The sequence below is a fragment of the Neobacillus sedimentimangrovi genome, assembly GCF_010614825.1.
GTDB classification, from domain to species: Bacteria; Bacillota; Bacilli; order Bacillales; family Cytobacillaceae; genus Neobacillus; species Neobacillus thermocopriae.
The window spans coordinates 1-57671 of sequence record NZ_JAAFZF010000001.1; the positions used below are offsets into that span (position 1 = coordinate 1).

Annotated in this window: 49 protein-coding genes, 12 tRNA genes, 2 rRNA genes, 1 pseudogene and 2 riboswitches; of the genes and pseudogenes, 52 read left to right on the forward strand and 12 right to left on the reverse strand. The window is 38.0% G+C overall.

The genetic code is table 11. From position 1 onward, the window contains the following. From GZA11_RS00005 to GZA11_RS00090, 18 genes are all read left to right on the forward strand, one after another. A 23S ribosomal RNA gene (locus tag GZA11_RS00005) occupies nucleotides 1–119 on the forward strand; the annotation flags it as partial. A gap of 95 nt (nucleotides 120–214) precedes the next feature. After that, nucleotides 215–331, forward strand: a 5S ribosomal RNA gene (gene rrf / locus GZA11_RS00010). 186 nt (nucleotides 332–517) lie between these two features. Next, a tRNA-Thr gene (locus GZA11_RS00015) sits at nucleotides 518–590 on the forward strand. 10 nt (nucleotides 591–600) lie between these two features. Continuing rightward, a tRNA-Leu gene (locus GZA11_RS00020) sits at nucleotides 601–685 on the forward strand. 8 nt (nucleotides 686–693) lie between these two features. Beyond that, nucleotides 694–768, forward strand: a tRNA-Gly gene (locus tag GZA11_RS00025). Between the two features lie 5 nt (nucleotides 769–773). Continuing rightward, nucleotides 774–862, forward strand: a tRNA-Leu gene (locus GZA11_RS00030). A gap of 9 nt (nucleotides 863–871) precedes the next feature. Beyond that, nucleotides 872–948, forward strand: a tRNA-Pro gene (locus GZA11_RS00035). Between the two features lie 9 nt (nucleotides 949–957). Further along, nucleotides 958–1033: transfer RNA gene (locus GZA11_RS00040), tRNA-Ala, on the forward strand. 19 nt (nucleotides 1034–1052) lie between these two features. Further along, a tRNA-Met gene (locus tag GZA11_RS00045) sits at nucleotides 1053–1129 on the forward strand. Nucleotides 1130–1144: 15 nt separating this feature from the next. Beyond that, a tRNA-Ser gene (locus tag GZA11_RS00050) sits at nucleotides 1145–1237 on the forward strand. 24 nt (nucleotides 1238–1261) lie between these two features. After that, nucleotides 1262–1346, forward strand: a tRNA-Tyr gene (locus GZA11_RS00055). Nucleotides 1347–1353: 7 nt separating this feature from the next. Continuing rightward, a tRNA-Trp gene (locus tag GZA11_RS00060) sits at nucleotides 1354–1424 on the forward strand. A gap of 9 nt (nucleotides 1425–1433) precedes the next feature. Continuing rightward, nucleotides 1434–1507 (forward strand) — tRNA-Gly (locus tag GZA11_RS00065). Between the two features lie 4 nt (nucleotides 1508–1511). After that, nucleotides 1512–1585, forward strand: a tRNA-Ile gene (locus tag GZA11_RS00070). A 409-nt stretch (nucleotides 1586–1994) separates the two neighbouring features. Then, nucleotides 1995–2810, forward strand: coding sequence for a pyruvate, water dikinase regulatory protein (locus GZA11_RS00075; RefSeq protein ID WP_038535468.1), 816 nt, complete (start codon nucleotides 1995–1997; stop codon nucleotides 2808–2810). 1 nt (nucleotide 2811) lies between these two features. Beyond that, on the forward strand, nucleotides 2812–5481 hold the full coding sequence (ppdK, locus tag GZA11_RS00080) for a pyruvate, phosphate dikinase (protein WP_163182456.1): 2670 nt from the start codon (nucleotides 2812–2814) through the stop codon (nucleotides 5479–5481). Between the two features lie 101 nt (nucleotides 5482–5582). Next, a complete protein-coding gene (locus GZA11_RS00085; RefSeq protein WP_038535466.1) occupies nucleotides 5583–5774 on the forward strand; it encodes a YbxH family protein in 192 nt (63 codons plus the stop codon). 317 nt (nucleotides 5775–6091) lie between these two features. Next, on the forward strand, nucleotides 6092–8677 hold the full coding sequence (locus GZA11_RS00090) for a DEAD/DEAH box helicase (RefSeq protein WP_163182457.1): 2586 nt from the start codon (nucleotides 6092–6094) through the stop codon (nucleotides 8675–8677). Between the two features lie 34 nt (nucleotides 8678–8711). Here the strand turns inward: GZA11_RS00090 and GZA11_RS00095 are convergent, their stop codons facing one another. Together GZA11_RS00095 and GZA11_RS00100 are read right to left on the reverse strand one after the other, a co-directional pair. Continuing rightward, nucleotides 8712–9236 (reverse strand): hypothetical protein, encoded by a 525-nt coding sequence (locus GZA11_RS00095; RefSeq protein WP_163182458.1) that lies wholly within the window; start codon nucleotides 9234–9236, stop codon nucleotides 8712–8714. 1 nt (nucleotide 9237) lies between these two features. Then, the gene (locus GZA11_RS00100; protein WP_163182459.1) at nucleotides 9238–9702 is read right to left on the reverse strand and encodes a CBO0543 family protein; all 465 of its coding nucleotides are present in this window, start codon (nucleotides 9700–9702) and stop codon (nucleotides 9238–9240) included. Between the two features lie 256 nt (nucleotides 9703–9958). On the opposite strand from GZA11_RS00100, the gene GZA11_RS00105 reads away from it, so the two are divergent. Beyond that, nucleotides 9959–11221 (forward strand): LysM peptidoglycan-binding domain-containing protein, encoded by a 1263-nt coding sequence (locus GZA11_RS00105; protein WP_163182460.1) that lies wholly within the window; start codon nucleotides 9959–9961, stop codon nucleotides 11219–11221. 87 nt (nucleotides 11222–11308) lie between these two features. Beyond that, entirely contained in the window at nucleotides 11309–12760 is a 1452-nt protein-coding gene (gene dacB, locus GZA11_RS00110) for a D-alanyl-D-alanine carboxypeptidase/D-alanyl-D-alanine endopeptidase (RefSeq protein WP_163182461.1), read from the forward strand. Nucleotides 12761–12845: 85 nt separating this feature from the next. On the opposite strand, the gene GZA11_RS00115 is transcribed toward dacB, so the two are convergent. Continuing rightward, the gene (locus GZA11_RS00115; protein WP_163182462.1) at nucleotides 12846–13139 is read right to left on the reverse strand and encodes a hypothetical protein; all 294 of its coding nucleotides are present in this window, start codon (nucleotides 13137–13139) and stop codon (nucleotides 12846–12848) included. Nucleotides 13140–13725: 586 nt separating this feature from the next. Here GZA11_RS00115 and qoxA point away from each other — a divergent pair. From qoxA to qoxD, 4 genes are read left to right on the forward strand one after another with little or no spacing between them, the layout of a single operon-like run. Then, complete coding sequence (gene qoxA / locus GZA11_RS00120) at nucleotides 13726–14649, forward strand: cytochrome aa3 quinol oxidase subunit II (RefSeq protein WP_038535454.1); 924 nt, start codon at nucleotides 13726–13728, stop codon at nucleotides 14647–14649. Between the two features lie 54 nt (nucleotides 14650–14703). Next, nucleotides 14704–16650: a cytochrome aa3 quinol oxidase subunit I gene (qoxB, locus tag GZA11_RS00125; RefSeq protein ID WP_163182463.1), complete on the forward strand. Its 1947-nt coding sequence runs from the start codon at nucleotides 14704–14706 to the stop codon at nucleotides 16648–16650. Further along, a complete protein-coding gene (qoxC, locus tag GZA11_RS00130) occupies nucleotides 16650–17246 on the forward strand; it encodes a cytochrome aa3 quinol oxidase subunit III (protein WP_038535450.1) in 597 nt (198 codons plus the stop codon). Before qoxB ends, qoxC begins: the two co-directional genes overlap by 1 nt. A gap of 2 nt (nucleotides 17247–17248) precedes the next feature. Then, nucleotides 17249–17533, forward strand: coding sequence for a cytochrome aa3 quinol oxidase subunit IV (qoxD, locus tag GZA11_RS00135; RefSeq protein WP_038535448.1), 285 nt, complete (start codon nucleotides 17249–17251; stop codon nucleotides 17531–17533). Between the two features lie 6 nt (nucleotides 17534–17539). Here qoxD and GZA11_RS00140 read toward each other — a convergent pair whose 3' ends face one another. Continuing rightward, nucleotides 17540–17806 (reverse strand): hypothetical protein, encoded by a 267-nt coding sequence (locus GZA11_RS00140; protein WP_038535447.1) that lies wholly within the window; start codon nucleotides 17804–17806, stop codon nucleotides 17540–17542. A 413-nt stretch (nucleotides 17807–18219) separates the two neighbouring features. On the opposite strand from GZA11_RS00140, the gene brnQ reads away from it, so the two are divergent. Then, nucleotides 18220–19575 (forward strand): branched-chain amino acid transport system II carrier protein, encoded by a 1356-nt coding sequence (gene brnQ, locus GZA11_RS00145; RefSeq protein WP_163182464.1) that lies wholly within the window; start codon nucleotides 18220–18222, stop codon nucleotides 19573–19575. Between the two features lie 69 nt (nucleotides 19576–19644). Here brnQ and GZA11_RS16990 read toward each other — a convergent pair whose 3' ends face one another. The 3 genes and pseudogenes from GZA11_RS16990 to GZA11_RS00160 all read right to left on the reverse strand — a co-directional run bounded on the left by GZA11_RS16990 (nucleotide 19645) and on the right by GZA11_RS00160 (nucleotide 20831). Beyond that, nucleotides 19645–19737, reverse strand: coding sequence for an IS3 family transposase (locus GZA11_RS16990; protein ID WP_407938518.1), 93 nt, complete (start codon nucleotides 19735–19737; stop codon nucleotides 19645–19647). After that, nucleotides 19712–20527, reverse strand: a complete 816-nt coding sequence (locus GZA11_RS00155; RefSeq protein WP_163182466.1) for an IS3 family transposase — start codon at nucleotides 20525–20527, stop codon at nucleotides 19712–19714. Before GZA11_RS00155 ends, GZA11_RS16990 begins: the two co-directional genes overlap by 26 nt. Before the next feature lie 8 nt (nucleotides 20528–20535). After that, a pseudogene (locus GZA11_RS00160) lies at nucleotides 20536–20831 on the reverse strand (transposase). Nucleotides 20832–21565: 734 nt separating this feature from the next. On the opposite strand from GZA11_RS00160, the gene GZA11_RS00165 reads away from it, so the two are divergent. The 3 genes from GZA11_RS00165 to map all read left to right on the forward strand — a co-directional run bounded on the left by GZA11_RS00165 (nucleotide 21566) and on the right by map (nucleotide 23933). Further along, a complete protein-coding gene (locus tag GZA11_RS00165) occupies nucleotides 21566–22348 on the forward strand; it encodes an HAD family hydrolase (protein WP_163182467.1) in 783 nt (260 codons plus the stop codon). Between the two features lie 140 nt (nucleotides 22349–22488). Next, complete coding sequence (locus GZA11_RS00170) at nucleotides 22489–22971, forward strand: BsuPI-related putative proteinase inhibitor (protein ID WP_038535444.1); 483 nt, start codon at nucleotides 22489–22491, stop codon at nucleotides 22969–22971. 221 nt (nucleotides 22972–23192) lie between these two features. Then, nucleotides 23193–23933, forward strand: a complete 741-nt coding sequence (gene map / locus GZA11_RS00175) for a type I methionyl aminopeptidase (protein ID WP_038535442.1) — start codon at nucleotides 23193–23195, stop codon at nucleotides 23931–23933. Nucleotides 23934–24040: 107 nt separating this feature from the next. Here map and dapA read toward each other — a convergent pair whose 3' ends face one another. Continuing rightward, a complete protein-coding gene (dapA, locus tag GZA11_RS00180) occupies nucleotides 24041–24922 on the reverse strand; it encodes a 4-hydroxy-tetrahydrodipicolinate synthase (protein WP_163182468.1) in 882 nt (293 codons plus the stop codon). Nucleotides 24923–25033: 111 nt separating this feature from the next. Further along, a riboswitch (Lysine riboswitch) is annotated at nucleotides 25034–25215 on the reverse strand. Between the two features lie 166 nt (nucleotides 25216–25381). Between dapA and GZA11_RS00185 the strand changes: the two genes are divergently transcribed. The 11 genes from GZA11_RS00185 (at nucleotide 25382) to GZA11_RS00235 (ending at nucleotide 40242) form a co-directional block, all read left to right on the forward strand. Beyond that, nucleotides 25382–26314: a D-2-hydroxyacid dehydrogenase gene (locus GZA11_RS00185; protein ID WP_163182469.1), complete on the forward strand. Its 933-nt coding sequence runs from the start codon at nucleotides 25382–25384 to the stop codon at nucleotides 26312–26314. A 189-nt stretch (nucleotides 26315–26503) separates the two neighbouring features. Then, nucleotides 26504–27157, forward strand: a complete 654-nt coding sequence (locus tag GZA11_RS00190; RefSeq protein WP_163182470.1) for a phosphatase PAP2 family protein — start codon at nucleotides 26504–26506, stop codon at nucleotides 27155–27157. 152 nt (nucleotides 27158–27309) lie between these two features. Beyond that, nucleotides 27310–27505, forward strand: a riboswitch (cobalamin riboswitch). A 553-nt stretch (nucleotides 27506–28058) separates the two neighbouring features. Then, nucleotides 28059–30302 (forward strand): ribonucleoside-diphosphate reductase subunit alpha, encoded by a 2244-nt coding sequence (locus GZA11_RS00195; protein ID WP_374718056.1) that lies wholly within the window; start codon nucleotides 28059–28061, stop codon nucleotides 30300–30302. Between the two features lie 15 nt (nucleotides 30303–30317). Further along, nucleotides 30318–31364 (forward strand): ribonucleotide-diphosphate reductase subunit beta, encoded by a 1047-nt coding sequence (locus tag GZA11_RS00200; RefSeq protein WP_163182472.1) that lies wholly within the window; start codon nucleotides 30318–30320, stop codon nucleotides 31362–31364. After that, the gene (locus GZA11_RS00205; RefSeq protein ID WP_038535431.1) at nucleotides 31361–31825 is read left to right on the forward strand and encodes a flavodoxin domain-containing protein; all 465 of its coding nucleotides are present in this window, start codon (nucleotides 31361–31363) and stop codon (nucleotides 31823–31825) included. Before GZA11_RS00200 ends, GZA11_RS00205 begins: the two co-directional genes overlap by 4 nt. 190 nt (nucleotides 31826–32015) lie before the next feature. After that, entirely contained in the window at nucleotides 32016–33362 is a 1347-nt protein-coding gene (locus tag GZA11_RS00210; protein WP_163182606.1) for an FAD-binding oxidoreductase, read from the forward strand. Nucleotides 33363–33365: 3 nt separating this feature from the next. Next, a complete protein-coding gene (locus GZA11_RS00215) occupies nucleotides 33366–34727 on the forward strand; it encodes a (Fe-S)-binding protein (protein ID WP_163182473.1) in 1362 nt (453 codons plus the stop codon). 1 nt (nucleotide 34728) lies between these two features. After that, complete coding sequence (locus tag GZA11_RS00220; RefSeq protein WP_163182474.1) at nucleotides 34729–36204, forward strand: FAD-binding oxidoreductase; 1476 nt, start codon at nucleotides 34729–34731, stop codon at nucleotides 36202–36204. 138 nt (nucleotides 36205–36342) lie between these two features. Continuing rightward, a complete protein-coding gene (locus GZA11_RS00225) occupies nucleotides 36343–38523 on the forward strand; it encodes a malate synthase G (protein ID WP_163182475.1) in 2181 nt (726 codons plus the stop codon). 69 nt (nucleotides 38524–38592) lie between these two features. Beyond that, the gene (locus GZA11_RS00230; RefSeq protein ID WP_163182476.1) at nucleotides 38593–39369 is read left to right on the forward strand and encodes a fumarylacetoacetate hydrolase family protein; all 777 of its coding nucleotides are present in this window, start codon (nucleotides 38593–38595) and stop codon (nucleotides 39367–39369) included. A gap of 90 nt (nucleotides 39370–39459) precedes the next feature. After that, nucleotides 39460–40242 (forward strand): IclR family transcriptional regulator, encoded by a 783-nt coding sequence (locus GZA11_RS00235; RefSeq protein WP_163182477.1) that lies wholly within the window; start codon nucleotides 39460–39462, stop codon nucleotides 40240–40242. Between the two features lie 39 nt (nucleotides 40243–40281). On the opposite strand, the gene GZA11_RS16405 is transcribed toward GZA11_RS00235, so the two are convergent. From GZA11_RS16405 to GZA11_RS00245, 3 genes are all read right to left on the reverse strand, one after another. Next, entirely contained in the window at nucleotides 40282–40428 is a 147-nt protein-coding gene (locus tag GZA11_RS16405) for a hypothetical protein (protein ID WP_204317726.1), read from the reverse strand. 143 nt (nucleotides 40429–40571) lie between these two features. Continuing rightward, nucleotides 40572–41243: a Dph6-related ATP pyrophosphatase gene (locus GZA11_RS00240; protein WP_163182478.1), complete on the reverse strand. Its 672-nt coding sequence runs from the start codon at nucleotides 41241–41243 to the stop codon at nucleotides 40572–40574. 817 nt (nucleotides 41244–42060) lie between these two features. Beyond that, nucleotides 42061–42987 (reverse strand): DMT family transporter, encoded by a 927-nt coding sequence (locus GZA11_RS00245; protein WP_163182479.1) that lies wholly within the window; start codon nucleotides 42985–42987, stop codon nucleotides 42061–42063. 524 nt (nucleotides 42988–43511) lie between these two features. Here GZA11_RS00245 and GZA11_RS00250 point away from each other — a divergent pair. The 12 genes from GZA11_RS00250 to GZA11_RS00305 all read left to right on the forward strand — a co-directional run bounded on the left by GZA11_RS00250 (nucleotide 43512) and on the right by GZA11_RS00305 (nucleotide 53559). Continuing rightward, complete coding sequence (locus GZA11_RS00250; protein ID WP_163182480.1) at nucleotides 43512–44114, forward strand: hypothetical protein; 603 nt, start codon at nucleotides 43512–43514, stop codon at nucleotides 44112–44114. A 245-nt stretch (nucleotides 44115–44359) separates the two neighbouring features. Next, nucleotides 44360–45385 carry a LacI family DNA-binding transcriptional regulator gene (locus tag GZA11_RS00255; protein WP_163182481.1) on the forward strand — a complete coding sequence of 342 codons (1026 nt, stop codon included), beginning with the start codon at nucleotides 44360–44362 and terminating at the stop codon, nucleotides 45383–45385. Continuing rightward, nucleotides 45382–46263, forward strand: coding sequence for an energy-coupling factor transporter transmembrane component T family protein (locus tag GZA11_RS00260; RefSeq protein WP_163182482.1), 882 nt, complete (start codon nucleotides 45382–45384; stop codon nucleotides 46261–46263). The genes GZA11_RS00255 and GZA11_RS00260 overlap by 4 nt, the downstream gene beginning before the upstream one ends. Nucleotides 46264–46267: 4 nt before the next feature. Then, nucleotides 46268–47122 carry an energy-coupling factor ABC transporter ATP-binding protein gene (locus GZA11_RS00265; RefSeq protein ID WP_163182483.1) on the forward strand — a complete coding sequence of 285 codons (855 nt, stop codon included), beginning with the start codon at nucleotides 46268–46270 and terminating at the stop codon, nucleotides 47120–47122. A 10-nt stretch (nucleotides 47123–47132) separates the two neighbouring features. Next, nucleotides 47133–47990, forward strand: a complete 858-nt coding sequence (locus GZA11_RS00270; protein ID WP_163182484.1) for an energy-coupling factor ABC transporter ATP-binding protein — start codon at nucleotides 47133–47135, stop codon at nucleotides 47988–47990. After that, complete coding sequence (locus tag GZA11_RS00275) at nucleotides 47974–48828, forward strand: nucleoside phosphorylase (RefSeq protein WP_163182485.1); 855 nt, start codon at nucleotides 47974–47976, stop codon at nucleotides 48826–48828. Before GZA11_RS00270 ends, GZA11_RS00275 begins: the two co-directional genes overlap by 17 nt. A 34-nt stretch (nucleotides 48829–48862) precedes the next feature. Beyond that, nucleotides 48863–49654: an MTAP family purine nucleoside phosphorylase gene (locus GZA11_RS00280; RefSeq protein WP_163182486.1), complete on the forward strand. Its 792-nt coding sequence runs from the start codon at nucleotides 48863–48865 to the stop codon at nucleotides 49652–49654. Further along, nucleotides 49654–51117 carry an amidohydrolase family protein gene (locus GZA11_RS00285; protein WP_163182487.1) on the forward strand — a complete coding sequence of 488 codons (1464 nt, stop codon included), beginning with the start codon at nucleotides 49654–49656 and terminating at the stop codon, nucleotides 51115–51117. Before GZA11_RS00280 ends, GZA11_RS00285 begins: the two co-directional genes overlap by 1 nt. Continuing rightward, nucleotides 51114–51722 (forward strand): class II aldolase/adducin family protein, encoded by a 609-nt coding sequence (locus tag GZA11_RS00290; RefSeq protein ID WP_163182488.1) that lies wholly within the window; start codon nucleotides 51114–51116, stop codon nucleotides 51720–51722. Before GZA11_RS00285 ends, GZA11_RS00290 begins: the two co-directional genes overlap by 4 nt. A 12-nt stretch (nucleotides 51723–51734) precedes the next feature. Then, the gene (gene mtnA / locus GZA11_RS00295) at nucleotides 51735–52814 is read left to right on the forward strand and encodes an S-methyl-5-thioribose-1-phosphate isomerase (protein WP_204317727.1); all 1080 of its coding nucleotides are present in this window, start codon (nucleotides 51735–51737) and stop codon (nucleotides 52812–52814) included. 324 nt (nucleotides 52815–53138) lie between these two features. Next, a complete protein-coding gene (locus GZA11_RS00300) occupies nucleotides 53139–53315 on the forward strand; it encodes a hypothetical protein (RefSeq protein ID WP_158332793.1) in 177 nt (58 codons plus the stop codon). A 19-nt stretch (nucleotides 53316–53334) separates the two neighbouring features. Next, on the forward strand, nucleotides 53335–53559 hold the full coding sequence (locus GZA11_RS00305; RefSeq protein WP_038535401.1) for a hypothetical protein: 225 nt from the start codon (nucleotides 53335–53337) through the stop codon (nucleotides 53557–53559). Nucleotides 53560–53603: 44 nt separating this feature from the next. Here GZA11_RS00305 and GZA11_RS00310 read toward each other — a convergent pair whose 3' ends face one another. Continuing rightward, a complete protein-coding gene (locus GZA11_RS00310; RefSeq protein ID WP_038535399.1) occupies nucleotides 53604–54437 on the reverse strand; it encodes a TetR/AcrR family transcriptional regulator in 834 nt (277 codons plus the stop codon). 100 nt (nucleotides 54438–54537) lie between these two features. On the opposite strand from GZA11_RS00310, the gene GZA11_RS00315 reads away from it, so the two are divergent. After that, the gene (locus GZA11_RS00315) at nucleotides 54538–57627 is read left to right on the forward strand and encodes an efflux RND transporter permease subunit (protein ID WP_163182489.1); all 3090 of its coding nucleotides are present in this window, start codon (nucleotides 54538–54540) and stop codon (nucleotides 57625–57627) included. The last annotated feature ends 44 nt before the right edge of the window (nucleotides 57628–57671 follow it).

Here is a 57671-nt window from a genome sequence, read left to right on the forward strand (position 1 = left end):
GATTTCCCATAGCGTTAAGCTAGTAAGATCCCTGAAAGATGATCAGGTTGATAGGTCAGAGGTGGAAGCACGGTGACGTGTGGAGCTGACTGATACTAATCGATCGAGGACTTAACCAATTGAAAAAGTGATGGCATTCGCTTTTGGCGAACTCGTTCTTCCCTACTTCTTCTGCATTATCTAGTTTTGAGGGAATGAACCTTAATTGAATAGGTCCGGTGGCAATGGCGAGAAGGTCACACCCGTTCCCATACCGAACACGGAAGTTAAGCTTCTCAGCGCCGATGGTAGTTGGGGCGAAAGCCCTTGTGAGAGTAGGACGCTGCCGGGCCTTCTTAATAAGATTTATAAACCTTTTAATCCTGCCGGCTTAGCTCAATTGGTAGAGCACGCCCGAAAAAACATCTTGAATAGACTACAGCATACCGACCGAGCTGCTACTTGTAATAACTTACTGAGGTCGGGATGACGGAAACAAAGTGCGAATAGTAAACAAATTTTTTAAACCTATATTCATGCCGGCTTAGCTCAATTGGTAGAGCAACTGACTTGTAATCAGTAGGTTGGGGGTTCAAGTCCTCTAGCCGGCACTGTTTTAACGCGGGTGTGGCGGAATTGGCAGACGCACCAGACTTAGGATCTGGCGCCGCAAGGCGTGGGGGTTCGACTCCCTTCACCCGCACCATTTATATTGCGGAAGTAGTTCAGGGGTAGAACACCACCTTGCCAAGGTGGGGGTCGCGGGTTCGAATCCCGTCTTCCGCTCCAATCTTGCCGGGGTGGCGGAACTGGCAGACGCACAGGACTTAAAATCCTGCGGTAGGTGACTACCGTACCGGTTCGATTCCGGTCCTCGGCACCATATTTTGAACGGGAAGTAGCTCAGCTTGGTAGAGCACTTGGTTTGGGACCAAGGGGTCGCAGGTTCGAATCCTGTCTTCCCGACCATGAAATAATGGGGCCTTAGCTCAGCTGGGAGAGCGCCTGCTTTGCACGCAGGAGGTCAGCGGTTCGATCCCGCTAGGCTCCACCAATTTAACACGATTAATTTTGGCGGTGTAGCTCAGCTGGCTAGAGCGTACGGTTCATACCCGTAAGGTCGGGGGTTCGATTCCCTCCGCCGCTACCAAGTTACTTTTTTTATGGAGGAATACCCAAGTATGGCTGAAGGGGTCGGTCTTGAAAACCGAGAGGCGGTGAAAGCCGCGCGGGGGTTCGAATCCCTCTTCCTCCGCCATATATTTATTTTTCATACATATCAGGAGGGGTAGCGAAGTGGCTAAACGCGGCGGACTGTAAATCCGCTCCCTCAGGGTTCGGCGGTTCGAATCCGTCCCCCTCCACCATGAATAAAGGGGTATAGTTTAATGGTAAAACGGAGGTCTCCAAAACCTTTGATGTGGGTTCGATTCCTACTACCCCTGTAATATAATGCGGGTGTAGTTTAGTGGTAAAACCACAGCCTTCCAAGCTGTTGTTGTGGGTTCGATTCCCATCACCCGCTCCATAATGGGCCTATAGCTCAGCTGGTTAGAGCGCACGCCTGATAAGCGTGAGGTCGATGGTTCAAGTCCATTTAGGCCCACTATAGATGATTACCGAGCTTATTGTAAGCTCGGTTTTTTTTGTATTTAAATGCGTTCTAGCAATTTAATAATATGAAAGAGAGGAATGAAGTTCATCACGAACACCTTTCTAGTCCAAATTAAAATATAAAAAATCTCGTTAAAACAAACGAGATTTTTTTTGGCTAAATAGATTGTAAAAAATAGCCAATTCTTAAAAATGTATAAATGACTATTTCACATTTCGTTTAAATGTTATATACTATATATAAATAGTATAACACATTTAATGATATGTAACATAATTATTTGGGGTGGTTGTTCTTCAAACCTAATGGTAATGTTACTTCAATTAGTAAAATAGAATGGATTATTTAGAGGAACAGAAATTTAAGGAAGACCAATGAACGAAGGGGAGTTGCTTTCATTTTGGTACATAAGCAAGTTGTTTATGTTGTTTCAGATTCAGTTGGAGAGACCGCAGAACTGGTTGTGAAAGCTGTTGCAACACAGTTTAACGGCGGACAGACAGAAATTCGAAGAAATTCATATGTTGAAAATATCGAGGATATAGAAGAAATCATATCTTTAGCTAAAAAATATGAATCTATTATTGCTTACACCATAGTTATATCCTCTTTAAAAGAGTACTTGGATAATAGGGCAAAAGAAGAGGGAATTGTTGCGGTCGATTTACTCAATCCGCTTATGACTGCATTTAAAACGGCATTTAATAAGGAACCACATCATCGTCCAGGGTTAATGAGAAAATTAGATGAAGAATATTTTCGTAAAATTGAAGCCATCGAATTTGCAGTAAAATACGATGATGGTCGAGATCCGCGAGGAATAACAAAAGCTGACATTGTTTTAATAGGTGTTTCCCGCACCTCAAAAACGCCGTTGTCGATGTATTTAGCTCATAAAAGGTTTAAAGTAGCCAATGTTCCCCTCGTTCCGGAAGTGCCGCCACCAGATGAATTATTTCATATCCCAAGAAAAAATTGTATTGGGCTAATTATATCACCAGACAAGTTAAATGAAATTCGAAAAGAGCGGCTAAAGGCGTTAGGACTGGTGTCACAATCAAATTATGCTAGTTTTCAAAGAATATTAGATGAACTAGATTACGCAGAAAAAATAATGAAGCGTGTTGGATGTCCTGTCATTGATGTTTCTAATAAAGCAGTGGAGGAAACAGCTGGAATCATTTTGGATATGTTGAAAAAGGAGAGGAATATATAAAATGGAAAAGTTTGTTTATTTGTTTCATGAAGGAAATGGAAACATGAAAGAGACTCTTGGAGGAAAAGGAGCAAACCTGGCAGAGATGACTAGAATTGGCCTGCCAGTGCCTTATGGTTTTACCATTACTACACAAGCTTGCAATGCTTTCTATAAATCTGGCAAAATCATTCCAACAGAAGTAGAAAAGCAGATTCTTGAAGCACTCAGCCTTTTAGAAGAAAAAATGGGTAAAAAACTTGGTGATCCCAATAATCCGCTACTTGTCTCAGTTCGTTCTGGTTCTGTATACTCCATGCCAGGAATGATGGACACGATCTTGAATTTAGGTATGAATGATGAGACGGTTATTGGTTTGGCGAAATTAACAAATAATCCTCGTTTTGCCTATGATTCCTATCGCCGTTTCATTCAAATGTTTAGTAATGTTGTTCTAGAAATTGATTCTTATTTCTTTGAACAATTTTTAGAAGAAAAGCGTGAACAAAAAGGATATACCTCAGACCCAGAAATGACAGCTGAAGATTGGCAGGAGGTTATTAAAGGATATAAGGAAATTGTGAAACAACAAAAGAAAATGGAATTTCCACAGGATCCAAAAGAGCAGCTATTCTTGGCCATTCATGCTGTGTTTAAATCATGGAATAACCAACGCGCGATTGTTTACCGCCGTTTGAATAAGATTCCTGATCACTTGGGAACAGCGGTTAATGTGCAAAGTATGGTATTTGGCAATATGGGCGATGATTCTGGTACTGGTGTAGCCTTTACTAGGAATCCTTCGACGGGTGAATGTGTATTATACGGTGAATACTTGATGAATGCACAAGGGGAAGATGTGGTGGCAGGGATCCGTACTCCTCAGCCAATTGCAACATTAAAGGAAGAAATGCCTAGTGTTTATCAACAATTTGAAGAGACATGCCAACTTCTTGAGCAACATTATAAAGATATGCAGGATATTGAGTTTACCGTTGAGCGTGGCAAGCTTTTCATCCTGCAAACACGTAATGGTAAGCGTACCGCCCAGGCAGCCATTCGTATTGCGGTTGAAATGGTAAAGGAAGGTATTATCGACAAAAAAACTGCACTCATGCGTGTGGATTCTGATCAATTAAATCAGCTTCTTCATCGCCGAATTGATGATACCGTTGATAGAAAAGTACTTGCAAAAGGTTTGCCGGCATCACCTGGAGCAGCCACAGGTATGGTTGTATTTAATGCCGATGAGGCTGAACAACTTGGCAATGAAGGTAAAAAAGTAATCCTTGTTAGCCCAGAGACCACTCCGGATGATATTCATGGGATGGTAGCTGCACAAGCGATATTAACCAGCCGCGGGGGAATGACAAGCCATGCTGCTGTAGTTGCTCGCGGAATGGGGAAAGCTTGTATATGTGGTTGTGAAGCGATCAAGATTGACATGAAAAAGAAACAATTTACCGTTGGTGATACAATTGTAAAATATGGAGATGTGATTACGGTAGATGGGTCAACCGGTGAAATTATGCTTGGTGAAATTCCGATGATTGACCCAGAGTTATCAGAGGAATTCCAGCTTCTGCTTTCATGGGCAGATGAGGTAAGAAAAATAGGAGTCCGTGCCAATGCTGACACTCCAGAAGATGCAAAAAAAGCATTTGAATTTGGGGCAAGTGGAATTGGCTTATGTCGAACTGAACATATGTTTATGGATTTGAAACGGATTCCAATCGTTCAAAAAATGATTTTAGCTGAATCCTATAGTGAGAGAATGGAAGCCTTAGAACAGCTATTGCCGATGCAGCAGGGTGATTTTGAAGGGATTTTTGAAGCGATGCAAGGTCATCCGGTTACTATTCGACTGCTTGATCCTCCACTTCATGAGTTCTTGCCAAACAAGGAGGAGTTATTAGTTGAAGTAACAAAGTTACAAATGACAGATCCTCAATCAGATGAATTAAAAATGAAAGAGCAATTGTTGAAAAAAGTTCGTCAACTGGACGAATTTAATCCAATGCTTGGCCATCGTGGCTGCCGTCTTGGTATGATTTATCCAGAAATTTATGAAATGCAAGTGAAAGCTATTTTCTATGCCGCTGCAAAATTAGCTGAAAAAGGTATGAAAGTAAAGCCTGAAATCATGATTCCACTAGTCGGACATGTAAATGAATTAAAGCAAATGAGACAGTTAGTCGTGGATACGGCCATCCGTATTCAAGAAGAAACAGGTAAGGTAATTGAATATACGATTGGGACAATGATTGAAGTTCCACGCGCTGCATTGACGGCTGATCAAATTGCGGAGGAAGCAGATTTCTTCTCCTTTGGTACGAATGACTTAACACAAACCACTTTTGGCTACAGCCGTGATGATGCAGAAGGAAAATTCTTGCAAGCCTATATCGATAACAAAGTTCTACCAGAAAATCCATTCGCTGTATTGGATCAAGATGGTGTAGGAAAACTTGTAGAAACAGGTGTGAAACTTGGCCGCACAACAAAGGCTTCGTTAAAGACTGGCATTTGCGGTGAACACGGTGGTGAAAAGAATTCAATTGATTTCTTCTACCGCATTGGTTTGGATTATGTTAGCTGTTCACCATACCGGGTACCACTTGCTAGATTGGCTGCTGCACAAGCAACCATTCGTCATGAGGTAAATAATAAAGAAGTGATTACCACAGCATAAATTTAGAGGGACAGGGCCTTTTCGGACCTGTCCCTTCAATAGCATAGCCACCTATTTTTTGCTCATACTATGAAAAAATAATGGTAAGAAGGGGAATAAAAATGGGGGCTATTCAATACAACGGGTACCGATTTGTACCTGAGTATAGTGGTATTCAGAAAAAGGGAGCCATACATGTCTATAATGGAGATCAATTTATTGAAGATATACACTTTGATTTCTCAGGTAATTTTCCGGACCACGATCAAATAGAAGAACTTGTGAATCATTATTGCAAGCAAAATGAGATATAAGGAACAGTCGTTTGGTATTCGTATGAATGGTATAATAATGCAATAGTAAAGAAATTCCCAAGGGTGAGTTTTAAATGAAGTGATGATTATTTGACTTTTTTCATCTTTTCAACAAAAAATACTCCACCTTTGATCCTGCAAGCATTAGGGGCGATTTTTACCCATTTTGGCGATCCAATTATGAGAATTAGCTATTGCATGACCGAGCTGCTTTTAAGTCATGCTCGGTTTTTTTTACTTTATTTAATTCTTAATGGAACCATATACATAACAAAAAATTATTTTTATAAAAAAATATCATACTATGAGGCGATCTTATGAGCAAACTGACTGCGATTTATCCTCAAGCAGTAGAACATACAAAAATGAAAGTATATCAGGATATTGACCGTTATTTGGAAACGAAAGAAACACTGCCGTCATTTGAACAATATCTCGAAGATCGTAAGCAGTACCTTGAGCAAATTTGGATAAACGTTTGGTTAAATAAATCGACCAATGATGTGTCTAAAAAGGAAAAAAAGCAATTTTTAATCGAGAGAGATTATGACGTAGACGGAGTTGACCGAAAGCTGATTAATAAGCTGTTTCGGGATGAAATGAGAACCTATCAGCCCTTTGATGTGTTAGAGTGGGTAAACCAAGCCTTTGGAAGTCAAAAAGGACAATGGGAATCCCGATATCTGCAAGCGAAAGAACAGTTTATCAAACGTGAAGAGCAAAAACGTTTAGAAAGTGAATTGGCAGATTTTCGTAAAGAAATGGAAGAAATAGCTGCCAAGATCTTAGAAATGCGGTACAGGAATTTTTATTTATATGTCCGCCAATTTGTCGCAAAACAATTAGCTGCGGACTTTAAGAAAAATACAAAATATCAAACCTTAGATCCTGCGGCTCTAGAAGAAAAGCTAGTTTCTCAGGGTGTTTTTCAACCATCTGAATACAAGACAATGGCGGATTTTTTTGAAGAGTTGACCGGTGATATACATAAACCACCTCATGAGTGGGGTCGTACCTATTTTGAATATGAAACGTATTATTATGTGTATGAAGGATTAATCTATGATTATCTTTCAGAGCTAATTCCTCAAAAAATACTGGAACTTTTGCCTATAGAGTTAAAAGGGGAATATTTTAAAAAATTTCATAAGGAATTAACTGTTCCTTTTGTAAAGGATAGCCTAAAAACTCTTATTTATGATGTGGTTGGTTTTATATTTGAGGATATCCAGGAGGAATACGTTTCCGATCTATTAAAACTTTCGGAGATTCCATTTCATTTGTCTGTACATGATGAGATTTTCGACCGTGACATAAAAGATCGGGAAAGAAAACAGGCTGAAGAATTGGCAGAATTAGAAAGGCAAAAGGCAGAAGAGGAACGGATCATGAAAGATATTTTCGGAATGGAATATGATCCATCCCTAAAGCGGCAGGTTCGTTATGTCCTTCATATCGGGGAAACGAATACGGGCAAGACCTTTCATGCATTGGAAAAAATGAAGAAAGCTTCCAGTGGATTGTATTTGGCACCACTTAGACTACTTGCCCTTGAGGTATATGATAAATTGAATGCAGAGGGGACACCTTGTTCCTTGAAAACAGGGGAAGAAGAAAAAATCATTCCAGGGGCTAACCATATTTCTTGTACAGTTGAGATGTTTCATGAAAAGGAATTTTATGAGGTAGTGGTCATTGATGAAGCTCAGATGATTACAGATAAAGATAGAGGGTTTTCTTGGTATAAGGCTATTACCAAAGCCAATGCAAATGAAGTCCATATCATTGGGAGCCGTAATTCAAAAGAAATGATGATAGAACTGCTTGGTAATTCGATCATTGAAATAAAGGAATATACTCGGGATACACCATTAAAGGTCGAGAAAAAAGAATTTCATATAAAAAATGTGAAAAGAGGCGATGCCCTTATTTGTTTTTCAAGAAGGAGAGTTCTTGAGCTGGCATCAAGGTTACAAAATGATGGCCATACTGTCAGTATGATTTATGGGAGTATGCCTCCTGAAACAAGGAAAAAGCAAATTCAGCAATTTTACGAAGCAAAAACGAAAGTGATCGTCGCAACTGATGCAATTGGAATGGGATTAAATCTACCTATCCGTCGGATTGTGTTTTTAGAAAATGAGAAGTTTGATGGTACGAGAAGGCGGCTTCTTACTTCTCAAGAAGTGAAGCAAATTGCAGGACGGGCCGGGCGCAAAGGAATATACAATGTTGGAAAGGTCGCTTTTACAAGCAACATAAAGAAAATGAAAAATTTATTGTTCCAAGAGGATCAGCCTATCCAAACATTTGCCATTGCACCAACAAACTCTGTATTAGAAAGATTTCAACGTTACTACCACGACTTAGGGACTTTTTTTGAACTATGGGAAAAATTTAAAAGTCCAAAGGGAACAAAAAAAGCCTCCCTAACAGAAGAACGTTCACTTTATGAAAAAATAGCTGGTACTGAAATCGAAGCACGTCTTTCGCTGACAGACTTATATGGCTTTCTACACCTACCCTTCTCCAAAAATGAACCAGCATTAACAAGGCAATGGGAGGAGACGATGTATGCGATTATCCATGGAAGGGATCTCCCTGAGCCACCGATAAAGGAGAGGACCTTAGAGGAGCTGGAGTTAAGTTACAAAGCGATTGGGCTTCACTTGTTATTTTTATATAGATTGGGTCATCGAACAGAAGCATTGTACTGGGAACGATTGCGAGAGGAAATTAGTGACAAAGTACAAGAACGGTTAAAATCGGATATAAAGAAATTCATGAAAAAATGTAAAAACTGTAGCAAAAAACTCCCATGGAATTACTCATTTCCAACCTGTGACACCTGTTATAAACATAGAAATAAAAGATATTGGGATGAGGATCGTTATGAATATTAAAAGATAAACCTTGGTCATGTTCATGAACCAAGGTTTATTCGTTCATGGGTTTCGTTTCTTTAAAATGCTTATAAGCCAGTTTGCCGATTTTTAAATAAATAATATAGATAATAAAAATAAAGAAATACGCTACGGCAGAGTAGCCTAGATGCCAGTTATGATAATGATAAACATGGAGTTGATGGGAAATCCATTCTAGGAGCAGAGATAATCCAATCCAAGCAAAAAAATGCAAAACCCATAAAAACCCGCGGAGTTTCCATTTATCATAACAGTACATAAAAAAGTAGCCTATTAGAGTATAATTGAACATATCCATAATAATATCGAAAAATTCGTATTTTTCATTATCCAGTGCATCATAGAAGTTAAATGGGAAATTAGATGCTAGAATAAAATCAATCATAATGGCTAAATGTGCATTAAAGAGCAACAGTAAAAAAGTTAAAACTGGCGGGAAATGTCTCGGCACAATAAGGAATAACGATAATAAAAGACAAAAACCCGCAATTACCCACCATTCATTCTCGTCGAAATTCACTAAGGTGAAATAGGGCATTTTATCTACTTCCCTTCGTATGTAAGTAATTTAGAAAACGATGGCATAAGAGGGAAGCAATGATGACAAACGACCATTCCATTAAGGAATACCATATATGCCAGCGAATGAAATAGATCATCCTAAAATGTTCCACAACATATTCCAAACCTGTTATTAATAGAATCCAAAAGACAATGACAAAAAATTTACCCATCATCGTTTTAGAATGAATGTATAAATCTATAAATAACACTACCAATAATGGTATGAAAAAAGCTCGGTATACAAACGCTTCAAAGAATTCATTAACTTCCTTGGGAATTCGAATCAACTTCATATTTACTGTAACAATATTCAAAATGTTTTGATTAATCGTTGAGGAAAGTAAAAAAATAGCCAGCCCTTCAAAAAATGTGAGGTTTTTTCTCTTCCTAATGAATACGGTAAGAAATGTAATGATAAAAATACACACGATCCAAAACATATTGGTTCCTCCAAAAGGGTTGAAAAAGGGCAAAACATTTGTTTTTTTGTAAAAGCATATTTGTATTATTAGGATATTTGGTCCATTTATTCCAGAATTTTTATCGTGAAAATAGGTTTTATTTTTAAAAACTTTTATTTGAATTTTTTCATAAAACTTGATTAATTCTAACTGCGAGATAAAAAAGAAAATGTATCGAATCTAAGTATAAATCGAACGGTGCCCCATATGATGTATAAAAGGGGGTGATTTTTGTATGGCTATTCATGTGGTGCAATCTGGCGAAAGTTTATGGCAGATATCTAAACACTACGGCATCCCCATCCATACCATCATTCAATTAAATGGTCTGCCGTCTTCTCCTCTTGTTCCGGGTCTTGCGATTTATCTTCCTGACTCTACACAGCAGATACGAACATATCGAATAAAAGCCGGCGACCAAATTTGGAAATTAGCACAGCAGTTTCGCACTTCACCAACAGCTATCATAACAGCGAACCCCGGAATCAACCCGAACCGCCTCACCATCGGACAAATCATCCAAATTCCATCGCCACTCAAATTGCAAATCAATACTCTTGGTTTTATCGTACCTTCTCCTGGCACTGTTCCTGAGATATTAGCCACAATAGCCGAACAGCTGACATATTTGGCCGTGGTAGCCTATTCTTTTACTATGGAAGGCTATGCCTATAACGAAATAGACGACACTAACCTTGTTGCTCAATGTAAGCAATTAAACATTACTCCATTATTAATGATTCGTAATTTTTTAAGAGGAAACTTTAGTGCGGAACTTGCAGGAACGGTCCTCGGAAATCCAACCTATCGAAGAAATTTAATAGTAAGTATCGTAAACTTAACAAAGCAGAGAGGCTTTGGTGGAGTCAGTATTGACTTTGAATTTATCCCTCCGCCAAGACGGAATGATTTTAATCAATTTTTACTAGAATTAAAAAGGGAATTAGGAAACCTTATTTTACAGGTAAATGTTCACGCAAAAACAGAAGACCTTCCAACGAATCGTATCGTTGGCGCATATGATTATGCTGGAATAGGGAGAGCTGCCGATTTAGTGGCAGTAATGACCATTGATTATGGTTACCCGGGTGGACCACCGGACCCCATTGCACCGATTACTTGGATGGAAGAGGTCATTCAATATTCGATCACTCAAATTCCGACTCACAAAATACAGATAGCGATGGCACTGTATGGGTATGATAAAGTTGTAGGGACTAATAGGACGCAAGCATTATCCGTTCTTGCGGCTCAAAATCATGCAATATCTACCGGTGCTCCCATTCAATTCGACTTATCTGCTCAAGCTCCCTGGTACCAGTATTGGCGTGGTACAGAACAGCATATTGTCTGGTTTGAGGATATTCGGAGTTATATGGAGAAATATCGATTAATAGATATATACCAATTGTCAGGTACGACTTTTTGGCAAATCACTTTACCTGCACCGCAAAATTGGGCTTATTTGAAAGATCATATTTTTGTTTTGAAAAAATAAAAAAGATTGTCCAATTTTCATTGGCCAATTTTTAATGGAATTTTGGACAAACTCTCAGAAAAGGAAAGGTTGGATTTCGGATTGTTCATGAGAGTTTTAATTTTTGTCATTACTTTATATTTTGTCTCTTTCAATCCAAGCAATGTCTTAGCAGTTAATTCATCTGTTTTGGAGGAACGAATCAATGATTTATTAAATAATTCCCCTGATTTACAAGGGGGAGTTAGTGGAATTAGCATTCGTTCAGCGGCTGATGGTCGAATCCTCTATCAGCATCAAGGGGATGTTCGCCTTCGTCCGGCCTCTAACATGAAACTTTTAACAGCTGCCGCAGCCCTTAATGTTCTAGGAGAAAATTATTCTTTTACCACGGAAGTACATACAGACGATCTAGTGAAAAAGAAAACACTACTAGGCAATCTTTATTTGAAAGGAAAAGGAGATCCGACTCTGTTAAAATCGGATTTTGATCAATTAGCTAAGGACTTATTAAAACAGGGAATACAAAAAATTAAGGGACAATTGGTCGGAGATGATACTTGGTATGATAATAGCCGATATTCGATTGACCTCCCATGGAGTGATGAAACAACTTATTATGGTGCACAAATTTCAGCATTAACTGCAGCACCCACTCCGGAGTATGATACAGGTTCGATAGAAATCAAGGTTACGCCTGGAGAAAAAGAGGGGGAAAAAGTAGGAGTAGTCGTCAATCCGAAAACCAACTACGTGAAAATCATTAACAAGGCTGTTACAACAGGTACAAATGGGAAAAAGGATATCACTATTGAGCGGGAACATGCAAAAAACTCCATTATTATTGAAGGAACTCTTCCAGTCGGATCAAAAACCATTAAGGAAAAAGTAGGAATCTGGAACCCCACGAGATATGCGCTGACCCTTTTTAAACAATCATTAGAAGAACAAGGAATTAAACTCACAGGGAAGATCAAAATAGGGAAGGTGCCTGAAACCACAAACAAATTAGCTATCCACCACTCTATGCCATTATCTCAGTTGATGGTTCCATATATGAAATTAAGTAATAATGTTCATGCGGAAGTATTGGTGAAAGAAATGGGGAAGGTCATTCATGGGGATGGTAGTTGGGAAAAGGGATTGGAAGTGTTAAATGCTGAATTAAAAAAATTTGGTCTGCAGCCAAACAATATGGTGATACGAGATGGATCTGGAGTTTCACACGTGACTTTGATATCTGCTAACCAAATTTCACAACTACTGTTTGCGGTGCAGAAGGAAAAATGGTTTCATTCTTTTCTTCATTCCCTTCCAGTCAGTGGTGAGCCAGAGAAAATGGTAGGCGGTTCACTTCGTAATCGAATGAAAACGGCTGATGTAAAGGGAAGGGTGAAAGCTAAGACCGGTACACTCACCACTGTCAGCTCTTTATCTGGTTATGTAACAACGAAAAGTGGAGAGACATTAATTTTCTCCATCCTTTTAAACAACTTGCTTGATGAGTCAAATGGGAAAAAAATTGAAGACCGATTGATTTCGATTATGGTTAATCAATGAAAAGGATTATGTTGTGAGACAAGAAATAAAGGATGGAGAAAGTATAGGGAAAGGTCGTGTTCCTTTCCCAATATAATCTCCATTACTATTTGTTTCGGATCCTTAATACCCACATATTCCCGTCTTTCCAGCAGCTTTGTATGAGCTTATGATCTTTGCATTGCCACTCCGTACAATAAAAATCTTCCTTTTGCGGTTTTTCATACGATATTTCCTCGTGTGAGGAGGATTCAGTTTCCATAGAGGAAGATTCAGTATGATTTTTTTCATCGTGGCGATTACGTTTCAAAAACATAAATTCCCCAAAATCAAAATCTTCTCGTTTTTTTATATGAAAAGGACTTTGAAACTCATTTTGAGAGGATTCCATTTCAGACATGTTTTTCACCTCCTTATCAAGAAAGGAATGGAATACACCGGTATAGTTAAATCCCCTTCCTTTCTTAACAATTTACGTATGGAACCAGATTTTTGTATCAGATAATAGCCTAAGTAGACTGAAGTATTTGGGCTATAAATGAGATGGTTAAATATAGAAGAGATATGAAATGGGAATCTCCATTGAAATATTTTATAGTTGTCAAACCCAAAATAGTAAAATTCCATTTGAAAATTGATTACGCTCTTGTTAAAAATTATGTCAAAAAAATAAAATAAACAAAAAAGGAAAGAGTTGTCTTTATTAGACAACTCTTTCCTTTTTGTGCAATTTATACCATTTGAAAGGTGTGCTTAAAAAAATAGAATTTATTATAATAATATAATCCATTCACAAAAGCCAATAAAAAAAGGTGAGATTTTTATTTATTGCTTATTGTTTTTGAACATTTTGTGACACATTTCACATTTAAATGTACATTCGAAAAAAATATTATATGATAGTAATGCTAGCGTGTGATTTATATCACTTGCAAAAAATTGTGTATATGTTTTTACCTTCTAAAAACCTAGAAAGGGGTATTGACTTGAAACGGTTTGGTGCTTTATTGACTTTAGTTTTCACTATTATCACAGTGCTTACAGGATGTGAATCATTACTCGTTTTAGATCCTAAAGGCCCACAGGCAGAAGTACAAGCCAATGACATCAAAATGTCGATTTACATCATGTCATTTATTGTCTTGGTCGTGTTTGGGCTTTTAGCATACATGCTTATAAAATATCGCGCATCAAAACAAGGAAAGGATTATGAACCACCTCACATTGAAGGCAACATCGTTGTTGAAGCCATTTGTGTGGGTATCCCCATTTTAATCGTAGCATTCCTTTCTTTTATGTCAGTTAAATCAAATTATGCGGTGGAATCTACACCGAAAGGATACGAAAACAAGAAACCTTTAGTCGTTTATGCGACATCTTCGAATTGGAAATGGCATTTTAGTTATCCGGAAGAAAACATTGAAACAGTGAATTATTTATACATTCCTACCGATCGCCCGATTGAGTTTAAGCTTTATTCTCACGGACCAATAACAAGCTTCTGGATTCCGCAGCTTGGCGGCCAAAAATATGCGATGGCAGACATGGTTACTACATTGCATTTAGCAGCTGATGTACCAGGGGAATATATGGGCCGTAATGCTAACTTCAGTGGAAAAGGATTTGCGGAAAATACATTTAATGTAAAGGCTATGCCACAAGATGAATTTGACGATTGGGTGAAAGAAGTTAAAGGAACGGCAAAACCTTTAACAGAACAAAAATTTAATGAATTATTGGAACCAGGTCATCTTGGACAATTAACTTTTACAGGAACCCATTTAGGATTTTTACCGCCTCCTGAAGGAGAAAATGGAGGTCATAACCATGGTTCCCACAGTGCAAAAATGGGTAACGAAGAAAATGAAGCTAGCGAATCAACTTTAAAATCAGAACACAATCATCATTAATTTGTAAGAGTTTGATATTTTCCTATTTAATAATCCGAAAGGAGTCAATAAACAATGGATTTCTTTGATCGTTTTGCCATTCCCCATCCAAGTCTAGCGATCTATGCATCGATGGTGGCTATCGTACTGACTATCATTGCCATCGTCGTTGGACTAACGTACTTTAAAAAATGGGGATATTTATGGCGTGAATGGTTAACTACAGTAGATCATAAACGAATCGGGATTATGTATTTAATTTCCGCTTTACTCATGCTATTCCGGGGCGGTGTTGATGCATTAATGATGCGTGCCCAGCTGGCTGTACCGGAAAATACACTACTAGATGCACAGCACTATAATGAAGTTTTCACCACACATGGAGTGGTTATGATCCTATTTATGGCGATGCCATTTATCATGGCGCTTATGAACTTTGTGGTTCCTTTACAAATTGGGGCTCGTGATGTGGCATTCCCAAGATTAAATGCACTAAGCTTTTGGTTATTCTTCTTTGGAGCCATGTTATTTAATATTTCGTTCGTTGTCGGTGGTTCTCCTGATGCCGGATGGACATCTTACTTCCCGCTTGCTGGCAATGAGTTTAGTACTTCCGTAGGGACGAACTATTATATGATTGCCATCCAAATTGCAGGTCTCGGAACGTTAATGACGGGAATTAACTTTATTACGACGATATTAAAAATGAGAGCGCCTGGCATGACATTAATGAAAATGCCTATGTTCACATGGTCATCCTTAATTGCCAATGTGATTATCGTTTTTGCTTTTCCAGTATTAACTGTCGCATTGGCGATGGGGACTTTAGACCGTCTGTTCGGAACACATTTCTTTACCACTAATAATGGTGGTATGGATATGCTTTGGGCTAACCTATTTTGGGTTTGGGGTCACCCTGAAGTGTACATTTTGATTTTACCAGCATTCGGAATTTACAGTGAGGTAATCTCTACTTTTGCACGCCGTAATCTATATGGCTACAAATCGATGGTTGCCTCCATGGTTATCATTTCGCTCTTATCTTTCTTAGTTTGGGTTCACCATTTCTTTACAATGGGTCAAGGAGCGTTAACAAATAGTATCTTCTCCATCACAACGATGGCCATTGCAGTTCCTACAGGGGTTAAGATTTTTAACTGGCTGTTTACTCTCTATAAAGGAAAAATTGAAATAACAACTCCAATGCTTTATGCATTGTTGTTTATTCCGTTGTTTACAATCGGAGGAGTTACCGGGGTTATGCTTGGTATGTCAGCGGCTGATTATCAGTACCATAACACCATGTTCCTAGTAGCTCATTTCCATATGGTCATTATTCCTGGTGTTGTATTTGCTATGTTGGCTGGCTTAACGTATTACTGGCCAAAAATGTTTGGTTTCATGTTAAATGAACGTATTGGTAAGATTACGGCTTGGACGATTGGTATCAGTACGCTGGTTGCATTTATGCCAATGTTCTTCACCGGCTTGGACGGTCAAGCTCGCCGTATGTACACATATTCAGAGTCTACTGGTTTTGGACCATTAAACATGGTTTCCTTTGTCGGGGCAATCGGTCTCGCCATCGGTTTTATCCTAATTGTTTATAACGTTTACTACAGCATCCGTTATGCATCAAGAGACATCAGTGCAGATCCATGGGATGCAAGAACATTGGAGTGGGCGACACACAGTCCAGTTCCTGAATATAACTTTGCCATCGTGCCTCATGTAAAATCAGAAGAAGCACTTTGGGATGCGAAGAAAAAGCGTCATATTTTATTCCAAGGTAATTATGAAAAAATTCATATGCCGAATAATAGCGGTGTACCATTTATTATGGGTTCTATCTTCTTTATCTGGGGATTTGCGTTAGTATTTAGTTTATGGCCATTAGCTATTATTGCCACTATTGGAATTTTGGCCTGCATGGCACACCGTTCGATGGAAATCGATCACGGACGATATATTTCAGTCAAGGAAATTGAGGAAACAGAAACAAAATTGCGAGGTGCAAAATAATGAAAATCGATCACTCGCTACCATTAGAATATAGTACCGAAGAAAACAGATTGAAAATTTTAGGCTTCTGGATTTTTCTTGGTGCAGAAATTATGTTATTTGGAACACTGTTCGCTTCCTATTTCACTTTAGTTGACCGGATTGGAAGCGGACCATCTGGTGCAGAGATTTTTGAAATTACACCTGTATTAATTGAAACGATTGTTTTGTTAACAAGTAGTTTTACCATTGGACTAGGGGTTCATGCGATGAGGATTGGACGGAAAAAAGCAATGATGTCCTTTTTCGCGATTACACTCCTATTAGGTCTTGTTTTCTTAGGTGTGGAAATTTTTGAATTTATCCATTATGTTCATGTAGGGGCAGGGCTGCAAACGAGTGCGTTTACAGCCATCCTCCTATCCACATTGGGAACGCATGGACTGCACGTAACCTTTGGATTATTCTGGGGTTTATTTATCCTTCTTCAAGTGAAAAAACGAGGGCTGACACCAGAAACAGCTAATAAATCATTTATTTTCTCTCTTTACTGGCATTTCTTAGACGTTGTTTGGATCTTTATTTTCAGCTTCGTCTACCTGAAAGGAATGATGTAATAATGAAAGAATTATTTCCAATGAAGCAAATATTTGGTTTTGTCTTCTCGCTGCTTCTAACTGTCATTGCCCTTGCTGTATACTTTTTAGATATGTCTTTTTCTACAGGAATGACAATCTTGCTTGCAACAGCATTTATTCAGGCAGCAGTTCAATTGGTCGTATTTATGCATGCTGGTGAAACAAAGGATAAAGGTGTAATCTACACGAACGTCTATTATGGAGTATTTATTGCTTTAGCAACTGTCTTTGGTACATTATTAACCATGATATGGGGTTATAACTGATTAACCTTAGCGGAAGGAGCGTCGATATAGACGTTCCTTTTTTACTATAACGGCAACACCTTTAAATGATTTCTCAAGCATTTCTTCGGTTGCCACAAAGAAGATGCCCATAAGAAAAATAAAAACGGCTCCAACAATGGTTCCGACTCCAACTCCGGCCAAGATGTTGGAATCGCTTACATAGATGCTGTATGAAAGAATGATTAGTCCAATGAGTAGCAAAGAACCTCCAACAAACTTTGCTGCATGTAGAACTTTTGTGTTTGAATTCATATTTACCATTCCCCCTTTTTTTCTATTTTAATTTTGTTCACAAAATTGTCAAATTTTTTGATTCTCTTAGAGATGTATATTTATTAATTAGAATGAGATTAAATAAGATGATAGATGAAAAAAGTGATAGTTCATTTTATTGAATTAATCATGAAATAGACTGGGGAAAACGGTATTTTCATGGCTGTCTTATTATTTCAATTCATTAACAAAATGAAAACAAGCGAGATTAAAGAATGAATAAATATAAATATTTTTAAGGTATATTCACAATCTTTTTAGTAATTTAGAAATTGTCAAAATAATCACTGAAATGTATTGCGTTTTAAAAGTAAGCATAGTAAAATTGGTAACTGTGATTAGGGTGACTAGACAAAATTCGACAAATATTAAAAAAACAAGGGGTTTAATAAATGGATAATAAATTATCATTTTCCAAATATTTTGTGGTTGGTGTCATGTTATTTGCATTGTTTTTTGGAGCTGGAAACTTGATTTTTCCTGCTACACTTGGCCAACAATCTGGAACAAAAGTATGGGAAGCAGTAACGGGATTTTTGACAACTGGAATTGGATTGCCATTACTGGGGATCTTAGCAATGGGGATATCAGGAAGTAAAAATTTACAAGAACTTGCTGGTAGAGTTCATCCGATTTATGGGTTGACTTTTACTTCGCTTCTTTACTTAACGATTGGACCGTTTTTTGCTGCACCTAGAACAGGCGCCGTCTCTTATGATATCGGGATTGCACCGTTTTTAGGGGAAGGAGCAGGGCAAACAGGATTACTGATTTTCTCGTTGGTATTTTTCTTAGTTACCATTTGGTTCTCCTTAAACCCGGCAAAAATTGTGGACAATGTTGGAAAAATCTTGTCACCTCTCATTATTATCCTTATATTTGTATTATTATTGATGGTTTTAATAAATCCAATGGGTTCTATTGAAGCTCCACAAGAAGCATATGCGGATGGGGCCTTTATTAAAGGGTTTATGGAAGGTTATAATACGATGGACGCGCTAGCTTCCCTTGTATTTGGTATCATTGTCATTAATGCGATTCGTTCGATGGGAGTTTCGTCCACTCGCGGTATTCTTACTGCCTCAGCTAAATCTGGAATTGTTGCTGTTCTCTTTTTAGGGATTATTTATTTAGGTGTTGCTTATTTAGGAGCAACCAGTACCGAAAAGTTTGGGATTCTGGAAACAGGTGGACTTGTTTTGGGGAAAACTGCTTCACATTATTTTGGTTCGGCAGGCAGTGTAATGTTGTCAATCATTATTTTTTTAGCGTGTCTAACAACCAGTATTGGGTTAATTACAGCTTGTGCTGAATATTTTCATGCATTAGTTCCAAAAGTAAGCTATAAAATATGGGTACTTATTTTTTCTTTTGTTTCTTTCATCATTGCGAACTTTGGACTTTCTAACATTATTAACTTTTCTATACCGGTATTAATGTTCCTATACCCGTTGGCAATTGTCTTGATCATGCTAACCTTTTTATCGAAATTTTATAACCATTCACCAATCGTTTATGTGACTGCAACAGTAGTAACATTTATGATCAGTATTATTGATGGCTTTAAAACTTTATGCCAGTTGCTGGAAATCGAACCGTTTGGGTGGCTTGCTTCGATCATATCTATTTATGAACGTACATTACCACTATATAATGAAGGCCTTGGTTGGTTACTTCCGGCAATCATTGCGATTTTGATCAGCGGAATGATTGTTCGTGTCCAGAAACCTTCTAGTGTCTTAAAGTAGAAACATTGAAAAAAACATCCCCAACGGTGAAGTGACCCCTGTCAAGTAGACAGGAATAAAAAAGCACACTTAAGCAGCCTGAGTCCTATATTCATAAGGACTCAGGTTATTTAATTTCTTTTGGAAACGTTGGTGGTTATAAAAACGAATGTATTTGTGTATGGCATCCCTTGACCTCTTTGGCTTTGCGAAAAGAGTGCAGATTAAAACACTCTGCCTTGAAATGGCTGAAGAAGTTCTCCATGCTGGTATTGTCAAAACAGTTTCCTTTTCTGGACATACTAGCTTTTATATTGTATCTTTTAAGTAAGTTGTTGTATTGACGGGATGTATACTGGAATCCTTGATCACTATGCAGGAGGAGTCCATTTACATTCCGTTTTTTTATGGTCTTTTTTAGCGTATCAAGCACCAGTTTGATGTCATTTCTTGGGCTAATATGGTAGACAACAATTTCATTATTGTATAGGTCCTTAATGGCAGACAAATAAAGCTTTTGCCCATTAAAAATCAAATATGTAATATCTGTCACCCACTTCTCGTTTGGTTTTGACGCGTGAAATTCCCTGTTTAGATGATTGTCCGAAATGACATAAGGCTCTTTCTTCCCATAATAAGGCCGTTTCTTCCGAATCACCGCACGAATTCCCATCTCTTTCATCAACCTTTGTACGCGTTTATGGTTGATATTCAGTTTGTATTTTCTCTTAAGCCAGACTTTGACTCTCCGATACCCGTAGATTCCTTTCCGTTTTTTATGGCACTCCTCGATTTTTTTCTTTAACTGCTCGTCTTCTAATTGCTTTTGAGAAGGGTGTTTCTGCCGTTTTACCCAATTGTAATATCCACTTCGAGATACGCCTGCAATCTTACATAATTCTTGAATAGAAATATGGTTACCAGCCATTTCATGAATGATGATGAACTTCTTATGAGTTGGTATGGTTTCCATTCCCCCTTTCACATTTTTAAGAGCTTTTTTAGCATTTCTACTTCCGCTTCAAGACGCTTGATTTTCGTTTCAGGATCTTCTGGACGAGTTCTCGGTCTTCCTTTACCTGGTCCTTTTGCCTTCCCGCGTTTTTCCTCCAGACCTTTCATTCCTTCTTTGTCATAGTGTTCTACCCATCGACGTACCATGGATGATCAATCCCTAACTCTTTAGCCACCGATTTGTAGCCCATGCCCTCTTTTTTATATAGATCCACAGCTTTCTTTTTAAACTTTACATCATATGTTTTTCGTATTTTCCCTATAGAAAAAATCCCCTCCATAGTAGACAGATTCATGTGCTTTCTTTTTTCTGTCTACTATAAGGGGATCATATCACGGTGTAGGGGATGTTTTTTTATGGAAATAAGATATTACGATTTCAAGGATTGTCTAGCTCTATCCCGACGACTTTCGATAAGTCAAAATTGAATCCTTTATCTCAATTGGAGGCTACCATAAGAAAGGCTACGGCAGCATCAACCTCGCACGACCAAAAGCGATAGCTTTTGGGATGAGGTCAAACGCCGCTAAGCAGGGGGCTTGCGCTTTTCTAATTAAGATTAAAAAATATTATTATGACTTCGTGAACTGTCTAGCTCCAGCCCCCTAGCGGCTAGTATCCTTCGGTCTCCTCCCTACGATAAGTCAACATCGAATCACCTACGGTTCTTCGTGTTTCCTTTATCTCAGTTGGAGAACCTCCAGGATATACGCCGCTAAGCAGGGGGCTTGCGCTTTTCTAATTAAGATTAAAAAATATCATTATGACTTCGAGAACTGTCTAGCTCCAGCCCCCTAGCGGCTAGTATCCTTCGGTCTCCTCCCTACGATAAGTCAACATCGAATCACCTACGGTTCTTCGTGTTTCCTTTATCTCAATTGGAGAACCTCCAGGATATACGCCGCTAAGCAGGAGGCTTGCGCTTTTCTAATTATCTGATATATTTTAATACTTAAATATGGTAAAATATTAAAAAATAAAAGTGAGGACGGAATGATGGTAAAGGCAATTTTTTTTGATTTAGATGATACCCTGTTATGGGATCAGAAATGTGTGAAGGAAGCTTTTGTTACAACTTGTAAGGTAGCAGAGGCACGATATGGGATTGATCCAATTATACTTGAAGAAGAAGTTCGCAAAGCTGCGCGAGATATATATTCTTCCTATGAAATTTACCCTTTTACACAAATGATTGGTATTAATCCATTTGAAGGATTATGGGGGAATTTCTTAGATGATCAAGAAGAATTTCGTAAAATGAAAGAAATTGTTCCAACCTATAGGAAAGAAGCGTGGATAGCCGGTCTAAAGGCGATGGGTGTGGATGATCCTGATTTTGGATTTGAACTAGGTGAGCGATTTCCGGCCGAGCGTAGGAAGCTATCCTATGTATATGAAGAAACTTTTCAAACACTAGATAAATTAAAGGAAAAATATAGGCTATTATTATTAACGAACGGTTCACCAGATTTACAAAATACAAAGTTATCTATTACACCTGAGTTACGCCCGTATTTTGAACAAATTGTCATTTCAGGTGATTTCGGACGTGGAAAGCCTGATCCGGCTATTTTCGAATATGCATTGTCTCTCATGTCACTTACCAATGAGGAAGTCATGATGGTAGGGGATAACTTGATGACAGATATTCTTGGTGCCAATCGAGCAGGAATCAGATCAGTTTGGATTAACCGTCACAATAAAGAGAAAAATGAAGTGATCCCTACTTTTGAAATCAAACATTTAGAAGAACTTTTTCCGATATTAGAAGAATTATAGAAAGCTGCCTTTTGAGGCAGCTTTTCTAATGATTTTAAGAACTTTATGTTTATATTTCTGGAAGATTGTGTAACCTTCATCCTCATTTTTGCGACTATATTGCTAAAACCAACTGTAAAAATTAGAGGGGATTATTTTAAATGAAAAGTACGAGATTAATCAAAGGCACAGCCTTAGCCTTATTTATCGGAATCTTATCAAGCTGCGGTCTTGAGTCAAATTCTCCTGGAAGTTCTGGGCAGGTAAATATCGAAAATCATCAAAATAATCATCGTTCTGAAAAATGGAAAGCAGCCATTGAAACGAAAGTAGAAACTAATGGGGTGAAGGTAGATTACAAGGTAACAAATATTTCAGGTCAACCCCAAAAATTAACATTCCAAAATGGTCTACAGGTTGATTATATTTTATATGATGGAGCGGGAAATAAAATAAAACAACTTTCTAAGGAAGTATTGTCTACCCAAGCGATTCAAGAAGAATATGTAAAAAATGATGAGGAGTTCGCTAAGGAGTTCGTGATCTCAAATCTTTCAAATGGCCACTATAAACTGGAAGTGTTTTTAACAGCAAAAGAGGAAAAAGCGAAAGTTGTAACAGATTTCATGATAAATAAGCCATAAAAACGGTGGAATTGTGCCTATTTTCTCTATAAGGGTATATGATGAAAAGATTTTTGGTGAATAATAACATGAAAATGATCGTTTTTGGTAAGAAATGATTTAAATTGTTGATATTTTTTATAAGAAAAACATTAATATCTTGTTTTTTTCCAAAAAGAAAAGCTACAATATAGGTTATGAGTTTATTTTACTAAAAAAATGAATAAGTAGGGGAAATACAGATGATTGCAAAAACAGAAGAAGATTTTAACGGATTAAAAGAGATTGGAAAAATAGTAGCAGCTATTCGAGACGAATTAGTCCAAAGGACAAAACCTGGAATAACCACCAAAGAATTGGATGAAATGGCTCGAGAGCTATTTGAGAAAAATGGGGCAATCTCTGCTCCAAAAGGAGAATATGATTTTCCTGGTTACACTTGTATTAGTGTTAATGAGGAAGTCGCTCATGGGATTCCTGGGAATCGCGTAATACAAGAAGGGGATATCGTCAATATCGATGTTTCCGGTTCGAAAAATGGATATTTTGCGGATACAGGAATCTCTTTTGTGGTTGGTAATGGGGACGAAGTGCTAGAAAAGTTATGTGAAGTGGCTCAACTTGCTTTTGAAGCGGGATTAAAAAAGATTAAGCCAGGATCCAAAAAAAGCGGAATTGGAAGGGCTGTATATCAAACGGCAAAACAGAATGGGTTCACAGTTATTAAAAATCTGACCGGTCATGGCATTGGCAGAAGAATTCATGAAAGACCGAATCATATATATAATTATTATGAGCCATGGGATGATGAACTGTTAAAGGACGGTATGGTTATTGCGTTTGAACCCTTTATCTCAACATTGGAAGAAGAGGTATTTGAAAAAGGTGACGGCTGGACATATATTACTGAGAAAAGTTTTGTAGCTCAAGTAGAACATACGATAATCATTACGAAGGATGGTCCAATCATTATAACTAAATAATGTAGGGAATGGCACTACCCTATCAAAGGATCAGCCGTGGGATGGTACAGTAAATTCCAAAAAGGTTACCTATTTATTCGAAAAACCGGGGCGAGTAACCCCGGTTTTTATACTTCTACTCCCCCGGCTGATAAAATTTTTTGCAAGGCTAAAGTTTCTTCTTCATTTAATGGAACCAATGGCAATCGTAGTCCGCCAACGTGAATTCCTTTCATATTTAATGCTGCTTTTACTGGTGCTGGGCTTGGTGCGGAAAATAATGACCTCATAATCGGAAGTAGGCTGCGATGTCTTAAACCTGCACCATGCACATCTCCCTGTTTAAAACGCCTGATCATTTCTTGCATTTCATTACCAATAATATGGGAAGCGACAGAAACGACACCAGCGCCACCAATGGATAGAACAGGGAGGGTCAGACCGTCGTCCCCACTATATAATGTAAAGTCGTCTGGTGTTTGGCTGATAATGTCAGCCATCGCATCCAAATTACCGCTTGCTTCTTTAATACAAACGATATTTGGAATCTTCGAAAGACGTACAATGGTGTCTACTGACAAATTAACGACGCTTCTCCCAGGTATATTATATAGCATGACTGGTAGGGATGTAGATTCAGCAATTGCCTTAAAATGTTGATATAATCCTTCTTGAGATGGTTTGTTGTAATATGGAGTAACGAGCATAATCCCATCTACTCCGGCATCTTCGGCTTGCTGGGTTAATTGAATGGAAGCTCGTGTATTATTGGAACCTGTTCCTGCGATAATTGGGATCCGACCATTAACCACTTCAACGACAAATTTAAATAAACTCACTTTTTCATCATTCGTTAAAGTGGGGGATTCACCGGTCGTACCAGCAACAACTAATCCATCAGAACCATTTGCAATTAAGTAGTTTACTAAGTTCCTTGTTGCTTCGTAATTAATTTCACCGTTTTCATCAAATGGGGTTACCATCGCGGTAATAACTTGGCCAAAATTCATTTTTAATCACCCTTTATTTCAATTTTTTAGTAGAGGGTATGGCCAACGCAAAAAACAGCAGCGAAAGGCATCCGCTGCTGTAGTAGAAACATAAACAAAATTCGTTCCTATGCGTGAGATAGCCCTCCATATAGTTTACCTATATGACAGTTCTGTGCTTATTCAACAGCAGAACCAGCTTCAAGAACAATGAGGTTCATTGAAACTTCGGCAAATTCCCCTTTCGCCATTCATCCTTGGACCTCATTATCCTCCGAATGGGTACTAATGGTCTTTGCGCCTCTATCCTCACTTCAAAAGGTTTGAAGTAAGAAAATATTTAATTGACTGTAATATAACAGATTCCTTCCATTTCTTCAAGAGTTTTTGTGAAAAAAATAGAAAAAATCCTGAATATTTTTTTTCGAAAAGGGTTTTCAATTTTAAAGCAAGAAAAGGTATAAATGGAGGGGTGAAAAAATGAGAATTAATAATATATTAGTAGTTAGTCCAATGTTTAAAGAACTCCAAACCATTATTCAAAAGGAAAAACTGCAGAAAAATTTTCGGTTTATGCCAGAAGAAAAATTTACTCAAGAGGATTTAGATTGGGCTGATGCACTCGTTTCGTTTCATTTACAGTCTAATATTGATTATCGTCATGTCCAGTGGGTTCATTCATTAGGAGCTGGAGTTGACCGGTTTTTATTTAAAAAAGATTGGGACGAAAGCGTCCTCTTAACGAGAACGATTTGCTCATTTGGTCAGAGAATAGCAGAATATTGTTTGAGTTACATATTAAAAGATTTACAGTTTCATAATCAATTTGAAGAGTTAAAGCAGCAAAAAAAATGGTACCCGATAACCCCGAAATTATTAAATGAACAAAAGGTGATGATATACGGTACAGGGGAGATCGGTCAAACGATAGCGAAGATTTTTGCCAGTTTCGGAGTAGAGGTCTATGGTGTTTCTTTAAGTGGGAAAGAAAAGGAATTTTTTAAAGAAGTCATGACAGTGAAGGAGCATTATGATCGATTGCCCGATATAGGCTATCTCATCAATACTCTTCCATTGACAGAACTCACAGAAAAACTTTTCAAGGAGAACATCTTTCAACGATTGTCGGAGGCAGGATTTATAAATGTCGGAAGAGGAGCTTCACTGGATGTAGATGCTTTGCTTGATGCCTTAGATCATAATCATTTGCGCTTTGCTGTATTGGATGTGTTTACAGAGGAACCACTCCCAAAGGATCATTCATTATGGGCGCATCCAAAAGTATTGATCACACCACATATTTCTGCTGTTACGACGCCTGCGGAAGGAGCGTATTGCTTTTTGGAAACGCTGAGAAATATTGAAGAGGGAAAACCACTTCACAATAAAGTAAATGTGAAAAAAGGGTATTGATTGGCAATTGAAAGTTGTCTGGCTTTATGGCAAAGATCGTAAGGATAAAGTAGTGATTAGCACAGCAAATTATGCTATAGGAGAAAAAAGTATAATTCAAACAATTGGTTAATAGTTTTTTATTAGATTAAAATGGTGTAGAAGCGGAAAAAATATAGTAGATCCATTTGGCAATAAAGAAGTATTGGAGTGAAAAAATTTCCGTTGAGTAGAGCTTTATTGACATGCTTGGTTTCTTTCATCACTTTTAGTTTTTTGGCCTTGCTTGTAAAAGGGAATAAAATCGTAAACTTTGACAGTACTGTGATTCGGGCTATCCAAGGAATGGAGACACCGGCTTTGACAACAGTCATGAAATTTTTTACAAATATTGGTTCAACAAAAGTAGTTATCGTACTATGTGTATTGATTATCCTATTTCTTTACTTTGTACTACATCATCGATCAGAACTTATCTTATTTATTGTGGTAATTGCGGGTTCTCCTATGTTGAATCACGCTTTAAAATCTTTTTTTCAGAGGGCGCGTCCAGATTTACATCGTTTGATTGAAATTGGAGGATATAGCTTTCCAAGTGGGCATGCCATGAATGCTTTTACGGTATATGGTATACTAACTTTTCTACTTTGGAGACATATTCGGACTCGGACCGGGCGTACGATGTTAATTCTTTTTAGTGCATTCATGATTATCATGATCGGAATTAGCCGCATATATTTGGGTGTTCATTATCCAAGCGACATTATTGGTGGATATATGGCAAGCGGCTTTTGGCTGACCATAACGATTTGGCTTTTCCAATGGTATAAGGATAGACAGTCAAAAGAGGTTAAGAGCAGATAGATAATGCCGATCTAATAAATTGTACATCTCTATACGGAGGAAAATTGATCGACTGTCTAAAAACACTTGAAAAATAATCCATGTTGTACTATTATTGTTTCTAGTTTAAGATCTATATATTGATATTAAACAAATGAATAAAACTATATATTGTGTTTGCCTTTAAGGTAGATGCCGATAATGGCTTAAAAGGGAATCCGGTGAAAATCCGGAACTGCCCCCGCAACTGTAAATGCAGACGAACAGAGCATACCACTGTATAAGCAAGCTGAATAGGCACTTATATGGGAAGGGCTCATAGTAGGATGATGCATCAGTCAGGAGACCTGTCTATCTTAACTTGTTTCAGCTTCTTCGGGGATTGAGAAGATGAAACGGTGGCGACTGGATGGGGATTGATGTCTAATTCCTATTACTTTGCTATCGTTTCATCCGCTCAATACCGCTTGAGCGGATTTTTTTATTGAGAAAAATAAACATTCAACTTCAATTGATGGAAGGTGTAAAGCAACTAAGTGAAGATTTCACATTCTAGACTATGTACATGAATACAAATTCTCGTGTTTCCAATTGGGAACACAAGGAATGGAATTTTACAGCAGATTATGGAGGAAGCCATACGCCGCTAAGCAGGGCGCTTACGCTTTTCGAAAAGATAAGAAAATAACTTATCGACTTCAAGAATTGTCTAGCTCCAGCGCCCTAGCAGCTATTGTCCTTCGATCTCCGCCCTACGATAAGTCAACATCGAATCACCTACGGTTCTTCGTGTTTCCTATATCTCAGTTGGAGAATCTCCAGGACCATACGCCGCTAAGCAGGGAGCTTACGCTTTTCTAATTATAAGGGAAGGGAAGTTATTATGATTACTAAAGAAAAATTAGAACGAAATGATGTATTAATGACGATTAAGCAAGCTTCGGAAAAGTATCAGTTAAATACGAGTGAATTGGAAAAGTCCATTAAGGAAATGGATGCAACCGAGGCCAATCGTTATGCATTAAGTTATGCGGTCAATCAAATTGCTATGGATCAGCCGGATTGGACGTATTTAGCAGCCGGACTTTATTTGAATGAATTATACAAAAAAGCAGCGTTTCAAAGAGGTTACGATGCCTCAATGAAATATGGAAATTTTTATAGCTTAATTCAACAATTAACTGATCTCGGCATCTATTCTAGTCATCTCGTAAACTCTTACAGTAAAGAGGAAATTGACGAGCTTGCGAAAGAAATCAATCCAGATAAAGATCAATTATTTACTTATTTAGGATTATTTTTGCTTGCTGATCGCTATCTGGCTAAAGATCATCAGGGGAATATCTATGAGCTACCACAAGAGCGGTTCATGATTATTGCGATGACAATTATGATGAATGAACCAAAGTCAAAACGCTTATCTTTAATTAAAGAGGCATACTGGGCATTAAGCAACCTTTACATGACTGTGGCAACACCTACTTTGGCGAATGCCGGAAAAAGCTTTGGTCAACTTTCATCATGTTTTATTGATATCGTCGATGATTCATTAGACGGGATCTATTTAAACAATTGGGATATTGCCCGCCTAAGTAAGGATGGCGGTGGAATCGGAATTTATTTTGGAAAAGTGAGAGCGCTTGGCTCAGATATTAAGAAATTCAAGGGCAATTCTTCTGGTGTGATACCTTGGATAAAATTGATTAATGATACCGCCGTCAGTGTTGATCAATTAGGTCAGCGTCAGGGAGCGGTTGCCGTTTACCTAGATTTGTTTCATAAGGATCTGATGAATGGTTTTCTCGATTTAAAAACGAATAACGGGGATGATCGTAGAAAGGCGCATGATATTTTCATCGGTGTAAGCGTTCCGGATTTGTTTATGAAAAAGCTTTTGGAAACAGATGAAAACGGCAGAAGTATCGGTGAATGGCATACGTTCTGTCCACATCAAGTAAAGCAATTCATGGGTTGGAAAGATGAGCAAGGGAATCCGCTCGGACTAGAGGATTTTTACGATGAGGTGGACCAAAAATATTTCACTGAGAAATACGAGGAGGCGGTAAACCATCCATTACTTCCGCGTAAAACATACCGGGCAATGGATATCATGGCTCGAATTATGATGGTTCAATTAGAAACAGGTACTCCGTTTATGTTCTACAGGGACGAAGTCAATAGACAAAATCCGAATAAACATTTGCTTGGAAAAGGCCGTACATCCATTTATTGCAGCAATCTATGCACAGAAATTGCACAAAATATGTCTCTCACAAAAATAGTTCAAGAATATGTGGATGTAGATGGGAATGTCGTCATCGTTAGAAAACCTGGTGATTTTGTCGTTTGTAACTTATCATCTATTAATCTAGCAAGGGCCGTACCAGCAGATGTATTGGAAAGGTTAATTCGAATTCAGGTTCGTATGTTAGATAATGTGATTGATATCAATACCATATCAGTTGGTCAAGCCCAGCTGACAAATAAAAAATTCCGAGCAATCGGACTCGGAACATTTGGTTGGCATCATCTTTTAGCACTAAAAGGGATTTACTGGGAGTCAGAGGAAGCAGTCCAATTTGCGGATGAACTCTATGAAAATATTGCTTACCATACGATACTTGCTTCGATGGAGCTGGCAAAAGAAAAAGGGGCTTATAGCCAATTTCAAGGTTCGGATTGGCAGACAGGTGAGTATTTTGAACGAAAAAATTATACATCTGACCGATGGAAAGCGTTAAAAGAAGAAGTCAAGGCATACGGATTACGTAACGGCTGGTTGATGGCTATCGCTCCTAATTCATCTACCGCAAAAATCGGTGGGTCGACGGATGGAATTGATCCTATTTATTCTGTCGAATATGCGGAGGAAAAGAAAAACTTCAAAATAAAAGTAACTGCACCTGACTTAAATCATCGAACCTATGAATTTTATCGACGGGCAAGACATGAACTGGATCAGCATTGGAGCATTAGACAAAATGCAGCACGTACAAGACATATAGATCAGGGGATTAGCTTTAATCTTTATGTCCGTCATGACATAAAAGCAAAAGAGCTACTGAATCTTCATTTGGAAGCCTGGAGACAGGGCTTAAAAACAACGTACTATATTCGAAGCACTTCGCAGACAGAAATCGAAGAATGTGAAGCTTGTCATAGTTAATGGGAGGAGATTTTAATGAACAATCATGTACCTTTAAATAAAATAAAGCTCTTGAACCCAGAGTTTCCTAATAAATCCACTGGTATTATTAATGGAAAGTCATCGGGTCTCCTGAACTGGAACGATATTGCCTATCCACAAATGTATGATTTGTATCATACATTGCTGTCAAATTTTTGGATACCGCAGGAGATTAATATGCAGGATGATATTAAGCAATGGGATCTGCTTACAGAGGCGGAAAAAGATACATTTTTAAGGATCAACACCCAATTGGCTTCATTAGATAGCCTTCAAACACCAACAATGACGCAGGTAATGGATTATGTCACTGATTCGAGTTTTAAAGCAATATTTGCTGTGATTGCTCAACAGGAAGCTGTACATAATGAATCCTATTCCTATATTTTAAGTTCCCTTGTCCCATTGAGCGAGCAGAATTCTCGTTTTGATCAGGCGAAAAGTGACCCGATTGTTAAAAAGAGGAACCAATTGATATTGGATGCCTATGAAAGATTTCGCGACAATCCGACTCCTCAGCATTTATTTGAGCTGGGAGTGAATTCAATTAATCTTGAGGGAATCTATTTTTATGCAGGTTTTGCCTTTTTCTATCATCTTGCTCGTCAGCAAAAAATGTTGAAAACGAGCACGATGATCAGCTATATCCAAAGGGATGAAATGCAGCATGCGTATTTTATGGCTCAATTTTTAAGGATTCTATTAACAGAAAATCCAACATTAAATCATCAGGAGAACGTGGATTATATTTATCAAACGATCGATCATGCGGTGAAGCTGGAGAAAGAATGGGCTCATTACGTATTAAAGGATATCAACGGAATTGATTTAAAGGAGTATGAGAAATACACCGAATACTTGGCCAATAAACGAATTCGTCAGCTCGGTTTACAAAATTTATACAGGGAACGGGAGAATCCAATGCCATGGATCCATGTATTTAGTGATGAAATGCAAAATGGTACGAAGTCTGACTTTTTTGAACAGAAGCCAAGAACGTATTCAAAAGTTTCCCATTTAAACGGATTTGATGAACTATGAAAATAGCCATTGTATATACTTCAAAAACGGGAAACACGGAAGAACTAGTCTACTTGATTCGAGATATATTTATTCAAAGAAAAGTAGAGGTTATGGTCTACCGGGTGGAACAATTTCAAGACATGGCTATTGATCAATTTGATGCTATGATCGTTGCAACGTACACATGGGGGAATGGAGAAATACCATATGAGATGATGAATTTGTACCATGCATTTGAAACCCAGAATGTTAAACATGTGGTAACGGGTGTTGCGGGTACAGGAGATAGTGGTTACGAACAATTTTGTGGAGCAGTTGACCAATTAAGGGATATGCTTTATGTCCATACAACATTGGCTGCTACTCTTAAAATTGAGATTACTCCACAAAGTGAAGATATAAAACGTTGCAAGAAATTTGTTGATTTGTTACTAGAACGAGTCACACAAGAGAGGCTTTTATCTAATACCAAAGCATAATTCTAAAAAATCCGATGTTGTCCGTAGGGGTTTCCTACGGACAATTTTTTTAGATTTAGCTCCAATTAATTTTCTGATTATATAATAAATTCTAAATGTTTGTTTGAAAAATATTTCCATACATGCTTTAATAAAAAGAGAGCATATATTTTTGCAAAATTTAGAAACATTGTTTCTTATTACGATACAAATGAAAAGGTGGGAAAAAACGGTGCAAACAGATCTTTTAGTAGACTTAAAAGGGATTTTACCAGAAGAGCGAATGGCTGAAGAAGAAGGTGAGATTCATCCGCTCGGTAATGGTGGAAAAGTTACGGTATATCCTGAATCAGAAGAGGAAATTGCTGAAATTTTGCGATATGCCAATACCCATGGAAAAAAGATTTCAATCGTCGGTGGTGGGACAAAAAGAGGATTTGGTGGAGTGAACGAATCAGCCGATATCTTGTTATCTTTAGCAAATATGATTGGCATTGTGGAGCATACCGTTGGGGACATGACTCTGACGGTTAAAGCAGGAACTCCTTTTAAAGACTTACAGAACGCTCTCGCCGCGCACAATCAAAAAATGGCCCTGGATGTGAATTGGCCAGGTTATGCTACTATTGGCGGCGTCATTGCGGCAAATGATAGTGGTCCAAAACGCCTTGGTTATGGCTCATCAAGAGATGCCGTTATTGGATTAAGAGTTATTTATCCTGATGGAACGATTATTCGAACGGGTGGTAAAGTGGTGAAAAACGTTGCCGGCTATGATATGAATAAGCTTTTTATTGGATCCATGGGGACACTTGGGGTGATTTCCGAAGTGACGCTTAAGCTCCGTCCATTACCTAAGTATGAAAGTCTAGTATTATTACGTTTTCCAAATGGAGATTTACAAGAGATCCGTTCCTTTGCGATTAAAGTACTAGATTCCATGATGGAACCTGTAGCCTTAGAGTTACTAAATCCTTTATTGGCGGAAAAATTAACAGGACACCACCAATATACCGTTGCAATCAGCTTTGAAGATAACGAAAGCTCTGTTCATTATCAAGAGGATTTTATTCATAAAATCCAGCCGGAAAAATCGCAAATAGATATTCTCTCCCAGAAAAATGCTCAAGCATTTTGGGATCAATTTTATCAAATAGCCCCAAATGGAGCAGCGAAGTTTACTAACACTCAAACAATAGAGGCTGCCTTGAAAATCGGTGTAGTGAATTTGGATGTTTTAAACGTCCTAAGAGAAGTCCAGCTATTGCAAGATTCTCACCCTATTTCCATCCTCGCACATGGAGGACTTGGCCATGGTTTATGTCAAGTGATAGTAAAAGGATCATCAGAAGAGGTACTATCAGCGATTCAATGGTTGAGAAATTCGGTTGAGCGAATGGGAGGGTACGTGGTTGTAAAGCATTTGCCGCTAATACTTCGACAAAAAATCGAGGTCTGGGGCAAGAAGCCATCTCATTTCTTCCTATTAGAAGGGATTAAGAATAAAATCGACCCGAATGGAATATTAAATCAAGGACGATTTGTAGGAGGGATTTAAACGATGAGCTTAAAAGAAGCGCAGATAAAGGAGAGTCCTGTGTGTTCAACAAAAGGATTGGGGAATTATCTTTGGAATGATCCTCCAGACGAGAATAAATGGGCAGACTGCGTTCATTGTGGGATGTGTCTAGAATCATGTCCTACCTATGAACAAACGGGAATGGAACAGCATTCGCCTAGGGGACGAGTGTATTTAATTAAATCTGTGGCGGAAGGCAAATTGGAAGTAAATAAGCAATTTATGGATCCGGTATTTGCCTGTCTTGATTGTCGGGCTTGTACGACCGCTTGCCCTGCTGACGTGGATGTGGGCGGTTTAATTGAAGAAGCCCGTGGCCAAATTCGTCAGGCGATCCCGCTTACAGGGGTAAAGAAGGCGGTAAATGATCTCTTTCTAAAAGGGTTGTTCCCTCATCAAAACCGATTGAATGCAATAGGAAGCCTGTTAAAGTTTTATCAAAAAAGCGGTATGCAGAAGATGGTTCGAAAAACTGGTTTAATTCATATCATGCCGAAACATTTAGTCGAAATGGAAGCGATTTTACCAGAGATAAAAGAGCCGGTACGTAAAAAATATAAAAACGAAATAGTCATTAAAGCAAAGGGAGAAGCAAAACATGAAGTCGGGTTTTTAACAGGCTGTATCATGGATGTCATGTTCAGTGATATTAATCAGTCAACCATTAATGTATTAAACCGTAATGGAAACAATGTGGTCATACCGAAAAATCAAACTTGCTGTGGTGCTTTGCATGTTCATGCTGGAGACCGTGAAACAGGAAGAAAACTAGCAAAGCAAAATATAGAGGCATTTGAAGATTGTGAAAAGATAATCGTTAATGCAGCTGGTTGTGGCTGCATGATGAAGGAATATCCAGAACTGTTTAGAAATGACCCTGAATGGCATAAAAAAGCAGTAGAATTTTCGAAGAAAGTAGAAGATATTTCGAAATACCTGTATGACACAGGCTATGAAAAGCCAAAAGCTGAAATCAAAACGAGAATAACCTATCATGATGCCTGTCATCTCGCCCATGGCCAAGGGATTCGTCAAGAGCCGCGTGATCTTTTACTTGATATACCTGGTGTTGAAATGGTCCATATGCCAAACGCAGACAGATGTTGCGGAAGTGCCGGGATATATAATATTACCAATCCAGAAATGGCAGGAGCTGTTCTGAAAAATAAAATGGAACATGTGCCTGAGGACGTAGAAATGATTTCAATGGGGAATCCCGGCTGTATGCTCCAAATGGCGTTAGGGGTTCAAAAATATGGTAGAAATCAAAAAATCGTCCATACCGTTCAGCTACTAGACTGGGCGTATCAAAAAGAAGATGAATTGTTAAATAGGGGAGATTGATATGGCTGTAAGCAGGATCCAGTCAAACGATAAGCATATACAAAATTTGGCTGCCATCGTCGGTGGAGAACACTCGATTCTTTATCATAAAGAAGATTTGATAGCATACGATTGTGACGGTTTTACCCTTCATAAGCATTTACCAAAGGCTGTCGTTTTTCCTAAGAATACGGAGGAAGTAGCCAAACTCGTAAAATATTGTTCTGACAACCAATTGCCTTTTCTTGCGAGAGGTGCTGGTACAGGATTAAGCGGTGGTGCGATTCCGATAAATGGTGAGGTAATTATAAGTTTAGTAAGAATGAAGCGTCTATTAAGTGTAGATTTAGAAAATAGAAGAGCCGTGGTAGAACCTGGCTATGTGAATCTCAAACTTACAAACTCTATTTCGGATAAAGGGTACTATTATGCACCTGATCCATCTAGTCAATATTGTTGTACAATCGGCGGTAATGTGGCTGAAAACGCTGGCGGAGCTCATTGCCTGAAATATGGGGTGACCACGAACCATATTCTTGGACTCGAGGTGGTACTACCGAGTGGTGAAATTATTGAGATAGGTAAAAAAGGCATTTTGGACACACCAGGATATGATTTGCTCGGGCTATTAACTGGTTCTGAAGGCACTTTAGGGATTGTTACGAAAATTATTGTTCGAATATTAAAAAAACCGGAAGCGAAACAAACGATTCTCGCCTATTTTGATAAGGTATCAGATGGAAGCCAAGCTGTTTCAGATATCATATCGGCAGGGATTGTACCAGCTGCACTAGAAATGATGGACAAAATTGCGATTGAAGGGGTGGAAGCGGCTGCATTTCCTGTAGGCCATCCAAAGGATATTGAAGCCATGCTTTTAATTGAGGTAGATGGAATTTCAGCTGGGATTAACGACCAAATCAATCAAATTCTTGACCTGTGCAAAAAAAGAAATGTACGGGAAGTAAAAGTCGCCAAAGATGAACAGGAGAGCAACAGATGGTGGGCAAATCGAAAAACAGGCTTTGGTGCAATGGGAGCGATTTCACCAGATTATTTAGTGCAGGATGGCGTCATTCCACGGAGTAAACTACCGGAAGTATTAGATCGGATTCAAAAAGTAAGTGAGGAATACGGGTTACGGATCGCAAACATTTTTCATGCAGGAGATGGAAATCTTCATCCGCTTGTCTTGTTCGATGCGAGAATCCCGGGTGAGTCTGAAAAAGCATTAAAGGCAGGTAGTGCTTGTCTTAAGGTTTGTGCAGATGCAGGCGGAACGATTACAGGAGAGCATGGTGTGGGCATTGAAAAAAGAGAAGAAATGCGGTTTGTGTTCACGGATGAAGAAATCATGGCTCAAACCAACATTAGAGAAGTGTTCAATCCGAATAATCTATTAAATGCTGGAAAACTATTTCCAACACCTGCACGTTGTATGGAGATAAAGAAGGAGATGAAAGTCTCTCATGAAAGAAAGAAGGTTGGAACGACCTGAATTTTATGAAAATTATTGTAATTAATGATTAAACATGTTATCTTTTTTTTAGAAGGATTAGAAACAGCGTTTTGTAATAACAAACAATAATCATTTGAAAAAAATGAAAAGGAAATGAGGTAAGGAGGAACAATGAGCATGACCAATTATGTCAAAGTGGGGAATCTTCAAGTTGCTTCAGAACTCTATCAATTTATTAACGAGGAAGCCATTCCAGGCAGTGGGGTAGACCAAAATCAATTTTGGGCCGATTTTGAAAGATTAATAAAGGACCTAACACCGAAAAACAAGGAATTATTAGCCCGCCGTGATGAGATTCAAAGCAAACTGAATACTTGGTATCGTGAAAATAAAGGAAACTTTGATTTCGCCAAGTATAAAGCTTACTTAGAAGAGATTGGTTATCTCGAGCCAGAAGTAGAGGATTTTCAAATCGGCACAGAAGGGGTGGACGATGAAATCGCTGTTCAGGCTGGACCACAGCTGGTTGTACCGGTGAACAACGCCCGTTATGCCCTCAATGCAGCCAATGCTCGCTGGGGAAGCTTGTATGATGCCCTTTACGGAACGGATGTCATTAGTGAAGAAGGAGGAGCCCAACGCAGTGGATCATACAATCCTGTCCGTGGTAATAAGGTCATTGCGTTTGCGAAGGAGTTTTTAGATCAAGCAGCTCCATTACGTGAAGGATCGCATAAAGACGCAGTCCTATACAGCATTGTGGATGGGAAACTTTCGGTTAAGCTTAGAGATGGAAAAATAACGGGATTGTCTGAGGAGTCAAAGTTTGTTGGGTATACAGGTGTTAAAGAGGTACCATCTGCTGTTCTATTAAAAAATAATGGACTTCATATCGAAATCCAAATTGACCGCGGTCATCCAATTGGAAAAACAGATGAAGCTGGGGTAAAAGATATTCTATTAGAAGCAGCGATTACAACCATTATGGACTGTGAGGATTCCGTTGCCGCCGTAGATGCGGAAGATAAGGTGCTCGTCTACAGAAACTGGATGGGACTAATGAAAGGAGATCTTTCCGCAACGTTTGAAAAAGGGGCAAAAACAATAACCAGGACATTGAATCCAGATCGCTTCTACGTTACGCCAGATGGTAAGGAGTTTAGCTTATCCGGACGTTCATTGCTACTTGTTCGAAATGTTGGGCATTTAATGACGATTAATGCAGTTCTGGATGAAAATGGGGAAGAGATTCAGGAAGGCATTTTAGATGGAGTGGTGACAAGTTTAATTGCCAAGCATTCCCTTTTAGGCAATGGAAAATACCAAAACTCTTCCAAAGGGTCCATTTATATTGTTAAGCCAAAAATGCATGGTTCTGAGGAAGTTGCCTTTGCCAATGAACTATTTAATCGGATTGAAGATATGTTGGGATTAGAGCGTCATACTTTGAAAATTGGTGTCATGGATGAGGAACGCCGTACTTCATTGAATTTGAAGGCTTGCATTCGAGAAGTTAAGGATCGAATTGTATTTATCAATACCGGGTTCTTGGATCGTACAGGGGATGAAATTCATACCTCCATGGAAGCTGGTCCGATGATCCGCAAGAATGATATGAAAGGATCCACTTGGCTCTCAAGCTATGAGCAATCCAATGTTAGTGTCGGTTTGGCAACTGGGTTCCCAGGCCGAGCCCAAATCGGTAAAGGAATGTGGGCAATGCCTGATAAGATGGCCGAAATGCTGAAGCAAAAGATCGGGCATGTAAAAACAGGAGCAAATACGGCATGGGTACCGTCACCAACAGCTGCAACACTACACGCCCTTCATTATCATCAGGTAAATGTAACAGAAATACAAAATGAAAAGAAACTAGAAATGAAGGATTATAGAGATGAAATTTTGCAAATCCCTGTCGCTGAACATCCGAACTGGAGTCCGGAAGAAATTCAGCAGGAGCTTGATAATAATGCACAAGGAATTTTAGGATATGTCGTTCGCTGGGTTGAATTAGGAATTGGCTGCTCTAAGGTTCCTGATATCAACAATGTCGGTTTAATGGAAGATAGAGCTACATTACGAATCTCTAGTCAGCACATGGCCAACTGGTTGCACCATGGCATTTGCACAAAAGAGCAAGTATTAGAGACATTAAAGCGCATGGCAAAAGTCGTTGATGAACAAAATGCAGGAGACCCTGACTATCGTCCAATGTCGGTTGATTATAATAATTCCGTAGCATTCCAGGCCGCTTGTGATCTTGTTTTCGAAGGATACAATCAACCTAATGGATACACGGAGCCAATTTTACATCGCCGCCGAATGGAGGCTAAAGCTAAATTAGCTGTTAATAAGTAATTTTACGGGATGGAGCCTGTCTTATTTCAGGCTCCTCCATCCATTAAGAACAAAAATGGGGGAAGTACGATGAAATTTGCAAGATTTTTATGGAACGAAACGGTTCATTCAGGAGTCATAAATGAAGATGTGATCAAAGAAATTAATGGGAATCTGTTCGGTGAATGGGAGTATACAGGGAATGAATTCTCCAAAAATGAAGTAAAGCTGCTTGCACCACTTGAGCCAAATCAAATCATTGGAATCGGGGCTAATTTTGTGGCCAAGCTAGAAGATCTTCCAGATGAATTGCCGGAAATCCCTGTTTTCTTTTTTAAACCAACGTCCTCTGTCATTGGTCCTGAGGATCCGATCATCATTCCAACAGGTATCAATGAAGTGAAATTTGAGTCAGAGTTAGCTGTCATTATTGGAAAATTGGCCAAAAATGTGCATGAATCGGAAGTGCTTGATTATGTGTTTGGATATACAGTTGGTAATGATGTCACGGCGCCACAATTTTTCCATCAGGATGGTCACTGGACGATTGGAAAATCGTTTGACACGTTTACCCCACTTGGACCGGTCATTGAAACGGAGCTGGATCCTTTTAACATAAAGGTAACAGCAAGGCTTAATGGGATTGAAAAACAAAACAGTCCGACTGAGCTCATGATCATTCCAATACGGAAGATGATTTCGTATTTGTCAAAGGTGATGACATTAAAACCGGGGGATGTAATCTTGACAGGTAGTCCGGTAGGAGCTGAATTAGTTGGTGAAGGTGATGTGATTGAATGCGAAATCAAAGAAATTGGCACATTACGGAATACTTTTGTCATGAAAAAGGAAAATGTAAACGTCTAACTATGTCTTGTCATGTCCGGCTTATTCAAGGTTTTAATCAAACATCGCAGACATTTATCAGGCACTATGGGTATATTTGAGGTGAATAGTTTGGAAAGAGAAAATATGGTTAAATCTGTGAGCCGGGCATTAGATATTATTCAAATTGTAAGTTTAAAAAAGGAAGGGCTTGGCGTCACGGAGATTTCTAAACAAATCGATATTAATAAAAGCTCTGTATATAGAATTCTATCAACGCTTGTAAAGTATGGATATATGGAACAGGATGAAAATACGGGTCGGTATAAATTAGGCTATAAATTTTTAGAAATTAGTTCGAAAAAGTTAGAATCCATTGATCTCAGGGTGGAGGCAAAGCCTTTTTTACGGGAGTTAGAGAAAGAAACAAATGAGGTAATCCACCTTGTTGTTTACGATCAAGGTGAAGTAGTATATATCGAAAAATTAGAAGGAACAGAGACATTAAGAATGCATTCCAAGGTAGGAAAAAGAGCCCCTATGCATTGTACTTCTGTCGGGAAAGCGATTCTTGCCTATTTGCCATCTAGTGAAGTACTGGAGATTCTTGATCGCAAAGGACTTCCCGAGCATACAAATAAAACGATTACCGATCGCAATGCGTTTCTAGAGGAATTGGTCAAGGTAAAACAACGTGGCTATGCACTAGACTTGGAAGAAAATGAATATGGAATTCGCTGTATTGCGGCTCCGATTTTTGACCATTTAGGAAAGGTGATTGCAGCGGTAAGCATCTCTGGTCCAACGATTAGGATGACAAATGAAAGATTGGCACAGCTGCAAGTGCGAATACTGCAAATAGGCAAACAAATTTCAGCTCGGCTCGGATATATGGATGAAATTCTGAATTCATGATGTAGTCATAATAAGAATAAGCCGGGTAATCCCGGCTTTTTATGTGATAGGCATTAATTCGGTGGAATGAACGAATTCAACATGATATAAGCTGTCTACTTCCTTAATTTCGCAAAAACCAGAAGAGTATTGATACAAAATGACATATTTCTTTCCTTTATATAGAACATAAGACTTGTCTTTCATACAATCGCCGCCCTTCGATTTTTTTCTGAAAAAATTGTATATTTGCGTACATTTTTATTTATGAATCGAGGAACAAATATATGTGAATTTTTTGTAGAAAAAAATGAAGAATGGTCTGTAATGAAATATGTCTATTTCAAAACTTATATGAATTGACAAGTTTTAAATTCCAATTTTTTAGTAGTTTCAAGTTCTACAACTTCCGGCTTATCTAATTGAATTCTCTTTGAAAATAATGGACCGTCAAAAACAAAAGTATGATATTCCCCATATTCCCCCATTGGGCAAATTGCCACTTTTTGAATATCTTTCAAAAACGAGTCATCTAATACCCGGCCAAGCCACGATTCATCTAATACATCTTCCCGGACTCGAATGACCACCGCCTGATACCCAGAATGAACAAACTGTTCGAGTAAATCGAGGGCATTCTCTGATCGAGTCCAAAGTGGATATATCGCCTCTACACCAGCTGCTTCAGCAACTTTTTCTCCCCACTCACGATGTCCGTCCAAATATAAATCTCCATAGGCAATTCCTGAGATTTGATAGTGAGTTTTCAAATCTTTTACTGCTTGAATAAATTGTTCTGTATAGCTATCGAGTTGGCATTCAATGAAATAAACTGGAATGGAAAGTGCTTCAGACTGTAATCGAATCATTTCCATACGCTCACCATGACCAAAAGTCCGACCAATCTCTTTCGGGACAGTCGTCACTAAAGAAACGATCTCATAACCTTGCTGAATGAGTGTATGTAAGGCCATGCAGCTATCTTTTCCACCGCTCCAGGATAAAGCAATTCTCTTCTTCATAGAATCCTTCCTAACATTATGAATTTACTAATATTATAACAAATTCTCTCATGGTCTAAATGTTAGATTTGTTTGGAAAAATACTATTTTATTCGGAAAATCGATGGAGGGGTGTCGAATAGAACAAATAAATGGTCGACAGTTAGGCAATGCAATAAATGTTTCGTTTTAAATGGGTTCACGAATTTGACACAACATCCTAAATTTTTTATACGTAAAATTTGACATGGAAAGACATGATTTTTGTCCATTTTTCAAGACAAAATTGCTAAGAAGATAAAATGGAAGATGAATTTGTAAAATATGCTGAAAAATAGTCGAAATTTTCAAATTTAACCAATGTCATATGTCTGGTAAAATGAAAATAACAACATATATTGAAAGAAGACTATTGACGAAATTTGAATAAAACATAAGCAGAGAAAGGTGGGACTGCTATGATTGTGAAGGTAAAATTTTGGAGAAGATTAACCAAAAATCAGAAGCTGAGATTATTAAAGGAAAGGGCTCAAATATAAAGCCATTATGTAAAGGTAAGTAATTTATTGACTTGGAGATCAATATGGAAATTTCAAGGGCTTTCAGTTTTTAAACATAATTTCGTTGCTTGGTTCTATACCATGTAACGTGAAAAACCACCATGTGAAAAAGATGATCCCTCTAGTGAAGACAGATAAACAAAGGCGATTCTGTCTCACAAGAGGGATTTTTTATGACAAAATTCATTTCAAACGGATGAAAATGTTGACGTAAGATTTATAAAAAATAAAGTAAATGATGATGCACAATTACACATATCTATAAAATATTTGGCACATCAAGCGGCGGTGTTTTTCTTTAGCCATTTTCGTTTAAATAGGGAAGGGTTCGTTCCAATGAAAACTCCTGACAAAACTAATAATGCCCCAATTGCATGTGCTGTAGTAAAGGTTTCTCCTAAGAAGAAGGTCGCCATCAATACAGCTGAAACAGGCATGACATTAATAAAAATCGAAGCTTTTGCGGCACCAACCTGTTTAATACCGTAATAATACATAATAAAGGAGATTACAGTGACAAAAATACTCATATGAGCAATAGCAAGCCAAGTCACTACATTTGCTTGAGTAACATCTCGCCAAGTTGTATCTGCCAAAGCAAAAGGTAATAAAAATAAGGTGCCAAAAGCGACCGCATAGGTGGTAGATTCTACTGAACTATATTTCTTTAATACAACTTTACCAACAACGCTGTAGATGGCCCAGCTGACTACAGCTCCGAGCAATACGAAATCAATAGGTTCAAAGCCTAGTTTGAATAAATCAATAATATGTCCGTCTGTAATAATATAGGTAGCTCCAGATAGAGCAATGACCATGCCGAGCACATGATTTTTCGTAATGGTTTCTTTTAAAAATAACCCTGATAAAAGCACGATTAAAACCGGATTGGAAGCAATAAATAATGAACTTTTTATTACCGGTGCGTGTTTAGTGGCAATAAAGAAACAAATATTATAAAGGGCGATGCCGGTTAATCCTAAAATGGCAAATAATCCTAGATCTTTAATCGTTGGTTTCTTGCGGTTTTTTTCCATCACCCACATGATGGGAAATAGGAGAATGGCCGCGCCAAGAAATCGTATAAAAGCAACGGTTGCCGGCTCAAAGCTTTGTACGGCCAATTTGCCGGCAATAAAGGCGCTTCCCCAAGTAGCCGTTGCCAGCGTCAACATTCCATATGTAATCCACAATTTTTTCTTCATGGTTTTCCCTTTCTCTCTTTTTATCAATTTTATAAATTGGATTTTATCATGTTTTTTCGTAAATCGAAATAAATTTTTTTGGATAGGATGATTGTTGTGTTCTAATGCAAGGAAATATATTAGATAAATAGAAATTGTTGGTTAAGAAACTACGATGTGAAGAAAAGTAGAAAGAATTTTTAAAAAATATTGAAAAGTGTATTTTGAACTTGTATAATGAAGAACAAGTAGGGAAACGTTTTTACATAATAAGCCTAGTGAGACAGCGATTGTATAATAATGACATTTTAACTACCTGTAAATACAAGTTTTATACACAAAAATTCCAATTTTTTCTTTTGGATTTTTGTGGAATCGTTTCCATTCTGTATTAAAAGCTTTGCTTTTAATTATAAAAAATAAAAATTTTTCAACACAGAAAAAATTTCTGATGGGTGCAACAATGTTACAGAAAGGGGAGAAAAAGGAACGGTCAAAAGGGGTTAGAGAGGAGAAGAAGGAATAAAAATAAGGGGGGAGTTTGAATGAAAAAAAATTCCAGTTTTATAGTGGCAATGATTCCTGCAGGGATCGCACTGAACTGGGTGGCAAATTCCATTGTTGAAATGCTTAAACTACCAATTTTTTTAAATAACATTGGTACAGTCTTAAATGCCGTTGTTTTAGGACCGATCTATGGAATCGTAACAGCCCTCATGACGAATACCATTTTAGGATTAGTTGTTCGCTGGACCTATGTACCGTTTGCCTTAGTAGGTGCTGCTGTAGCATTCATGGCCTATTTCTTCTTTAAAAAGGGATGGTATAAAAAGACTTGGAAAGTACTCGCGGCAGGTGCGATTGCTGGAGCGATAGGAGCAGTGATTTCCACTATTATTTCGGTCTATGTTTTTGGAGGTTTCTCGGGCCATGCCAATGATATCTTTACTGCTGGTTTAGTAGCTGCAGGACAACAAATTTTTAGTGCAACCTTTATTGCCAACTTGCCAACAACAATCGTCGATAAAGTATTAACGTTTTGGATTGTTTCTATGATCTTAAAAATCTTCCCGGTTCGATTTTTGCCAAATGCAAGAGATATCCGCGAAAAACTTGGCTTATCTTCTGGGAATGGGGCAGCATTATAGATCCAACATGAACAAGAAGAAACATCTTTATGATGTTTCTTCTAATAAACTCCTTAATGGAAACGTTTCCTTAAACTTTTTCATAATTACCATAAAAAATTTCACTAGTAGGAAAATATATTTCAGAAAATTATTGCTATTTAATGATCTGGAAATTAATATTAATATAGATCCCTAAAAATAGTAATAAAAGGAAATGGAAGGATTTAAGGAAACGTTTCCATGTTTGATAGGAGGATAATGAAATGACTACGATTAAGGATGTTGCTAGAGAAGCAAGTGTTTCCATATCAACCGTCTCAAGAGTATTAAATGGGAGTGGTTACACAAGTGAAGAAACAAGACAGAAGGTTTATCAAGCAGTTGAAAAATTAAATTTTAAGCGCAATATGATTGCAGCTGCGATGATAAAAAAACAAACATCGACCTTTGGATTAATTATTCCAGATATTAAAAACATTTTTTATGCAGACTTAACGAGAGCTGTAGAGGATACAGCCAATCAACATGGGTTTAATATCGTCCTTTGTAATACGGATAACAATTTAACGAAAGAAGCCGAGTATATTGATTTTCTCATTGCAAAGGGGGTAGATGGAATTATCTTTTCAACTCCAGAAGTCAAAGATAAAAACATTAAGCAAGTAGTAGAAGAATATCCTGATCTACCTGTTGTCATCCTTGGAAGTAAAATCCCTGGTGTAAAAATCAATGAAATTTTAGTAGACAACTTTGAGGGGGGATATATGGCAACCAATCATTTATTAGAATTGGGCCATAAAAAAATTGCTTTTATTTCAGGAAGTGCGGATTCTTATGCCTCCATAGAGAGATATAAAGGATTTCAAAGTGCACTTGCCGATAAAAAAATAAAAATAATAGAAGATTTTGTCATCTTCGATAAGTTCTATATTGATAGTGGCTATAAAAATGGTTTGAAACTTCTTTCAAGACAAGATCGTCCTACCGCTATTTTTGCGGCTAGTGATGCGATCGCGGTAGGAATTTATAAAGCAGCAAGAGAGCTTAATTTAAAAATTCCTGATGATTTGTCTATCATCGGTTTCGATGACTCGCAGTTTGCAGACATTATTTCTCCTCCACTTACGACCATTCATACCCCTATCATTGAAATGGGGAACCGAGCGATGGAAATTGCTATTAAAACAATGAAGGAAAAAAGGCATGTAAAAGAAACGATTGTTTTTTATCCAACATTAGTAGAAAGAGAATCAACTAGGAAACTAGATGAAGGAGGTTGCCATGAATGAACAGTTTGTATATTGCAAGAGAAAGTATGATTCATCGGTTAGACCCACGAACAAAGATTTTGTTTGTTTTATTTATCGTCATTAGTACATTCCTTTTTAAGGATCCAGCCATGCAACTTATTCTTCTATTTGGAATGTTCCCTCTTATTTTACTATCTAAATTAGTGAAGCAGTATTTTATATCGATGCAGTTTCTTATGCTCTTTGTCGTGTTAATCATGACCATTCATGGAATTTATAATCCGATCGGCGAAACCCCGGTTTTTGAAATTTTCGGAGGGTTAACGTTCAAATATGAATCCTTGGTCTATGCTTCGGTTATGTCTTTTCGAATTCTTGTGATAGGTACTGCAGCTGTGTTATTCGTTATGACCACACATCCTTCCGATTTAGCCATCGCATTAATGAAATGGAAAGTATCACATTCCATAGCCTTTATGTTTCTATCAACCTTTCAAATTATCCCTATCATTGCGAGAGAAGCAAAAATTGTCATGGAGGCTCAGCAAGCGAGATGTCTCGATGTAAAAGCCAATATTTTTGAAAGAGTAAAACACCTAGTCCCCTTATTTGCACCATTGTTTATCATTACATTTGTAAAAGTTCACCAGTTATCTTATGTATTGGAATGCCGAGCTTTTAGTCGAAATGGTGTAAAAACAAGTTTAAGAGAAACAAAGATTTCCTCGTTGGATTATATGTTCATCAGTGGCATGCTCGTCCTTCTTTTAACAGAGTTATATTTAAGTTTTGCCCAGAAAATTTCTTTAACCACGAGCAATTTACTAGTAAGTTCCTTATTTGCTGTATGGGCAGTGTTCTTCATCGTAATAGTAAAATTTTTATTTAAAAAAGTGAGCGTATTCATAGGGGGATGAGTCAATGAGTAACCGAGATGCCATCGTCGTTGAAAATTTAACGTTTCAATACCCTGATACAGATACTCCAGTATTAAAAAATATCCATTTTACTTTAAAAGAAGGGGAAGTATTGGGGATTATTGGTCGGACAGGATCGGGCAAAACAACTTTGGCCATGTGTTTAAACCGGTTAGTTCCGACTGTCATTCAAGGAAATTTAGAAGGAACAATAACTGTATTAGGACAAGACATCTCTCCATTGTCTGTGGGAGATATGGCAGATAAGGTAGGCTTTGTTTTCCAAGAGCCAGAAAACCAGCTTAGTCAAATGACAGTTGAAGAGGAAATCGCTTTTGGTATGGGGAATTTAGGGATTTCCAGGGAAGAAATGAAATATCGTATCCAGGAAACTTTAAAACAAGTAGGATTAGAAGGATTTGAAAAAAGAAGTCCCCTTGCCTTATCAGGTGGCCAGCAACAACGATTAGCGATAGCTTCTGTAATGGCAATGAGACCTTCGATCATGATCATGGATGAGCCTACTTCTATGCTCGATCCTCGTGGGAAAAATGAAGTTTATGATGTATTACGAAAAATAAAAACATATGGAATGACAGGGATCATCATTGACCATGAAGTGGAAAGAATGGCAAGCTATTGCGATAAAATCCTTGTTCTCGATGATGGAGAAGTGATCATGTTCGGTACACCGAAAGAGGTATTTTCTGAACTCACCCTTTTACATGAGATGGAAATGAATGCCCCTCAAGTAACAGAATTGGCTGATCGATTAAGGAAAGAATTACAGATCGATGTTGGAAGTCCCATTACTGTCGAGGAAGCAGTAAAAGCGTTTCAAATCGTCTCGATAAAATAGGAGGAACAATATGGAACCATTTATTAGAGTTACAGGAGTTTCACATGTATACCCTAATGGGGTTACTGCTATTCAGGATGTGAACCTTGAGATTGGAGAAGGGGAAATCGTTGCTGTTCTTGGAAGTAATGGTTCAGGAAAAACAACTTTAGTTAAACATTTTAATGGATTATTGAAACCGACTACTGGTCAAGTCACTGTAGGAAATATGAATACAAAAAAAGAAAGAATTGCAAAACTTTCTAGTCAAGTAGGGTACGTATTTCAAAATCCTAATCATCAAACCTTTTTGCCCACAGTTAGACAGGAACTTTACTATGGCTGTAAAAATTTAAAGATTTCTGAAGAGGAAACGGAAAAACGAGTTAAAAAAGCGATTGAATTATTTGAACTTGAGAATTTATTGGATGCCAATCCTTTTGATTTAAATTCAAGTAAAAGAAAAGAAATTGGTATGGCTTCGATCATGGCTATATCCCCGAAAGTTGTCGTCCTCGATGAGCCTACGACAGGGCAGGATCACAAAGGATGCAAACGGGTATTGGAATTGGTAAAAATGTTTCATGAACATGGCCATATCGTGGTATTGGTTACGCACGATATGCAATTAATCGGTGAGTTAAATTGCCGTGTTGTCATCATGAATAAAAGTAGAAAAATTGCTGATGATCGTGCGGATGTTGTTTTTAAAAATCAGGAATTATTGAAGACAGCAGACTTACAACCACCACAGGTGATGGAATTGGCAAACCAACTAACTTATTTAAATAGGAATGAATCCTACTTAACAATTGATTCCATTGTTAAGTGGTTCAAAAATAACAAAAAAGGACTAGAGGAGGAACGGAAAATTGGTACAGGATCTTAAGTGGGAAACAAATGCCAATCGTCCAGAAACTGAAAAAAAAGCTCAATATCATATTCGGTGCGCACCCGGAGATATCGCAAAATACGTTCTATTGCCTGGTGACCCTGAAAGGGTTCCAATGATGGCAAACTTATGGGATGAAAGCCGCCATATCGCCACTTATCGTGAGCATGTTACCTATACAGGAAAAGTGGCTGGTGTCGAGATATCTGCCTGTTCCACCGGAGCAGGGGGCCCTTCAACTGCAAGTGCATTAGAAGAACTAGCAGAAATCGGTGCTGAAACATTTATTCGAGTAGGTACATGTGGGGCCATGCAGGATTATATTGACCCAGGTGATCTCATTATTTGTGCTGGGGCTGTTCGATATGATGGTACAAGTGATCAGTATGTAGATTCCAAATATCCAGCACTAGCCAATCAAGAGGTAGTAATGGCTTTGATTGAAGCAGCAGAAAAATTAAATGTGAAATATCACGTGGGATTGGCCTACACCTCCGCATCCTTTTTCTGTGGTCAAGGTCGCCCAGGGTTCAATAATTACAAACAAAGCTGGATGGAAACAATCCTAAATGATATGCAGCGGGCAGGGGTTTTAAATTTTGAAATGGAGGCTGCCACCGTTCTTACCTTAAGCCATTTATTTGGCCTTCGGGCAGGTGCCGTTTTCTCTGTAGTGGCAAACCGGGTAAAAGATCAATTTGCATATAAGGGGACGGCTATTGAACAGTCGGTTGCCGTTTCTACAGAGGCAGTTAAGATCTTGGCACATTGGGATCAATTGAAGAAACAAGCAGGAAAAAAATATTTTTATCCATCCTTATTAAAATCCTATTAATAGATTCATAGATTTTGGAAAGGAGTAGAATGGAATGAAAATTGGCGTAATTGGTGGAACAGGGTTTTATGATCTTTTAAAAGAGGTGGAAAAAATAGAGGTTACAACTGAATTTGGTGTAGTCCCTGTATTTAAAGGAGAGCATGCCAATAAAGAAGTTTATTTCCTACCAAGACATGGGGAAAATCATCATTGCCTTGCACATGAAGTGAATTATCGAGGCAATATGATAGCGCTAAAACAATTAGGGGTTAATCATGTATTGGCAATGTGTGCCGTCGGATCGTTAAATCCTGAGATTCCAGTTGGCCATTTTGCTTTATTAGATGATTTTGTGGATGTGACAACCAATCGAGTAAAAACGTATGGAAAATATTCGGTTGATATTAGTCGCCCGTACGATGAAGAACTCCGACAGTATTTTATGGAAGCGGCAAGACAAACAGGAATTGAGTTGACGCCAAAAGCGACCTACATCACTGTGGATGGACCACGATATGAAACATCTGCTGAAATTAAATTATATCGTAGTTGGGGAATGGATGTAGTCGGAATGACAAACGGCACGGAAGCTAGTTTAGCTAGAGAACTAGGAATTGCTTATGCGGTGGTGACACTTGCAACGGATATGGCAGCAGGCATGACCGATGTAGCCCCAGATTTAGAAATGCATCGAAGTGTTGTAAAAAATAACAAAGAAAAAATGATCAAGCTATTCTTAAAAACGATCGAGTTGGTTGAAACAAACGGAAAATCGGAAGCAATGCTAGCTTATGAACGTGCGATTGAAGCAAGAAAAGATAAGCTGGCAGCAACAAAGGCATAATGAAGCTACTCATAAAAAATACAACCCTCATTACTATGAATGAGGAGAAGGAGATTATTCAAGGTAGTTTATTGATTGGAAACGGAAAGATTAAAGACATAATTCCAACCTCTTCCGGTAGTGAATTCGACTTTACTGCCGGGGAGGTGATGGATGGAAGTGAAATGATCGTCTTACCTGGTATGACCAATGCACATTATCATTCTTATTCCAATCTATTAAAGGGAACCATCAGTAATTTGCCATTAGAGATTTGGTCCCTTTACACAGTTGCATATGGTCATTCTTTGGATGATCAAGACATCGAATTAGCGGTTCTATTAGGTGCCATTGACATGATCAAAAGCGGCATTACTTCCTGTGTTGATCATTTTCCACATATTCGAAGAACTGAAGCCGCATTAAAGGCCTATGAAAAAACGGGAATGAAAATCGGGTTTGCGCCGATGATGCATGATGTTTTCGATCATCATTTTCTTCCAGTTTCATTGCCCCTGAATATAAAAGAAAAACTGGAAGCTGTCAAGCCAAATTCACCGAAAGTAATGAGGAATTATTATACGAATCTCATTAAAAATTGGCATCAAAAAAATGGGAAAATATCGATTTTCTTAGGTCCGAATGCTCCACAAAGATGTTCTGACGAAATGCTTAATCTTTGTGAAGAGTTAAGTAAGCAAGAAGGGCTTTTTATTCACACTCACTTACTAGAGACAGAGATTCAAAAACGAGTCGGTGATAGGACCTTTACAGACGGGATCATTGGAAGATTAAAAAAATATAAACTTCTATCATCCAAATTATCGACTGCCCATTCTGTCTGGCTAAATGATAGAGAAATAGACCTTTTCGCTGAACATGGGGTCACCGTTGTTTGTAATCCGGTCAGTAATTTGATGCTAGGTAGTGGCATAGCTCCTTTACCCCAATATTGGCGTGCAGGAGTTTATGTGGCATTAAGGACAGACTCTTCGAATTGTGGCATTTCTCATAATTTATTTGAAGCAATGAGAATGGCTCTTTTGATCCATCGGGTAGGGAATAACTGCTATGAACAATGGATCCAACCATGGAATGTCTTGCAAATGTCTATTAATGGTGGTGCACATGTTTTTGGAGAGGCTCATAAACGGGGGAAAATTCAAAAAGGCTATGATGCAGATTTAGTATTGCTGAAAAAGGATACACCAACCTTTGCAACGAACTCTGATTTGATCTCACAGCTCGTTTTCTATGAAAATGGAATTTCTGTTGATTCTGTTTTGATCAATGGTGAATGGGTACTAAAAAATAAAAGAATTATGACGTTTGATGAAAAATCCGTGATTCGGCGAGTTCAAGAAAGATACCAAGCTATCATGGAAAAATGTCAACCAGCCCTAGAGTTGGCAAAGGAAGCACATCCCTATTTTGCTAGAATGTACCATAAGATTCATGATCAAATAAAGGAGGCAATCCAATGAATATAGAGTTGCTTAAAAAAGAGCTTGAGTATATATCACATAAGGTTTATCAAAAGGGGTTTACACAAGCAACGGGAGGAAATATAAGTGTTCGCATTCCTGGTACAGACCAGGTTCTCATTAAAAGAAGTGGTGTCAGCTTAGGAGAAGTTTCAAGAGAAGATGCATTAATTGTCAACATGGACGGGAAAGTGCTGGAAGGGCAAGGCAAACCCTCGAAAGAAATTAGCTTTCATCTTGGCATCTATAAAACTCGTCCGGATGTACATGCAGTGGTCCATTGTCATCCGAACTATGCCGTGGGTTATGCCTGTTTAGGACAAGAATTACCACTCCCAACGGTAACCGCTCGAAAATTATTAGGTAAAGTTCCTTGTGTTGAAGTAGCTCCATCAGGTTCCCCAGAATTAGCTAGATTTGTTGTAGAAGCATTCGAAACTTATCCTGACATAAAAGCAGTATTAATGAAAGATCATGGAATTTGTGCTGTTGGACCGACACTTGAAGCTGCTTATAATGTAACGGATTTATTAGAAGCAACAGCAAAACAGGCTTTCATTGTTTCTCAATTAAAGGCGGCCCAAAAATTGCCTGTACACCAATAAAGGAGGGGATGGATGAGGATGGATCGAATCGTTGCCTTGATGAAAGAATTAAAATCGAAAAATTTGGCACTCCCTATTTGGTTTGAAGAGGGAGCACTGAAGGTAATTGATCAATTAAAGCTTCCATTCCAAGAGGAAGTCTATACCTTACATGATGTGTCCGAATTGGCAAAGGCAATTAAAAATATGAATATTAGAGGTTCAGGGGCCATTGGTATTTGTGGAGTTTATGGGATTCTATTAGCTGCTTTGAAATCCAATGGAAAGAAAGAAAAAATTCTAGAAGCAGCCTCCTTATTAAAAAGTACGAGACCAACAGCTGTCAATTTAATGAAAACCATTGATGAAATGGTTTCCGTCGCAGAAGGCAGTTCGGAGGATATTGTAGAAAAAGTAGAACAAAAAGCTGTCGATATTCTAAAGCGGCAACTTCAATTTGAATATGATTTAGGAGCTCATGGGGCTGAACTCATCAATGATGGTGATACGATTATGACTCATTGCCATTCTGGAGCCTTAGGTGGTTCCGGGTTTGGTGGACGTGCATTATCTGTCATTCGAACAGCCTTTGAACAAGGGAAAAAAATTCATGTTTACACATGCGAAACACGCCCTTATTTACAAGGAGCAAGAATTACGGCCTATGAACTGAAGAAATTTGGTATCCCACATACTTTAATCACAGATGGAATGTCTGGATATTTTATGAATCAAGGCTATATCCAAAAAGTGGTGGTTGGTTCAGATCGTGTCGCTGGTAATGGAGATTTAGCCAATAAAATCGGAACCTATAATCATGCGCTAGCCGCCAAAGCGAATGGAATTCCTTTTTATACCGCAACTTCAAGTCATACCATTGATTTCTTAACGAAAAGTGGAAAAGATATTGAAGTGGAAATGAGAAACGGAGACGAAGTCGTTTATTTAAATGGGTCTCGTATTGCCCCTGAAGGAACCCATGCTTTGTATCCATCTTTTGATATTACACCGAATGAACTGATTACTGGAATTATTACGGAAATCGGTGTCATTCAGTCACCGTATGATAGAAATCTAAAAAAATTAGCCAACAATAATCCTGTTACCATTTAATATCCCATTCAAAAAGTAGACATACTTGTCTACTTTTTTTTTATGAAATGATTTACAATAAGAACCATTTCAATAGACACACTCATTTTCCATACCGTACATTGACTTCATTCGCGCATCTTAAATGACCTCCGGTTCATGTTATTTCCATTATTTAGCTTCATGTACACAGCAACGCTTTTTGGATGTCATACATAAACTATACTATCCACTATTGTTCAACGTATCGACATGCAATAAAAATCATCCTAAGTTTGATTTGAATCGAAAAATTTGGACAAAACTATAAAGATGAAAGTCCATTTTTTGATGAGGTGAATAGGTATGAAAGAACCATTGGAATACTCACCAATTTTTTATAATGAAGTGATCCACTATTTAGAAACGAAATGGAACCGCCAGCTTGATGATCATGAACGTCATGTGTTAATTGAAGGGTATCGTTTTGGGAGGTTAATTGAAGCGGAAAACGAAATAAAAATTTTGTTTACCAATCAATAAATGTTCAAAGGAGTAGCCTATGTATCAAATCACTAACATGATCATCGATGATGATTTTGCCACAGAAGAATATGTCACTGTTCAGTTTTTTCATAATCATAAGCAGTATAGTGTTACCTTTAAAAAAGCAGATTTGGAAGTGGTAAATGAATGGGTTTTCGAAGAGGAAACATCACTTCCTGCCGATTTACCAAATGAAGTGATTGAATCTATACGTGAGAAAATAAAGAAGAATATCTATTAAAAAAAGGAAGGCAGAATGACTTATGAAGTACATTCTGCCATTTTTTATAAAAATTCAAAATAACGATCTATTAAATAGGGAATCCATTTACAGTGGGGATGTTGACGAATATTTTGCAATAATCCTTTTACGATCGCAGGACTCAGACTTGGATCAATGAGTTCATTTTTAAGCAGTAGCAGAGATTCCTTAATTATGGGATCGTCCACTTCCTCTATCAATTGTTCCATTTTTTGGATAATTTGTTCCTTTGTTTCTCCTCCATATTCTGGACCGGTAAATATTTGATAAAGATCTTCCGTCATAAATGGAAGTGTCACATGCTTTGCCAATACATTCGTTTTTTCCACTAGGGAATGAGCTAGTAATTCCAAATCAAGCGGGACATTATAGAACACAAAAAGGTTGGAATATGTTTGTATAAATCCTTTAATGCAATACATTAAATCATATTTGGTCTTTCGGATTTCTTCACTATAAAGTCGTTCAATCATAGTAATAATGATTTTTTCCATCATACGGTTGAAATCATACATTTTATGAATAAATTCTTCATTGATGGTTTGGGCCTGTTCCTTCATAAGAAGTTTGGCGAAATCCGAATGTTTATGAAAGGACTGAAACGCCGTGAAATAAAAGTCATATAATAGATTTTCATTATTTGAGTTTCTGACTACGTAGTCAATTTCGGAAAGGAATTGCATCATGAAATGATCAATTAAGGCTAATATTAATTCATCTTTTGACTTAAAAGATAAGTAAAACGCCCCTTTTGAAATGCCACAATGTTCAGTAATTTGCTGAACAGAAGTTGCTTCAAATCCTTGTTTGGCAAATAACTCTAATGCTTTTTCCATAATTAATTGTTTTTTTGCCATGTTGATAAAACACTCCAAAATTCATTTTGTTGACAAATGACTAGTTGGTCAGTATTATATGGAATTAGGTCAAAAAAGTCAATCTTAGGTAGGTGTCATTGTGAAAGGACTAGTCAATTTTGTCACAAGAAATAAATTAGCAGTTTGGTTATTGACGATTATTATTACTGTATCTGGCATTTATTCAGGTACACGAATGAAAACGGAAACGATTCCTGATATTTCGATTCCATACTTAATGGTTATGGGGGTTTATCCAGGTGCCACCCCTGAGAAAGTAATGGAAGAGATCTCCATGCCCATTGAAAAAGCCGTCGAAGGCTTAGAAGACGTGAAGGCAGTTTATTCCAATTCCTATTCTAACATGTCAAGTATACAGGTGGAATATGAATATGGGATTGATATGGACGAGGCAAAACGAGCTTTACAATCCGCAATTGATGATGTGAAGTTGCCGGATGGGGCTGAAAAGCCGACAATTACCGCCATTAGCATGAATATGATGCCTGTTGTCGCTCTAAGTGTGAGCAGTAAGACGGAAGATATCGTTGAATTAACGTCAACGGTTGAGGATATTTTGCTTCCGAAAATTGAGAAAATCGATGGTGTGGCATCGGCTACCATTACCGGTCAGCATATAGAAGAAGTTCAACTAACGTATAACAAAGAAAAAATGGCTGAACTTGGTTTAACAGAAGAGAATGTTAAACAAATGATTCAATCAAGTGACATGGCTGTCTCGCTCGGATTATTCGAGTTTAAAGAAGGGGAGCAAGCAGTTTCTATTGACGGTAAATTTATGACTACGGATGAACTAAAGGGAATGCTTATTCCAGTCACACCGACAGCCACTCATCCACAGCCATTTGTTAAACTAAGTGACATCGCAGAAATTAAAGAAGTAGGTAAAGTTCAATCTGTTTCACGTACAAACGGAAAAGATGCGATTGCTGTACAAATTGTAAAAGAACAACAGGCGAATACAGTAGATGTTGTAAATGCTGTGAAAGACCTGATTAAAGAACAAGAGAAGAAAATTGATGGAATCATCATCGATGTTTCCCTTGACCAAGGAAAACCGATTGAAGAATCTGTTTCAACAATGGTAGAAAAAGCCGTATTTGGCGGTCTTATTGCGGTATTAATCATCCTTCTATTCTTACGTGATATAAAATCGACGATTATTTCGATTATCTCTATTCCAGTATCGGTATTCATGGCGTTTTTACTGTTAAACTGGATGGATATTACATTAAACATCATGACGCTTGGTGCGGTTACAGTTGCGATCGGGCGTGTGATTGATGACTCCATTGTAGTAGTAGAAAATATTTATCGCCGTTTACATTTAAAAGGGGAGAAGTTAACAGGCCGTGCACTAATTCGTGAAGCAACGATTGAAATGTTCAAACCAATTCTGTCTTCTACATTAGTAACAGTTGCGGTATTCGCTCCGTTAATGTTCGTAGGCGGAATGGTCGGCGAATTATTTATGCCATTTGCCTTAACAATGGCATTTGCGCTTGGTGCTTCATTGATTGTTGCGATTACCATTGTTCCTGCTCTTTCCCACTTCTTATTTAAAAAGAAATTATATAGTGAAAAAACAGAAGGCGACCATAAAGAAGTTGGTAAATTGGCCAATTGGTATAAAGGAGTCCTTAACTGGAGTCTGAACCATAAAATAGTGACTTCTCTGATCGCCATTGTATTATTGGTGGGCAGTTTGGCTTTAACACCTTTGATCGGTTTCAGTTTTATGGGTAGTGAAGAAGAAAAAGTCATGTACTTGACCTATACGCCTGCTCCTGGGGAACTTAAAGAAGAGACATTAAAAAATGTGGCCACTGTAGAAGAAAAATTATTGAAACGGGATGATATTGATATTGTACAAGTATCTGTAACTGAAAGTGGCGACCCTACTGCAGCCATGATGGGTCAAGGTAGCAATGGAGCTTTAATGTACCTCATTTTTGATCCAGATATGGAAAACTTCCCAGAGGTTCGAGAAGAAATTGAAGAGTATGTGTTCAACATTGGTCAATCAGGAGAATGGAAGAGCCAAAACTTCTCTTCCATGTCCGGCGCTGCTTCCAATGAAATTAGCTACAATTTCTACAGTGAAGACTTAGGGAAACTTAATAAAGCCATCAAGATGGCGGAAGAAGTAATGAAGAAAAACAATGGGCTAGAAGATGTATCATCCAGTTTGGAAGAGTCCTTTACCGAATATACCTTTAATGTTTCTCAGAATGAATTAATGCAATATGGGCTTACAACTGGCCAACTTGTGATGATGTTAAATCCTATGGAAAATAAGGAAGTATTAACAACGATAGAAAAGGACGGAAAATCTTTAGAGGTAATCGTCCAGCAAAAACAAGAAGCTGCTCAACCGAAGTCTATTGATGAAATGCTAGCAACACCAGTTCCGACAGCTCAAGGGAATACCGTGCCACTTTCCGAAATCGTATCAGTAGAGAAAGGCACGACACAAAATACCCTTTCACGTAGTAAAGGTGAATACTATGCTTCGGTGTCAGGCACGATAAAAGAAAAAGATATTTCAAAAGTATCCTCTGAAGTAAGTAAAGAAATAGAAAAATTAGATTTGCCTAAAGGTGTCAGCTATGGTGCTTCTGGTGTTCAAGAAGATATGAAAGAAACGTTTACTCAATTAGGTATCGCCATGGCGGCAGCAGTAGGTATTGTCTACTTCATCTTAGTTGTTACGTTTGGTGAAGGTCTTGCTCCGTTTGCAATCCTGTTCTCATTACCATTTGCGGTTATCGGTTCATTTGTCGGTTTATATATTGCCGATGAGACGATTTCTGTTTCCGTCATGATGGGACTACTGATGTTGATTGGTATCGTTGTAACAAACGCGATTGTCCTCGTTGACCGGATTATTCATATGGAACGTGATGGCATGAATATGAGAGAAGCGATTTTAGAAGCAGGGGCTACACGTCTACGTCCAATCTTAATGACAGCCATTGCTACCATTGGCGCATTAATTCCACTGGTCATTGGAAATGGTGGAGGCGGATTAATCTCAAAAGGTTTAGGGATAGCTGTTATTGGTGGATTGGCAAGTTCAACCTTATTAACATTGATTGTTGTTCCAATCGTCTATGAAGTTCTTTCAAAAATCTTTAAGAAAAACCGCAAAGAAATGGAAGAAAACTAAAAAAAAGGGGCTGTCTAAAAAGTCCATTTAAGAGAAAAATGAAC

Bases quoted from the DNA above. Each gene is read 5' to 3' on its own strand.
- GZA11_RS00100 (WP_163182459.1), bottom strand. From the start codon at position 9,702: ATGTTTTGGATCGTGTGTATTTTTATCATTACATTTCTTACCGTATTC.
- GZA11_RS00165 (WP_163182467.1), top strand. From the start codon at position 21,566: ATGGTAAAGGCAATTTTTTTTGATTTAGATGATACCCTGTTATGGGAT.
- GZA11_RS00270 (WP_163182484.1), top strand. From the start codon at position 47,133: ATGGAACCATTTATTAGAGTTACAGGAGTTTCACATGTATACCCTAAT.
- GZA11_RS00250 (WP_163182480.1), top strand. From the start codon at position 43,512: ATGAAAAAAAATTCCAGTTTTATAGTGGCAATGATTCCTGCAGGGATC.
- GZA11_RS00105 (WP_163182460.1), top strand. From the start codon at position 9,959: ATGGCTATTCATGTGGTGCAATCTGGCGAAAGTTTATGGCAGATATCT.
- GZA11_RS00220 (WP_163182474.1), top strand. From the start codon at position 34,729: ATGGCTGTAAGCAGGATCCAGTCAAACGATAAGCATATACAAAATTTG.
- GZA11_RS00140 (WP_038535447.1), bottom strand. From the start codon at position 17,806: ATGAATTCAAACACAAAAGTTCTACATGCAGCAAAGTTTGTTGGAGGT.
- GZA11_RS00095 (WP_163182458.1), bottom strand. From the start codon at position 9,236: ATGCCCTATTTCACCTTAGTGAATTTCGACGAGAATGAATGGTGGGTA.
- GZA11_RS00290 (WP_163182488.1), top strand. From the start codon at position 51,114: ATGAATATAGAGTTGCTTAAAAAAGAGCTTGAGTATATATCACATAAG.
- GZA11_RS00285 (WP_163182487.1), top strand. From the start codon at position 49,654: ATGAAGCTACTCATAAAAAATACAACCCTCATTACTATGAATGAGGAG.
- brnQ (WP_163182464.1), top strand. From the start codon at position 18,220: ATGGATAATAAATTATCATTTTCCAAATATTTTGTGGTTGGTGTCATG.
- GZA11_RS16405 (WP_204317726.1), bottom strand. From the start codon at position 40,428: ATGAAAGACAAGTCTTATGTTCTATATAAAGGAAAGAAATATGTCATT.
- GZA11_RS00305 (WP_038535401.1), top strand. From the start codon at position 53,335: ATGTATCAAATCACTAACATGATCATCGATGATGATTTTGCCACAGAA.
- qoxC (WP_038535450.1), top strand. From the start codon at position 16,650: ATGAAAATCGATCACTCGCTACCATTAGAATATAGTACCGAAGAAAAC.
- dapA (WP_163182468.1), bottom strand. From the start codon at position 24,922: ATGAATTTTGGCCAAGTTATTACCGCGATGGTAACCCCATTTGATGAA.
- GZA11_RS00085 (WP_038535466.1), top strand. From the start codon at position 5,583: ATGGGGGCTATTCAATACAACGGGTACCGATTTGTACCTGAGTATAGT.
- GZA11_RS00155 (WP_163182466.1), bottom strand. From the start codon at position 20,527: ATGGAAACCATACCAACTCATAAGAAGTTCATCATCATTCATGAAATG.
- mtnA (WP_204317727.1), top strand. From the start codon at position 51,735: ATGAGGATGGATCGAATCGTTGCCTTGATGAAAGAATTAAAATCGAAA.
- GZA11_RS00255 (WP_163182481.1), top strand. From the start codon at position 44,360: ATGACTACGATTAAGGATGTTGCTAGAGAAGCAAGTGTTTCCATATCA.
- GZA11_RS00265 (WP_163182483.1), top strand. From the start codon at position 46,268: ATGAGTAACCGAGATGCCATCGTCGTTGAAAATTTAACGTTTCAATAC.
- GZA11_RS00210 (WP_163182606.1), top strand. From the start codon at position 32,016: ATGAAAAGGTGGGAAAAAACGGTGCAAACAGATCTTTTAGTAGACTTA.
- GZA11_RS00310 (WP_038535399.1), bottom strand. From the start codon at position 54,437: ATGGCAAAAAAACAATTAATTATGGAAAAAGCATTAGAGTTATTTGCC.
- GZA11_RS00090 (WP_163182457.1), top strand. From the start codon at position 6,092: ATGAGCAAACTGACTGCGATTTATCCTCAAGCAGTAGAACATACAAAA.
- ppdK (WP_163182456.1), top strand. From the start codon at position 2,812: ATGGAAAAGTTTGTTTATTTGTTTCATGAAGGAAATGGAAACATGAAA.
- qoxB (WP_163182463.1), top strand. From the start codon at position 14,704: ATGGATTTCTTTGATCGTTTTGCCATTCCCCATCCAAGTCTAGCGATC.
- GZA11_RS00245 (WP_163182479.1), bottom strand. From the start codon at position 42,987: ATGAAGAAAAAATTGTGGATTACATATGGAATGTTGACGCTGGCAACG.
- GZA11_RS00260 (WP_163182482.1), top strand. From the start codon at position 45,382: ATGAACAGTTTGTATATTGCAAGAGAAAGTATGATTCATCGGTTAGAC.
- GZA11_RS00195 (WP_374718056.1), top strand. From the start codon at position 28,059: ATGACGATTAAGCAAGCTTCGGAAAAGTATCAGTTAAATACGAGTGAA.
- GZA11_RS00300 (WP_158332793.1), top strand. From the start codon at position 53,139: ATGAAAGAACCATTGGAATACTCACCAATTTTTTATAATGAAGTGATC.
- GZA11_RS00200 (WP_163182472.1), top strand. From the start codon at position 30,318: ATGAACAATCATGTACCTTTAAATAAAATAAAGCTCTTGAACCCAGAG.
- GZA11_RS00185 (WP_163182469.1), top strand. From the start codon at position 25,382: ATGAGAATTAATAATATATTAGTAGTTAGTCCAATGTTTAAAGAACTC.
- GZA11_RS00230 (WP_163182476.1), top strand. From the start codon at position 38,593: ATGAAATTTGCAAGATTTTTATGGAACGAAACGGTTCATTCAGGAGTC.
- GZA11_RS00215 (WP_163182473.1), top strand. From the start codon at position 33,366: ATGAGCTTAAAAGAAGCGCAGATAAAGGAGAGTCCTGTGTGTTCAACA.
- dacB (WP_163182461.1), top strand. From the start codon at position 11,309: ATGAGAGTTTTAATTTTTGTCATTACTTTATATTTTGTCTCTTTCAAT.
- GZA11_RS00240 (WP_163182478.1), bottom strand. From the start codon at position 41,243: ATGAAGAAGAGAATTGCTTTATCCTGGAGCGGTGGAAAAGATAGCTGC.
- qoxD (WP_038535448.1), top strand. From the start codon at position 17,249: ATGAAAGAATTATTTCCAATGAAGCAAATATTTGGTTTTGTCTTCTCG.
- map (WP_038535442.1), top strand. From the start codon at position 23,193: ATGATTGCAAAAACAGAAGAAGATTTTAACGGATTAAAAGAGATTGGA.
- GZA11_RS00225 (WP_163182475.1), top strand. From the start codon at position 36,343: ATGACCAATTATGTCAAAGTGGGGAATCTTCAAGTTGCTTCAGAACTC.
- GZA11_RS00280 (WP_163182486.1), top strand. From the start codon at position 48,863: ATGAAAATTGGCGTAATTGGTGGAACAGGGTTTTATGATCTTTTAAAA.
- GZA11_RS00170 (WP_038535444.1), top strand. From the start codon at position 22,489: ATGAAAAGTACGAGATTAATCAAAGGCACAGCCTTAGCCTTATTTATC.
- GZA11_RS00115 (WP_163182462.1), bottom strand. From the start codon at position 13,139: ATGTCTGAAATGGAATCCTCTCAAAATGAGTTTCAAAGTCCTTTTCAT.
- GZA11_RS00205 (WP_038535431.1), top strand. From the start codon at position 31,361: ATGAAAATAGCCATTGTATATACTTCAAAAACGGGAAACACGGAAGAA.